General features: G+C 64.0%; 59 protein-coding genes, 1 tRNA gene and 1 pseudogene (1 of these 61 running past the window's edge). 35 read left to right on the top strand and 26 right to left on the bottom strand.

The features are described from left to right. The 3 genes in view from rlmN to LB536_RS16715 are tightly spaced (each overlapping or abutting the next) and all read left to right on the top strand, a layout consistent with a single transcriptional unit that may run on beyond the window. A protein-coding gene (gene rlmN, locus LB536_RS16725) for a 23S rRNA (adenine(2503)-C(2))-methyltransferase RlmN (RefSeq protein WP_140764783.1) crosses the window boundary here: on the top strand, positions 1-735 show its 3' portion. Its footprint begins 501 nt before the window's first position; only the last 735 of its 1,236 coding nucleotides appear in the window; its start codon lies beyond the left edge, outside the window; its stop codon occupies positions 733-735. Continuing rightward, positions 732-1,181, top strand: coding sequence for a hypothetical protein (locus tag LB536_RS16720; RefSeq protein WP_224594537.1), 450 nt, complete (start codon positions 732-734; stop codon positions 1,179-1,181). The genes rlmN and LB536_RS16720 overlap by 4 nt, the downstream gene beginning before the upstream one ends. Then, positions 1,178-1,660 carry a hypothetical protein gene (locus LB536_RS16715; RefSeq protein WP_224594534.1) on the top strand — a complete coding sequence of 161 codons (483 nt, stop codon included), beginning with the start codon at positions 1,178-1,180 and terminating at the stop codon, positions 1,658-1,660. Before LB536_RS16720 ends, LB536_RS16715 begins: the two co-directional genes overlap by 4 nt. Here LB536_RS16715 and LB536_RS16710 read toward each other — a convergent pair. Further along, positions 1,632-2,273: a LysE family translocator gene (locus LB536_RS16710; RefSeq protein ID WP_224594529.1), complete on the bottom strand. Its 642-nt coding sequence runs from the start codon at positions 2,271-2,273 to the stop codon at positions 1,632-1,634. The genes LB536_RS16715 and LB536_RS16710 overlap by 29 nt on opposite strands. A gap of 193 nt (positions 2,274-2,466) precedes the next feature. On the opposite strand from LB536_RS16710, the gene LB536_RS16705 reads away from it, so the two are divergent. From LB536_RS16705 to LB536_RS16695, 3 genes are all read left to right on the top strand, one after another. Next, positions 2,467-3,690, top strand: coding sequence for an argininosuccinate synthase (locus tag LB536_RS16705; RefSeq protein ID WP_224594527.1), 1,224 nt, complete (start codon positions 2,467-2,469; stop codon positions 3,688-3,690). A 270-nt stretch (positions 3,691-3,960) separates the two neighbouring features. Further along, positions 3,961-4,302, top strand: coding sequence for a hypothetical protein (locus LB536_RS16700; protein ID WP_224594523.1), 342 nt, complete (start codon positions 3,961-3,963; stop codon positions 4,300-4,302). Positions 4,303-4,363: 61 nt separating this feature from the next. Beyond that, the gene (locus LB536_RS16695) at positions 4,364-4,852 is read left to right on the top strand and encodes a hypothetical protein (RefSeq protein WP_224594872.1); all 489 of its coding nucleotides are present in this window, start codon (positions 4,364-4,366) and stop codon (positions 4,850-4,852) included. 48 nt (positions 4,853-4,900) lie between these two features. On the opposite strand, the gene LB536_RS16690 is transcribed toward LB536_RS16695, so the two are convergent. Then, positions 4,901-5,698: a lytic transglycosylase domain-containing protein gene (locus LB536_RS16690; protein WP_140764800.1), complete on the bottom strand. Its 798-nt coding sequence runs from the start codon at positions 5,696-5,698 to the stop codon at positions 4,901-4,903. A 293-nt stretch (positions 5,699-5,991) separates the two neighbouring features. Between LB536_RS16690 and LB536_RS16685 the strand changes: the two genes are divergently transcribed. The 7 genes from LB536_RS16685 (at position 5,992) to LB536_RS16655 (ending at position 12,957) form a co-directional block, all read left to right on the top strand. Beyond that, positions 5,992-7,089, top strand: coding sequence for a putative zinc-binding metallopeptidase (locus tag LB536_RS16685; RefSeq protein ID WP_224594520.1), 1,098 nt, complete (start codon positions 5,992-5,994; stop codon positions 7,087-7,089). 65 nt (positions 7,090-7,154) lie between these two features. Further along, positions 7,155-7,751 carry a DUF1236 domain-containing protein gene (locus LB536_RS16680; RefSeq protein ID WP_140764806.1) on the top strand — a complete coding sequence of 199 codons (597 nt, stop codon included), beginning with the start codon at positions 7,155-7,157 and terminating at the stop codon, positions 7,749-7,751. 174 nt (positions 7,752-7,925) lie between these two features. Further along, positions 7,926-8,879, top strand: a complete 954-nt coding sequence (locus LB536_RS16675) for a CPBP family intramembrane glutamic endopeptidase (RefSeq protein WP_224594517.1) — start codon at positions 7,926-7,928, stop codon at positions 8,877-8,879. Positions 8,880-9,578: 699 nt separating this feature from the next. Next, a complete protein-coding gene (gene ffh, locus LB536_RS16670) occupies positions 9,579-11,174 on the top strand; it encodes a signal recognition particle protein (RefSeq protein WP_140764815.1) in 1,596 nt (531 codons plus the stop codon). A gap of 7 nt (positions 11,175-11,181) precedes the next feature. Next, a complete protein-coding gene (locus tag LB536_RS16665; RefSeq protein ID WP_019862096.1) occupies positions 11,182-11,508 on the top strand; it encodes a chorismate mutase in 327 nt (108 codons plus the stop codon). 49 nt (positions 11,509-11,557) lie between these two features. Then, positions 11,558-11,959: a 30S ribosomal protein S16 gene (gene rpsP / locus LB536_RS16660; RefSeq protein ID WP_140764818.1), complete on the top strand. Its 402-nt coding sequence runs from the start codon at positions 11,558-11,560 to the stop codon at positions 11,957-11,959. A 152-nt stretch (positions 11,960-12,111) separates the two neighbouring features. After that, positions 12,112-12,957, top strand: a complete 846-nt coding sequence (locus LB536_RS16655) for an acyl-CoA thioester hydrolase/BAAT C-terminal domain-containing protein (protein WP_224594514.1) — start codon at positions 12,112-12,114, stop codon at positions 12,955-12,957. Positions 12,958-13,071: 114 nt separating this feature from the next. Here LB536_RS16655 and LB536_RS16650 read toward each other — a convergent pair whose 3' ends face one another. Both LB536_RS16650 and LB536_RS16645 read right to left on the bottom strand, forming a co-directional pair. Then, positions 13,072-13,335, bottom strand: a complete 264-nt coding sequence (locus tag LB536_RS16650; RefSeq protein ID WP_140764821.1) for a glycine zipper domain-containing protein — start codon at positions 13,333-13,335, stop codon at positions 13,072-13,074. A gap of 123 nt (positions 13,336-13,458) precedes the next feature. Continuing rightward, a complete protein-coding gene (locus LB536_RS16645; RefSeq protein ID WP_224594512.1) occupies positions 13,459-13,869 on the bottom strand; it encodes a DoxX family protein in 411 nt (136 codons plus the stop codon). A gap of 186 nt (positions 13,870-14,055) precedes the next feature. Between LB536_RS16645 and LB536_RS16640 the strand changes: the two genes are divergently transcribed. Further along, positions 14,056-14,463, top strand: a complete 408-nt coding sequence (locus tag LB536_RS16640) for an ACT domain-containing protein (RefSeq protein WP_224594506.1) — start codon at positions 14,056-14,058, stop codon at positions 14,461-14,463. A gap of 231 nt (positions 14,464-14,694) precedes the next feature. Here the strand turns inward: LB536_RS16640 and LB536_RS16635 are convergent, their stop codons facing one another. Both LB536_RS16635 and LB536_RS16630 read right to left on the bottom strand, forming a co-directional pair. Beyond that, entirely contained in the window at positions 14,695-15,729 is a 1,035-nt protein-coding gene (locus LB536_RS16635) for an aspartate-semialdehyde dehydrogenase (protein WP_224594503.1), read from the bottom strand. A 108-nt stretch (positions 15,730-15,837) separates the two neighbouring features. Beyond that, on the bottom strand, positions 15,838-16,092 hold the full coding sequence (locus tag LB536_RS16630; RefSeq protein WP_224594490.1) for a hypothetical protein: 255 nt from the start codon (positions 16,090-16,092) through the stop codon (positions 15,838-15,840). Positions 16,093-16,603: 511 nt separating this feature from the next. Here LB536_RS16630 and LB536_RS16625 point away from each other — a divergent pair. After that, a complete protein-coding gene (locus LB536_RS16625; protein WP_224594488.1) occupies positions 16,604-18,472 on the top strand; it encodes a DEAD/DEAH box helicase in 1,869 nt (622 codons plus the stop codon). 35 nt (positions 18,473-18,507) lie between these two features. On the opposite strand, the gene LB536_RS16620 is transcribed toward LB536_RS16625, so the two are convergent. Both LB536_RS16620 and LB536_RS16615 read right to left on the bottom strand, forming a co-directional pair. Beyond that, positions 18,508-18,657, bottom strand: a complete 150-nt coding sequence (locus LB536_RS16620) for a hypothetical protein (RefSeq protein ID WP_224594475.1) — start codon at positions 18,655-18,657, stop codon at positions 18,508-18,510. A gap of 27 nt (positions 18,658-18,684) precedes the next feature. Beyond that, entirely contained in the window at positions 18,685-19,947 is a 1,263-nt protein-coding gene (locus LB536_RS16615) for a glycosyltransferase (RefSeq protein ID WP_224594473.1), read from the bottom strand. Positions 19,948-20,084: 137 nt separating this feature from the next. On the opposite strand from LB536_RS16615, the gene LB536_RS16610 reads away from it, so the two are divergent. The 4 genes from LB536_RS16610 (at position 20,085) to LB536_RS16595 (ending at position 22,531) form a co-directional block, all read left to right on the top strand. Beyond that, positions 20,085-20,792: a DUF805 domain-containing protein gene (locus LB536_RS16610; RefSeq protein WP_224594471.1), complete on the top strand. Its 708-nt coding sequence runs from the start codon at positions 20,085-20,087 to the stop codon at positions 20,790-20,792. A gap of 170 nt (positions 20,793-20,962) precedes the next feature. Beyond that, a complete protein-coding gene (locus LB536_RS31235) occupies positions 20,963-21,514 on the top strand; it encodes a DUF805 domain-containing protein (RefSeq protein ID WP_224594468.1) in 552 nt (183 codons plus the stop codon). Between the two features lie 146 nt (positions 21,515-21,660). Next, positions 21,661-22,089, top strand: a complete 429-nt coding sequence (locus LB536_RS16600; protein ID WP_140813734.1) for a polyketide cyclase — start codon at positions 21,661-21,663, stop codon at positions 22,087-22,089. After that, entirely contained in the window at positions 22,082-22,531 is a 450-nt protein-coding gene (locus LB536_RS16595; protein WP_224594464.1) for a MarR family winged helix-turn-helix transcriptional regulator, read from the top strand. Before LB536_RS16600 ends, LB536_RS16595 begins: the two co-directional genes overlap by 8 nt. 13 nt (positions 22,532-22,544) lie before the next feature. Here the strand turns inward: LB536_RS16595 and leuB are convergent, their stop codons facing one another. From leuB to LB536_RS16580, 3 genes are all read right to left on the bottom strand, one after another. Next, on the bottom strand, positions 22,545-23,648 hold the full coding sequence (gene leuB / locus LB536_RS16590) for a 3-isopropylmalate dehydrogenase (protein ID WP_224594460.1): 1,104 nt from the start codon (positions 23,646-23,648) through the stop codon (positions 22,545-22,547). Between the two features lie 155 nt (positions 23,649-23,803). After that, positions 23,804-24,154: a VOC family protein gene (locus LB536_RS16585; protein ID WP_224594458.1), complete on the bottom strand. Its 351-nt coding sequence runs from the start codon at positions 24,152-24,154 to the stop codon at positions 23,804-23,806. A 13-nt stretch (positions 24,155-24,167) separates the two neighbouring features. Beyond that, positions 24,168-24,551 (bottom strand): RidA family protein, encoded by a 384-nt coding sequence (locus LB536_RS16580; protein WP_224594454.1) that lies wholly within the window; start codon positions 24,549-24,551, stop codon positions 24,168-24,170. A gap of 258 nt (positions 24,552-24,809) precedes the next feature. Between LB536_RS16580 and LB536_RS16575 the strand changes: the two genes are divergently transcribed. Next, a complete protein-coding gene (locus tag LB536_RS16575; RefSeq protein ID WP_224594450.1) occupies positions 24,810-27,470 on the top strand; it encodes a tetratricopeptide repeat protein in 2,661 nt (886 codons plus the stop codon). Between the two features lie 161 nt (positions 27,471-27,631). Here LB536_RS16575 and LB536_RS16570 read toward each other — a convergent pair whose 3' ends face one another. The 3 genes from LB536_RS16570 to leuD all read right to left on the bottom strand — a co-directional run bounded on the left by LB536_RS16570 (position 27,632) and on the right by leuD (position 30,456). After that, positions 27,632-28,636, bottom strand: coding sequence for a L,D-transpeptidase (locus LB536_RS16570; protein ID WP_224594448.1), 1,005 nt, complete (start codon positions 28,634-28,636; stop codon positions 27,632-27,634). Positions 28,637-28,887: 251 nt separating this feature from the next. Further along, positions 28,888-29,796 carry a hypothetical protein gene (locus tag LB536_RS16565; RefSeq protein ID WP_224594444.1) on the bottom strand — a complete coding sequence of 303 codons (909 nt, stop codon included), beginning with the start codon at positions 29,794-29,796 and terminating at the stop codon, positions 28,888-28,890. Positions 29,797-29,850: 54 nt separating this feature from the next. After that, complete coding sequence (leuD, locus tag LB536_RS16560) at positions 29,851-30,456, bottom strand: 3-isopropylmalate dehydratase small subunit (RefSeq protein WP_140813440.1); 606 nt, start codon at positions 30,454-30,456, stop codon at positions 29,851-29,853. 155 nt (positions 30,457-30,611) lie between these two features. Between leuD and LB536_RS16555 the strand changes: the two genes are divergently transcribed. From LB536_RS16555 to LB536_RS16540, 4 genes are all read left to right on the top strand, one after another. Continuing rightward, positions 30,612-31,037 (top strand): GNAT family N-acetyltransferase, encoded by a 426-nt coding sequence (locus LB536_RS16555; protein WP_140813441.1) that lies wholly within the window; start codon positions 30,612-30,614, stop codon positions 31,035-31,037. Between the two features lie 85 nt (positions 31,038-31,122). Beyond that, the gene (locus LB536_RS16550; protein ID WP_224594441.1) at positions 31,123-31,440 is read left to right on the top strand and encodes an ArsR/SmtB family transcription factor; all 318 of its coding nucleotides are present in this window, start codon (positions 31,123-31,125) and stop codon (positions 31,438-31,440) included. After that, on the top strand, positions 31,440-31,886 hold the full coding sequence (locus LB536_RS16545) for an SRPBCC family protein (RefSeq protein ID WP_140813443.1): 447 nt from the start codon (positions 31,440-31,442) through the stop codon (positions 31,884-31,886). The genes LB536_RS16550 and LB536_RS16545 overlap by 1 nt, the downstream gene beginning before the upstream one ends. Before the next feature lie 43 nt (positions 31,887-31,929). Then, positions 31,930-32,457: an SRPBCC domain-containing protein gene (locus LB536_RS16540; protein ID WP_224594439.1), complete on the top strand. Its 528-nt coding sequence runs from the start codon at positions 31,930-31,932 to the stop codon at positions 32,455-32,457. A 58-nt stretch (positions 32,458-32,515) separates the two neighbouring features. Here the strand turns inward: LB536_RS16540 and LB536_RS16535 are convergent, their stop codons facing one another. Genes LB536_RS16535 through LB536_RS31230 form a run of 4 tightly spaced genes read right to left on the bottom strand, consistent with a single transcriptional unit; the run spans position 32,516 to position 36,213 of the window. Further along, positions 32,516-33,682 carry an NAD(P)/FAD-dependent oxidoreductase gene (locus LB536_RS16535; protein WP_224594432.1) on the bottom strand — a complete coding sequence of 389 codons (1,167 nt, stop codon included), beginning with the start codon at positions 33,680-33,682 and terminating at the stop codon, positions 32,516-32,518. Between the two features lie 27 nt (positions 33,683-33,709). Then, positions 33,710-35,326 carry an ATP-binding protein gene (locus LB536_RS16530; RefSeq protein ID WP_224594429.1) on the bottom strand — a complete coding sequence of 539 codons (1,617 nt, stop codon included), beginning with the start codon at positions 35,324-35,326 and terminating at the stop codon, positions 33,710-33,712. Next, positions 35,317-36,009: a response regulator transcription factor gene (locus LB536_RS16525; protein WP_224594424.1), complete on the bottom strand. Its 693-nt coding sequence runs from the start codon at positions 36,007-36,009 to the stop codon at positions 35,317-35,319. The genes LB536_RS16530 and LB536_RS16525 overlap by 10 nt, the downstream gene beginning before the upstream one ends. Before the next feature lie 3 nt (positions 36,010-36,012). Beyond that, positions 36,013-36,213, bottom strand: a complete 201-nt coding sequence (locus tag LB536_RS31230; protein ID WP_318013010.1) for a hypothetical protein — start codon at positions 36,211-36,213, stop codon at positions 36,013-36,015. Between the two features lie 441 nt (positions 36,214-36,654). Here LB536_RS31230 and LB536_RS16515 point away from each other — a divergent pair, with 441 nt between their 5' ends. Continuing rightward, on the top strand, positions 36,655-37,545 hold the full coding sequence (locus LB536_RS16515) for an HpcH/HpaI aldolase/citrate lyase family protein (RefSeq protein WP_140762404.1): 891 nt from the start codon (positions 36,655-36,657) through the stop codon (positions 37,543-37,545). A 39-nt stretch (positions 37,546-37,584) separates the two neighbouring features. Beyond that, positions 37,585-37,791 (top strand): DUF1737 domain-containing protein, encoded by a 207-nt coding sequence (locus LB536_RS16510; RefSeq protein WP_015314987.1) that lies wholly within the window; start codon positions 37,585-37,587, stop codon positions 37,789-37,791. Positions 37,792-37,816: 25 nt separating this feature from the next. Here the strand turns inward: LB536_RS16510 and LB536_RS16505 are convergent. The 3 genes and pseudogenes from LB536_RS16505 to LB536_RS16495 all read right to left on the bottom strand — a co-directional run. After that, positions 37,817-38,092: pseudogene (locus LB536_RS16505) on the bottom strand (metallopeptidase family protein); the annotation flags it as partial. Positions 38,093-38,111: 19 nt separating this feature from the next. Then, a complete protein-coding gene (locus LB536_RS16500) occupies positions 38,112-38,549 on the bottom strand; it encodes a hypothetical protein (RefSeq protein WP_224594422.1) in 438 nt (145 codons plus the stop codon). Positions 38,550-38,556: 7 nt separating this feature from the next. Further along, the gene (locus tag LB536_RS16495) at positions 38,557-38,979 is read right to left on the bottom strand and encodes a metallopeptidase family protein (RefSeq protein ID WP_224594420.1); all 423 of its coding nucleotides are present in this window, start codon (positions 38,977-38,979) and stop codon (positions 38,557-38,559) included. A 136-nt stretch (positions 38,980-39,115) separates the two neighbouring features. Between LB536_RS16495 and LB536_RS16490 the strand changes: the two genes are divergently transcribed. From LB536_RS16490 to LB536_RS16475, 4 genes are all read left to right on the top strand, one after another. Continuing rightward, positions 39,116-39,748, top strand: a complete 633-nt coding sequence (locus LB536_RS16490; protein ID WP_140813453.1) for a LysE family translocator — start codon at positions 39,116-39,118, stop codon at positions 39,746-39,748. Positions 39,749-40,143: 395 nt separating this feature from the next. Continuing rightward, complete coding sequence (locus LB536_RS16485; RefSeq protein ID WP_224594417.1) at positions 40,144-41,187, top strand: ImuA family protein; 1,044 nt, start codon at positions 40,144-40,146, stop codon at positions 41,185-41,187. Then, entirely contained in the window at positions 41,129-42,607 is a 1,479-nt protein-coding gene (locus tag LB536_RS16480) for a DUF6504 family protein (RefSeq protein WP_224594415.1), read from the top strand. The genes LB536_RS16485 and LB536_RS16480 overlap by 59 nt, the downstream gene beginning before the upstream one ends. Continuing rightward, entirely contained in the window at positions 42,604-45,954 is a 3,351-nt protein-coding gene (locus tag LB536_RS16475) for an error-prone DNA polymerase (protein ID WP_224594414.1), read from the top strand. Before LB536_RS16480 ends, LB536_RS16475 begins: the two co-directional genes overlap by 4 nt. Before the next feature lie 318 nt (positions 45,955-46,272). Here the strand turns inward: LB536_RS16475 and LB536_RS16470 are convergent, their stop codons facing one another. From LB536_RS16470 to LB536_RS16455, 4 genes are all read right to left on the bottom strand, one after another. Continuing rightward, positions 46,273-46,512, bottom strand: coding sequence for a Trm112 family protein (locus LB536_RS16470; protein WP_208698771.1), 240 nt, complete (start codon positions 46,510-46,512; stop codon positions 46,273-46,275). A gap of 35 nt (positions 46,513-46,547) precedes the next feature. Beyond that, positions 46,548-47,219 carry an LON peptidase substrate-binding domain-containing protein gene (locus tag LB536_RS16465; RefSeq protein ID WP_140813458.1) on the bottom strand — a complete coding sequence of 224 codons (672 nt, stop codon included), beginning with the start codon at positions 47,217-47,219 and terminating at the stop codon, positions 46,548-46,550. A 105-nt stretch (positions 47,220-47,324) separates the two neighbouring features. Next, entirely contained in the window at positions 47,325-48,332 is a 1,008-nt protein-coding gene (trxA, locus tag LB536_RS16460) for a thioredoxin (protein WP_224594412.1), read from the bottom strand. A gap of 83 nt (positions 48,333-48,415) precedes the next feature. After that, a complete protein-coding gene (locus LB536_RS16455) occupies positions 48,416-48,913 on the bottom strand; it encodes a prolyl-tRNA synthetase associated domain-containing protein (RefSeq protein ID WP_224594410.1) in 498 nt (165 codons plus the stop codon). A gap of 211 nt (positions 48,914-49,124) precedes the next feature. Between LB536_RS16455 and LB536_RS16450 the strand changes: the two genes are divergently transcribed. Next, positions 49,125-49,199, top strand: a tRNA-Gly gene (locus LB536_RS16450). A 77-nt stretch (positions 49,200-49,276) separates the two neighbouring features. Here LB536_RS16450 and LB536_RS16445 read toward each other — a convergent pair. Further along, positions 49,277-49,579, bottom strand: coding sequence for a DUF2934 domain-containing protein (locus LB536_RS16445; RefSeq protein ID WP_224594406.1), 303 nt, complete (start codon positions 49,577-49,579; stop codon positions 49,277-49,279). Positions 49,580-49,929: 350 nt separating this feature from the next. On the opposite strand from LB536_RS16445, the gene LB536_RS16440 reads away from it, so the two are divergent. The 4 genes from LB536_RS16440 to LB536_RS16425 all read left to right on the top strand — a co-directional run bounded on the left by LB536_RS16440 (position 49,930) and on the right by LB536_RS16425 (position 54,924). Further along, on the top strand, positions 49,930-50,103 hold the full coding sequence (locus tag LB536_RS16440) for a hypothetical protein (RefSeq protein ID WP_224594403.1): 174 nt from the start codon (positions 49,930-49,932) through the stop codon (positions 50,101-50,103). A gap of 361 nt (positions 50,104-50,464) precedes the next feature. After that, on the top strand, positions 50,465-51,709 hold the full coding sequence (locus LB536_RS16435; protein WP_224594400.1) for a M24 family metallopeptidase: 1,245 nt from the start codon (positions 50,465-50,467) through the stop codon (positions 51,707-51,709). A gap of 370 nt (positions 51,710-52,079) precedes the next feature. Beyond that, a complete protein-coding gene (locus LB536_RS16430) occupies positions 52,080-53,018 on the top strand; it encodes a MurR/RpiR family transcriptional regulator (RefSeq protein ID WP_224594397.1) in 939 nt (312 codons plus the stop codon). Between the two features lie 115 nt (positions 53,019-53,133). Next, the gene (locus tag LB536_RS16425; protein WP_224594394.1) at positions 53,134-54,924 is read left to right on the top strand and encodes an NAD(P)/FAD-dependent oxidoreductase; all 1,791 of its coding nucleotides are present in this window, start codon (positions 53,134-53,136) and stop codon (positions 54,922-54,924) included. The last annotated feature ends 242 nt before the right edge of the window (positions 54,925-55,166 follow it).

Below are 55,166 nucleotides of genomic sequence, written 5' to 3'. Positions count from 1 at the left end.
CTCGCCCAGCTGCTCACCGCGCGCGACCGGCTCGGCGACTTCCCCGACCGCGACACGCCCGACGGCGCCATCGTGCCTGCCGAGGGCCGAAAAGTCTCCAACATCGTCATGATGGGCATGGGCGAGCCGCTCTACAATTTCGAGGCGGTCAAGAAGGCGCTGTTGATCGCCTCCGACGGCGACGGCCTTTCCCTGTCGAAGCGCCGTATCACGCTGTCGACCTCCGGCGTCGTGCCCGAGATTTTCCGCACCGGTGAGGAGATCGGCGTCATGCTGGCGATCTCGCTGCATGCCACCAATGACGATCTGCGCGACCTCCTGGTGCCGATCAACAAGAAGTATCCGCTGAAGGAGCTGATCGCCGCCTGCCGCGCCTATCCCGGCCTCTCCAACGCCAGGCGCATCACCTTCGAATATGTGATGCTGAAGGACGTCAACGATTCCATCGAGGACGCCAAGGGCCTGATCAAGCTGCTCAAGGGCATTCCGGCCAAGATCAATTTGATCCCGTTCAACCCGTGGCCCGGCACCAACTACCAGTGCTCGGATTGGGAGACGATCGAGAAATTCGCCGACTATATCAACAATGCCGGCTATGCCTCGCCGATCCGCACGCCGCGCGGCCGCGACATCCTGGCCGCCTGCGGCCAGCTGAAGTCGGAATCAGAACGTATGCGCAAGGTCGACCGGCTGGCGCTGGAAGCCATGATGATCGCGGGGCACGGCGAGGTGTGAGCCGCTCGCTTGCCTGGATGAAGCGCCTCGCCATAATAGCAATCGGCTATATCGCCGCCGTGCTGACCTCGATCCTGGTGCCGGTGTTGCTGATCGTTCTTCTGGCGGGGATCGAGGATGGCAACTGGTCGATCATTTTCACATTTGACTGGCTGGCCTCGTTCCCACTCGCCGTGTTGACCGTGGCGATCTGCGCGCTGCTGATCGTCGGCCCGGCGATCGTCCTCGCCGAGCGGCTGGCGCTGCGAGGATGGTTCTACTTCGCCGTCACGGGTGCGATCACGTCGATCGCCTTCGGTGTCTTTGTCCCAGGCTCTGCCGGCGGCTTCGTTTTCAATCCGGGCTTCCTCGGTTTTCTGGCCGCGGCCGGCGTTGCCGCCGGCTGGGTCTACTGGCGTCTGGCCGGACACAAGTCCGGTCATCCCGCGGGCCGTGGTCCCCGATGAACCGTCTCGTCGCCTATATCGTGCGCTTCGCCATCATCCTATTCGGCTACGCCGTCGCCTCGCTGGCGGCGAGCGCCTTCCTCAACATCCTGTTCCTGGCCTCGCTCGGCTACGGGCCGGCGCAAGCCCATCCGGCGGCGACGGCATCGCTCTATTTTTCAATTCCTTTCGTCGCCCTGTTCGTCGCCTATTTCGGCTTCATGCCGGCCGCGCTCGTCATCCTGATTGCCGAAATCCTCGGCCGGCGCGACTGGCTGTTCTACGCACTGGCGGGCGCGCTAGTGGCGGGGGTTTTCCTCGGCCTCGTCGACAATGTCCGCGATTCCCCTTTCGCGGTCACCGAGACCAGCGCCATCATGGCCGTCATTGGCGGCGGCATGGTCGGCGGCATCTTCTACTGGCTCAGCGCCGGGCGCTGGGCAGGAAGCTGGTGGAAGGACGAGAAAGCGCCTACTTCGCCTGGGCCGTCAGGATCTTGAGCGCGAAGGCCGAGAACACGCCGGCAAAGAGATAGTCGACCACCCGCGTCACGCGCGGGCTGGCCTTCATCGCCGCCGAGAATTTTTCCGCCGCCAGCACCATCGGTACCGTTACCGGGATCGACAGCACGATGAACATGGAGCCGAGGAAGAACAGCTTCCCGGGCGCGTTCGGATCGTGCGCGGAGACGAATTGCGGCAGGAAGGTCATGAAGAACAGGATGATCTTCGGATTGAGCAGGTTGACACCGAGCCCCGCCGCCCAGCTGCGCAGCAGCGAAATCTGCGGGCCCGTCTTCTTTTCCGGCGAAAAGGCCGAGCCCTTGGCGATCGCCTGCCAGGCCAGGAAGACGAGATAGCCGGCGCCAAAGATCTTCAGCACGAAGAAAGCCATCGGCGAGGCGACGATCAGCGCCGAGATGCCGACCACCACCAGCGTGGTGTGGATCAGCGTGCCGCACAGCGCGCCGGCCATCGAGGCAAAGCCGATGGCCCGCCCCTGGCTCAGCGTGCGCGAGACGAACAGCGTCATGTCAGGGCCCGGCGTGATCGCCAGGATCACGGTGGCGATGGCGAACTGGATCAGCGTGGTGATGTCGGGAATGAAGGACATGGTAGGCCCTTTGGCTTGGGGACATCAGGCTATAGAGGATGCCGCCCCTTCTTGCCAGCGGCCGAACGGCAAGAGTGCCGATCCAGCTCTGCTCGATCGTGGTGTCATCCACCTGTCTCGTGTTCATCTCTTGCGCAGCCTGGAAGCGGCGTGATACCTCGCGCGCCGAGAACTCCTGTCGCGGAACTGCCAAATGTCCAAGATCAAAGACGTCAAGAAGGTCGTGCTCGCCTATTCCGGCGGCCTCGACACATCCATCATCCTGAAATGGCTGCAGACCGAACTCGGCGCCGAAGTCGTCACCTTCACCGCCGATCTCGGCCAGGGCGGCGAGTTGGAGCCGGCGCGCCGCAAGGCCGAGATGATGGGCATCAAGGATATCCGCGTCGTCGACGTGCGCGAGGAATTCGTATCCGACTTCGTCTTCCCGATGTTCCGCGCCAACACCGTCTATGAAGGCACCTATCTGCTGGGCACGTCGATCGCGCGGCCGCTGATCTCCAAGCACCTGGTCGAGATCGCCCGCGAGACCGGTGCCGACGCCATCGCGCATGGCTCCACCGGCAAGGGCAACGACCAGGTGCGTTTCGAGCTTTCGGCTTACGCGCTCAACCCCGACATCAAGGTCATCGCGCCGTGGCGCGACTGGTCGTTCAAGTCGCGCACCGACCTGATGAACTTCGCCGAACAGCACCAGATCCCGGTGCCGAAGGACAAGAAGGGCGACGCACCGTTCTCGGTCGACGCCAACCTCCTGCACTCCTCTTCCGAAGGCAAGGTGCTGGAAGACCCGTGGAGCGAGCCGCCGGAATTCGTCCACCAGCGCACCGTGTCGCCGATGGACGCGCCGGACGCCGTTACCGAGATTGAGATCGAGTTCCTGAAGGGCGATCCGGTCGCGCTCAATGGCAAAAAGCTGTCGCCGGCCACCATGCTGGGCGCCCTCAACGATCTCGGCCGCGACAATGGCATCGGCCGGCTCGACCTGGTCGAGAACCGTTTCGTCGGCATGAAATCGCGGGGCGTGTATGAAACGCCCGGCGGTGCCATCCTGATCGTGGCTCATCGCGCCATCGAATCGATCACGCTCGACCGCGGTGCCGCGCACCTCAAGGACGAGTTCATGCCGCGCTACGCCGAGCTCATCTACAACGGCTTCTGGTTCTCGCCCGAGCGCCTGATGCTGCAGGCGATGATCGACAAGAGCCAGGAAGACGTCGAAGGCACGGTGCGGCTGAAGCTCTACAAGGGCAATGTCATGGTCACCGGCCGCAAGTCAGGGAAGACGCTCTATTCCGACGCGCTGGTCACCTTCGAGGACGACCGTGGCGCCTACGACCAGAAGGACGCCGCCGGCTTCATCCGCCTCAATGCGCTGAGGCTGCGGACGCTCGCCGCGCGCAACCGCAAGGGCTGATGTCCAGACAGCGACCTGACGCTTTGTCAATCAACATTCAAGAAACCCGGCGGAGACGCCGGGTTTCTATTTGCAACCGCTAATATAGACAAAATGAAGCTGCCTGTAGTCGGTTCCTGTTTGACCTTTTGGCGGCTTCATTTAAGTTAATTTGCGGGTTTTGGGGTTTTGACAGTGAAAAATAGCATTTCTCTTCTGCTTGGCGCGGTCGTCGTCTTGTCGGTGTGCCAGGCCTCACACGCAGGCGCCAAGCGTGACCCGAAGGTGGATATGAACGAATGTATTGCCTCAGCCCGCACATTGGACCTTACGTTCAAGCATGACATGGCTTTGTTCATGGGCGTCTCGCAGGAGCGCATGCCCGCTTTGTTCTGCCAGCGCATTGCCGATGGGATACGCAGCGGCCGCATCAGCTATTCCGACATAAACAGGCTGCAGCTCGACCAGCCGACCGAGATCTGGATGGTCCTCAAGGGCAAGGCGAAGGCAACTGCGCCCACGCAATCCCAGGCGCCGCGGTCGCCTAACTTCCGTAACTGCAGCGGCATTGACGGCACTTTTCAGGTTCCCGCTTCCCAGAAATGCCCGGCGAGCGGCTACGCGCATTATTGAGAGTGATGTGCCCAGGCGCTCGGCCATTCCTGGAATCGCTTTCCTGCCCGCATTGGCTGTCCTGGCAAGCTTGGCTGTTGCCAAAGCCAACGACCATGACCCCGCCTCGCTCGACCTTGCCGCACTCATCGAGTGCCGGGCCGACGTGCCCAGCTACAACGGCCTTGCCTTCTGGCTAGCCGGCGAACCCGGCGCCGCGAAGGCGCTGAGCTGGAAAGAGGTTCCGTCAGTCAATCCGTTCCTGCGCCAATATGACTTGCCCGCCCCGGTCCATGTCTTCGGGCGCGAGACCGGAACGATCGTCTTTACCGCGACAGGGCCGATGGCGGTGCTTGATGGCATCGCCGCGCCGGACCTCGCCCGCCAGATCGACGTCCCGGCGATGGTCTCGACACCGGATAAATTCCTTGGCGAGAAGGTCGTGACCGAAAGCACCGAGGACGCCGGCGGCGTGAGTCTTGCCACGCGCATCACGCTCAATGTCTCGACGGTCGAGTCCCATCCCGGCAAGACGCTGGCCGGCTGCTCCTATGCGCTCGACGTGAAATGAAAACCCGGCGCGGAGGCCGGGTTCTTCGTTCAATGCCGTACGGTTCGATCAGTCCGCGTCGATCGCGGTGGCGATGCGGGCGATGGCCTGCTGATAGACGCTTGCGGAATTCCAGCCGGCGATCGCGCCCATATTCGACTGCGCGCTGGCGCCGGCCCGCCAGCCATGACCCTTGAGGAAGTTGGCGGTGGAGGCCAAAGCGGTGGCCTTGTCGCGCAGGTTTCCGCTGCCGACCGCATACTTCAAGACATTTCCGGGCAGGAACTGCGTGTGGCCGATCTCGCCATGCATGGCGCCGACCGACGAGGAAGTCAACGCTCCGCGGTCAACCAGCTTCAGGGCCGCGATGGCGTGCGGGTGGAAATAGTCGGGGCGGCGGCAATCATAGGCGAGCGTCAAAATGGCGGAGACCGTGTTCTGGTTGCCCATCGAGGCACCGAAGCCGGTTTCCATCCCCCAGATGGCGAGCAGCACGCCCGGCGACACGCCGTAGTTGGCTTCGATCTGGCTGAACAGCGCCGCGTTCGACTTCTTAAGCGAACGGCCCCTGGAAATGATCGCCGACCCGCCACGGCGTTTCATGAAATCATCCACCGAGCCGCTGAAAGCCTTGTGGATGGCGCGGTCGGCGGAGATCGTCCTCGTTGCGTAGGTCGCGCCGGCCAGAGCGGCCAGGCCCCTGGACCCGACACCGTCGGATTTGGCCTCAGCGGCGAAATCCTGCTTCCAGGCGTCGAAGCCGGCGCCGGTCTTGCCGCAACTGGCCGCCGCTTGCGCGCCCGTTGCCAGCCCCAGCACCGCCACCACCGCGGCTGCTAAAATCCTACCCTTGGCAAGAAATGCCATGTTGTTCTCCTGGTTTGCCTGATTCACGTCCCGATTACGAATTTGCCAGCGAAACGCGCATTTGTCACCGTCTGTGGCGTGATGCTGGCGGATGCCGGGGAATTTGCCTACGATCAAGGGATTATTGTGGCGAGGCCAGGCATGAATGACGTTGATGCCGGCCATGGATCGCATCGGCGGGCGCGACCGGCGAAGCGAAATAGTCTCGATGGACGGCGGAACGCCGGCGGGTGGCTCGCGTTTGGGCACGGGCGGCCACGCATCCTGTGCCCCTCTGATGAATTGAGACCGAGATGAAACTTTTCGACTGCCCGCATTGCGGCCACCGTCTCTATTTCGAGAACGCCCAATGCCTGAACTGCAGCAGTCTGGTCCTCTACGATCCCGAGGGCGGGCGCTTCGTCTTGTCCGGCGTCGACGGCGCCATCCAGTGCACCAATGCCGACGAATGCGCCTGCAACTGGATGGCCGAGCCGGGGCAGGTCTTCTGCCGCGCCTGCGTGCTGAACCAGCTGATCCCCGACCTCTCGGTCGACGGCAACCGCCGCCGCTGGATCCGCGTCGAGGCGGCGAAGAAGCGCGCCATCTACTCGCTGCTCGCCTTCGACCTGCCGGTGGCGCCCAAGCAGAGCCCGAGGGACGAGATCGGGCTGGCCTTCGACTTCCTCGCCGATCCGATCGGTGGCGGCCCGGGCGGCGAACGGATTCTCACCGGTCACGACAACGGCCGGATTACCCTGAACGTCGCGGAGGCCGATTCGGCCGAGCGCGAAAAACGTCGCATCGAGATGGGCGAGAATTACCGCACGCTGCTCGGCCATTTCCGCCACGAACTCGGCCATTACTACTGGGACCGCCTGATCCGCGACGATCCGCAAGGGCTGGAAGCGTTCCGCGCTTTGTTCGGCGACGAACGCGCCGATTACGAACAGGCGTTGAAGGCTTACTACGCCAACGGCGCCGCGCCCGACTGGCAGCAGCACCACATCTCGGCCTACGCCACCTCGCACCCATGGGAGGACTGGGCCGAGACCTGGGCCCATCACCTGCACATCACCGACACGCTGGAGATGGTCCATGCCCTGAACTTCCCGCTCGGCCGGCTGGAGACGGTGGAGGCGAACGAACTACCGCGGGGCGATACGGGCGGCGGGTTGCAGGCAGCGCCTTCGGAGCCGGCAAACACGCCCGAGCCCTTCGACAAGATCCTTGCCCGCTGGCTGGTGCTGTCGGAAGCCTCCAATTCGATCAACCGCTGCATGGGCCTGCCCGACCTCTACCCCTTCGTCATTTCGGACGTGACGGCGCAAAAATTGGCCTTTGTTCACGATCTTGTGACCGGCTTGCCGAAAGAAGCGGGAACAAATCGTGAGTTGGCGCAAGCGTTTTAGCCGGAACGCATGCGCCGTTACCCCGTTTTCACCGCCGAGGGATCACGAAAAAACGGAGAGAAACCATGAAATCCGTATTGTTTCCCGCAATCGCCGGAGTGTTCACCGTGATGTCGGGTGCCGCGTTGGCCGATACCGCGGTCTCGGCAGTCACCGACCTCAACGTGCGCGCCGGCCCGGGTCCGCAATACCCGGTGATAGGCGTGCTCGCCGCAGGCCAGTCGGCGACGCTCAACGGCTGCATCGAAAACAGCAAATGGTGCACCATCGCCGAAGCCGGTGGCCAGGGCTGGGTCTATTCCGATTACGTCACCGCCGATTTCGGCGGCAGCCGCGTGGTGCTGACGCAGCGCCGCTCCGCCGTCGCCGTCGTCTCGCCGCCCGATGACATCGGCAACTACCCCACCGAGTACACCGGAGCGATCGTCGCCGGCGAGCCGATCGACACTGTCGTCCGGCCTCCGGCCGAGGTCAGGACCTATGTCGACACCCATCGCCTCGACCCCGTCTATCTCGAAGGCGAGGTGGTGACCGGCGCAACCCTGCCCGACACCGTCGAGCTGCGCGAAATTCCGGACTACCAATATCGCTATGTCTATGTGAACGGTCAGCCGACGCTGGTCGATCCGCAGACGCGGCGCATCATGTACGTGGTGCGTTGACAGAGGCCAGCGGTCGCCGAAGCGGCCGCTTGCGGGACTGGGAAGACCGTGCGGCGCCGACGGCGGGTGTGCCGCACGATCCGTTTGCGCGTCCAGATGATATCGATTCCGCTTCCCGAGGCCATCGGCTAGATCAAGGACAGCTAGATCAAGCAGCGATGGATTCGGATCGACGTGACAATCGACGACACTGCCTTCGAGCGCTATCGCAACACGCCGAACGCCAGGACGACCTTGCTGCGCCTGTTGCTGGGGACGCTGATCGTCGTCCTGTTCTGGGGCGCCACCACCGCGGCGGTGCTGTTCGGCGGCACCTATGTCTACTTCGCCTGGCAGACGGCGACTTCGCCATACGGCATGGAGGGTTTCCTTGCCTCGCCCATCGGCATCCTCAGCGCTCTCACTTCTTTCGCCGGCATCTGGATCGGCCTGTGGCTCGCCATGCGCTGGGTGCATGGCGAGCCGCTGTCGGCCCTCCTCGGCGCCGGCCGCCGCGTATCGCGACCGGACTTCCTCAAGGGGCTGATCGCGGTGCTGATCACCTCGGCTCTGTCCGAAATCCTGCTCTATTTGCTGGCGCCGGGGATCGGGCGCGGCACGATCAGCCTGTCGTCCTGGCTGCTGTTCGCGATCCCGATCGTCGCGCTCACCTTGCTGCAGACCTCGTCGGAGGAGGTGCTGTTTCGCGGCTACCTGCTGCGCGGCCTCGCCAGCCGGTTCCGCAGCCCTTTCATCTGGGCGCTCCTGCCCGGCCTGCTGTTCACCTCGCTGCACTGGAGCGGCGGTTCCTCGGCCGCCATCAACGCCTGCGTGCTGGTCTCGATCGCCGCTTTCGCGCTGCTTCTGACGCTCGTGGTCTATGCGACCGGCAATCTCGGCGCGGCACTTGGCGCTCATTTCGGCAACAACCTGACCGGCTTCCTGCTGATTTCGCATCAGGAGAGCTACAATTCCTTCGCCTTGTTCACTGCCAGGCCGCTCGAAGGGCCGGGGTGGACGACGTCGGATGCAGCGCTGATCGCCCTGATTGGCATCGGCTGCAGCCTGCTGACCATAGCGCTGCTTCTGCACCCGCGCTCGCCGCTGAAGGTCACGGCGGATCTTGCGGAGGCTAGCGGCGCGAGTTGAAAGCGCCGCTGAGCCGATGCCGGAAAAATGTGGGTGCACAAAAGGGAGACTACTTGGATTGGTTGATCCTCAACCCGTTACCAACGATACGATCCTGAGGATTCTGCACCTTGTTCTTATCGAAATTCGCGCGACGGATAAGCTGGACAAGGCTCGCAGGCTGGCGGACGCATTTCATAATGCGCCAGGCATGATTGCGTCCGGCTGCGACCCGCAGGATACCTGGGCAAGCGTCTTGTCCGCTGCACGTAGGGTGGAGATAGAGTCATTTATCATCTCATTGTTGCACCACGTTCAATCGCGTCGGATTTCGAACTGAGATGCTACGAACGCGGCCCTTGCCTTGACTCTCGCGCCGATTTCCTGTCTACAAGCCCCGAATTCCGCGACGAGTATCCCTCCGAGCAAGCCGACCAGGACGCCGAAGCCTCTTTGAGGCCAAGTGCTGTAAACAGATCCTGGAGGCCAACACCCGGCAGCGCTGTGCGCCCCCGGGTGCTTTTTGGTTTTGGGCTTTTGCTTGGACTGGCTTTTGCTTGGACACTGGGCGCGAACGCATTACCTCTCGGTTCGAATGAATCGGGATCGAAGGAAGCAAGATGTTTGAATCGCTGCAGGAGCGCACAAGAGGCGTGGAGGGCCATCGGCCCGACAGGGATCACTATGAATCCAAGGCGCTCACGCGCGGTGGGTTGATCAATGTTTGAGTCCCTACAAGAGCGCCTTGGCTCCATCCTGAACGGCCTGACCGGCCGCGGCGCGCTGTCGGAGGCGGATGTCTCGGCGGCGTTGCGCGAGGTGCGCCGTGCGCTGCTTGAGGCCGACGTGGCGCTGGAAGTGGTGCGCTCCTTCACCGACAAGGTGCGCGAGAAGGCCGTCGGCGCCGCCGTGCTGAAGTCGATCAAGCCGGGACAGATGGTCGTCAAGATCGTCCATGACGAGCTGGTCGACATGCTTGGCGCCGAGGGCGTGGCAATCGACCTCAACGCGCCTGCCCCGGTCGTCGTCATGATGGTCGGCCTGCAGGGCTCCGGCAAGACCACGACGTCGGCCAAGATCGCCAAGCGCCTGACCGAGCGGCAGAACAAGAAGGTCCTGATGGCCTCGCTCGACACGCGGCGTCCCGCCGCGCAGGAGCAGTTGCGCCAGCTCGGCGAGCAGGTCAAGGTCGCGACGCTGCCTGTGATAGCAGGCCAGAACCCCGTCGATATCGCCAGGCGCGCCGTGCAGGCGGCCAAGCTCGGCGGCCATGACGTCGTCATCCTCGACACGGCCGGCCGCACCCATATCGACGAGCCGCTGATGGTCGAGATGGCCGACATCAAGAAGGTGTCGAGCCCACACGAGATCCTGCTGGTCGCCGACTCCCTGACCGGCCAGGACGCCGTCAACCTGGCGAAAAGCTTCGACGAGCGCGTCGGCATCACCGGCCTTGTGCTGACCCGCATGGACGGCGACGGCCGTGGCGGTGCCGCGCTTTCGATGCGCGCCGTCACCGGCAAGCCGATCAAGCTGATCGGCACCGGCGAGAAGATGGACGGGCTGGAGGAATTCCACCCCAAGCGCATCGCCGACCGCATCCTGGGCATGGGCGACATCGTCTCGCTCGTCGAGAAGGCGGCGGAAAACATCGACGCCGAGCAGGCGGCGGCGATGGCCAAGAAGATGCAGTCGGGCAAGTTCGACCTGAACGACCTTGCCCAGCAGCTTCAGCAGATGTCGAAAATGGGCGGCATGGGCGGCATCATGGGCATGATGCCGGGCATGGGCAAGATGAAGGACCAGATGGCCGCCGCCGGTCTCGACGACAAGATGTTCGGCCGCCAGCTCGCCATCATCTCCTCGATGACCAAGGCCGAGCGCGCCAATCCCGATATGCTGAAACACTCGCGCAAGAAGCGCATCGCCGCCGGCTCCGGCACCGATGCGGCCGAGATCAACAAGCTGCTCAAGATGCATCGCGGCATGGCCGACATGATGAAGGCGATGGGCGGCAAGGGCAAAGGCGGCGGCCTCATGCGCGGCATGATGGGCGGTCTTGCCTCCAAGATGGGTCTCGGCGGCATGATGCCCGGGGGTGGCATGGGCGGCATGATGGGCGGCGGCATGCCCGATCTGTCGAAGATGGATCCCAAGCAGCTCGAAGCCTTGCAGAAGCAGGCGCAGGCCGCCGGCCTCGGTGGCATGAAGGGCTTGCCCGCTCCAGGCGGCGGCTTGCCCGGCCTGCCTGGCGGCATGAAGCTTCCCGGCCTTGGCGGTGGTGGCGGCCTGCCCGGTCTCGGCAAGAAAAAGTGAGGACGCTATGAACGAAGAAAAGGACATGGCCGACGCCCGCACCATCCTGGCCGGCTACCGCGCCTCGATCGACAACATCGACGCCGCCCTCATCCATATGCTGGCCGAGCGCTTCCGCTGCACCAAGGCGGTTGGCGTGCTCAAGGCCGAGCATGGCCTGCCGCCGGCCGACCCGGCGCGCGAGCAGCAGCAGATCGCCCGTCTTCGCCAGCTGGCCAAGGATGCGCATCTCGATCCGGATTTCGCGGAAAAATTCCTCAACTTCGTCGTCCGCGAAGTGATCCGGCACCACGAACAGATCGCCGCTGCCAACGGCGTGACGAAAACCGGCTGATAACCAGCCTGAACAGATCAACGAAATCAGAGCTTTTAGGAGAAAAGAAATGGCACTGAAGATCAGACTGGCCCGTGCGGGCTCGAAGAAGCGTCCTTACTACCACGTCGTCGTCGCCGACGCCCGTTCGCCGCGCGACGGCCGGTTCATCGAGTCGCTCGGCTCGTGGAACCCGCTGCTGCCGAAGGACGGCGAACGCATCAAGGTCGACGCCGACCGCGTCAAGCATTGGCTGTCGCACGGCGCCCAGCCGACCGACCGCGTCCTGCGCTTCCTCGACGAGGCCGGCCTTGCCAAGCGCGAAGCCCGCTCCAACCCGAAGAAGGCCGAGCCCGGCAAGAAGGCCCAGGAACGCGCCGCCCTGCTGAAGAAGGCCCAGGAAGACGCCGCTGCAGCCGTCGCCGCGGCCGCTGCGGCGCCGGCCGAGGCGGAAGCCGCCACCGCCGAGTAATCGCTTCCCATTCCTTGCGGAAACAAAACGGCGGGCCTGTGCCCGCCGTTTTGCTGTTTGCATTTGTCGTTCACCTGCCATTTGCTGTTTCCCTGGCGCAATTCCAGGAAAAGTAGCTCTGGAAAAGCTTCTGATTTCCGGCTGAGGATCGGATGGACGAACAGGCAGTCGTGGAGGAGATCCTGTCCGGCGTCGTCGCCGGAACCCTGTTGCGATGCGCCGATGCCACGACAGGTGTCGTGGTACTGAGCGGATCGAGCGGCCGTGTCGATATTTCCCGCGCACGACTATTTGCCAGCGAGGGCGTCTCTGCCCTTGCCCTCCGGTGGTTTGGCGGCGAAGGCCAGGTTCCCGGCATATGCGAAATCCCCCTGGAGACGTTTTTCGTTGCGACCGACCGCCTTGTCGGATTGGGATGCCGGCGCATCGTCTATATCGGCACGTCCAAGGGCGCCGAGGCATCCTTGCTCGCGGCGGCGCATGACCCGCGCATCGACGCCGTGGTTGCGATCAGCCCGACATCGGTGGTCTGGGGAAACATCGGGCCGGGCCGCGACGGCATAAGTTGGCCCGAGCGATCGTCATGGACGCTCGAGGGGCGCCCTCTCCCCTTTGTTCCGGCCGACCCCAACTGGAAGGCGAGCTATGTCGATGGCCTTGTGTCCTACCGAGGACTTTTCCAACACTGCCTGACAAGGTTCGAGCAGGAAGCGGACAGGGCCGCCATTCCCGTCGAGTCTATTTCGGCGGAGATCGTGCTGGTCGCCGGCGGCGACGACGCGCTGTGGCCATCCCTGGATTTTGCTCGATCGATGGTCCAGCGTCGAAAAGACGCCGGAAAGGCCACGCGCCTCGTTTCCGCTCCCGACGCGGGCCACCGCATTCTCCTGCCCGGTGAAACTACCCCGCGCTCGAGTTCGCATGCCCATGGCGGCAACGACCGCGCCGATGCGAAGCTGGGGCGGGATGCCTGGCGATACATTCGGGAGCTGCTGTAGCGCAGCCTGCGGTGGCGGCTGTCTCACGAGTGCCCGCAATGCGTAGACAGTTTATCGCCTGAAAACGGCGGGCCAAAAAAGCCCGCCGCCTTGCTCTTCATGTGTGGTGTTCGATCAATAACCGCTTGGGCAGCGATCGACATAGGTATGGCCATAGCGGTCGCGATAGCGGCAACGGCCCGGTTCGCTGGCCCGGCCGATGAGCGCGCCGGCCACGGCGCCGACCGCACCGCCGACAACCGCGCCTTGCACCGGATTGTTGGCGACCGCCGCGCCAACCGCAGCACCGCCGAGGCCACCGACGGCAGCACCCTTTTCCGTTTGCGAACAGGCGCCGAGCGCCGTCGTCAGCACCAGAATGGTCAGGATTCTCTTCATTTGTCGTTCCTCTCACATGCGGATCGCCGTCTCGCCGCCAAGTCCTAAACTCTCGGACGGCTAATTTGATCCCGAGGAGAATGAAGATCGCGACGACATCCGGCAGCGGTTGGCGCGGAACGGCTATCGGCTGAACGGGATCAGAGCACGCACTTTGGGGTCGCGCAGATAGAGGCCGCCCCACAGGATGATGCCGAGATAGACGCCGAACAGCGTGTGCGGGAACAGCGGATTGCCGATCCGCGCATTGGTGGCGATGGCGCCGCCCATATAGGCGGTGAGCAGGATGGCGCCGAGCACGGAAGTGCGCGGCAGTGCATAGAGCGCGGTCGAGATCAGGCCGATGACGCCGAGCAGGCGCGCGACATTGGCGTCGGCCGGCCAGCCGAGCGGCACCATCGTCTGGGTTACGACATCGAGCGGCGGCAGCTTGATGGCGCCGTCGAAGATCATGAACAGGACGATGAGGCCGCTGAGCACGCGACCGGTCCATAGGGCGCCGGACGAGACGGGCGCGGTTTGAGAAATGCTCATGGATGGTCTCTCCTGATGGTTGGCCCCTTTTCAGCGGGGTCGAACCAAGGACGTGCCGTGAGGCGGCGATGCGACAAGTGTCCGGATTTGTTTCCACCACGCTGCGGACTCTGTTTCCACCGGAGCTATCGGCATTCGTCCATCGCAGCTATTGAGGAGCGGGCAGTGCACCAGGCGAGACGATAAATGACCGGCGAGACCGATCTGCGAAAACTGCTCGCGTCGATGACGCCGCAACTGCTTCCTGGAAGCTATGTCTTCGCCACGCTGGCGCCGGACATGCCGATCCCGGCAGGCCTCGAACCCGTCATGCGGTTTCGCGAGCGCGAAGGCACGACGCTGATCGTGACCGAGGAAGCGGCAAGAAAAGCAGGGCTGACCGCTTCGTTCCGCTGCCGGATGATCACGCTGAACGTCCACTCGTCGCTCGAAGCCGTCGGCTTCCTCGCCGCCATCACCGCGCGCCTCGCCGCCGCCGGCATGGGCGTCAATCCGGTCTCGGGTTTTTACCACGACCATCTGTTTGTGCCGGCTGGGCGGGCGAAGGAGGCGATGGAGGTGTTTCGCGAGTTAAGTATGGATAGCGCGGTTTGAAATCGGCGCAGAGCGACTTTGACGGCTAATGTCATGACTCGGCAGCGCCAAATTGGCATGCCGGCGCCGCCCCTCATCCGCCCTTCGGCACCTTCTCCCCGTAAACGGGGAGAAGGAAAGCTAACGGCCGAAGGCCGAGCCCGCGACGGCGGGCCGCCGGTCGTCCGGCGCCCTCGCGGAGGGCCAGCTGCGGCAGCGGCGGTACGGCCCGTGAGCGAAAACTGACGGCCGTCAGGCCGCCTTCTTCTTCGGCTGGATCAGGCCGCGCTCGACCAGCAGTTCGGCGATCTGCACCGCGTTCAACGCCGCGCCCTTGCGCAGATTGTCGGAGACGATCCACATCGACAGGCCGTTGTCGACGGTCGAATCCTCGCGGATGCGCGAGATGAAGGTGGCGTCCTCGCCGGCCGATTCCAGCGGCGTGATGTAGCCGCCGTCCTCGCGCTTGTCCAAGACCTGGCAGCCCGGAGCCTCGCGCAGGATGTCGCGCGCCTCGTCGGCGGTGATCGGCTTCTCGAATTCGATGTTGACCGCTTCCGAATGGCCGATGAACACCGGCACGCGAACGCAGGTCGCCGTCAGCTTGATCTTGGGGTCGAGCATCTTCTTGGTCTCGGCGACCATCTTCCACTCTTCCTTGGTGAAGCCGTCGTCGAGGAAGACGTCGATATGCGGAATGACGTTGAAGGCGATGCGCTTGGTGAACTTCTTGACGTCGACCTGGTCGGCGACGAAGACCGCGCGGGTCTGAGTAAAGAGCTCGTCCATGCCTTCCTTGCCGGCGCCCGACACCGACTGGTAGGTGGCGACGACGACGCGCTTGATGGTGGCGGCGTCATGCAGCGGCTTCAGCGCCACGACGAGTTGCGCCGTCGAGCAATTCGGGTTGGCGATGATGTTCTTGCGCGTGAACAGCGAGATCGCGTCCGGATTCACCTCGGGCACGATCAGCGGCACGTCCTGGTCGTAGCGGAAGGCCGACGAATTATCGATGACGACGCAGCCCTGCTTGCCGATCTTCGGCGACCATTCCTTGGAGACGTTGCCGCCGGCCGACATGATGCAGATATCGGTGTCGGAAAAATCATACTGGTCGAGCGGCCTGACCTTCAGCGTGCGGTCGCCGAACGACACTTCCGTGCCCGTGCTGCGCCGCGAGGCGAGCGCCACGACTTCGCTGACCGGAAAGCCGCGCTCTTCCAGAATGTTGAGCATTTCCCGGCCCACATTGCCCGTGGCGCCGACGACTGCAACCTTGAAACTCATAGAAATCTCCTGTCCCTCTCCGCTTGGTTTTTTGGAGAAAACCCGCCGGCCAAGTGCGGGTTCCGTCCCCCGGGCCGGACCCGGGAGAGGGTGGTTAGGCCAAGGGAATCACACCGTTTTGGTGGGGGTTTTGGTAGTTTTCTTGGCCAAGAATGGGGTTTTGCCGGAACGAGACGACGCGCCGACACGCCCGGCCCAATGGTTCGCATCGAGGCTGGGGGCGTCGAATGCAAGAAGAGCCATCAAAAGGCCGCGCATCGAAAAACGATCCCGTTCGAAGCGGGCTTTTACGCGGTTTGTGGCAGGAGTCAATTGGCGGCGCGCCGCGGAGTGTCTCAGTTTGAAATTTTGGCTACGCTTCAATCACGTGTCCGAAAGCAGTGATCGGATGTAGCGTGACCGCCGGTCGTTCCAGCCGCAAATTTTGCAGCGCGAGCCATCGAACTCATGAGGGCAGTTTTCATATCCGTATACAAGGTGGGAGCACTCAGGACAAAGGTATGCCATTTTGGAGGATGAAGCACGATATTTGCTACGGCACTCGTCGCAGCGTCTCCACTCGTCATCGTTTGTTTCTGTTGTGGTGGGCATCAGCCGTTCACCGATCGCTTCTTGTAGGGACCGCGCTTTCCTGGCTTCGCTGCAACTCATGCTTTCCGCTAAGCATATAGGCGCTTTCGCCTACGCCTTCAAACGGGACATGCGGGAGGGTGAATTTCAAACTGAGACACTACCCGCGCCGCATAGCGTTCAGGGCACCTGTACAAGAAGGGCGGCAGGAAGTACGAACGGCCAAGATTGTTTGGCTGGCGCGGCGCCAGCCCCGGCATGTGCTCCATGATGAGCGCAGAACCCTGAATTCCGAAAGAACGAGATGTCCAACTTCGATGGTATTGTTCCCGCGCTCGCACAAGCGCTGGAAAAGCGCGGTTATTCCTCCCTGACACCGGTGCAGAAGGCGGTGCTGGAGCTCGGCCAGGCCGACGCTCTGGTGTCGGCGCAGACCGGCTCGGGCAAGACCGTTGCGTTCGGCCTTGCCATGGCGCCGACGCTGCTCGACGGCGCGGAACGTTTCGGCCAGGCGGCGGCGCCGCTGGCGTTGGCGGTGGCGCCGACGCGCGAGCTGGCGCTGCAGGTGACGCGCGAGTTGGAATGGCTCTACGAGCCGACCGGCGCCACGGTTGCCTCCTGCGTCGGCGGCATGGACATGCGCACCGAACGGCGCGCGCTGGAGCGCGGCGCCCACATCGTCGTCGGCACGCCGGGCCGGCTGCGCGACCACATCACCCGTAATTCGCTCGACATGTCGACGCTGAAGGCCGTGGTGCTGGACGAGGCCGACGAGATGCTCGATCTCGGCTTTCGCGAAGACCTCGAATTCATCCTCGATGCCGCACCGGCCGACCGCCGCACGCTGATGTTCTCGGCCACCGTGCCGCGCTCCATCGCCACGCTCGCCCAGGGCTATCAGCGCGATGCCGTGCGCATCTCGGCCGCCGGCGAGGAAAAGCAGCATCTCGACATCGAATACCGGGCGCTGAATGTCGCCCAGGCCGACCGCGAGAACGCCATCATCAACGTGCTGCGCTTCTATGAAGCCAAGAATGCGCTGGTATTCTGCAACACGCGTGCCGCCGTCAACCATCTCACCGCGCGCTTCAACAATCGCAATTTTTCGGTCGTGGCGCTGTCGGGCGAGCTCAGCCAGAACGAGCGCAGCCATGCGCTGCAGGCGATGCGCGACGGCCGCGCCAAGGTGTGCATCGCCACCGATGTCGCGGCGCGCGGCATCGACCTGCCCAACCTCGAGCTGGTGATCCACGCCGACCTGCCGACCAACCCGGAAACGCTGCTGCACCGCAGCGGCCGCACCGGGCGTGCCGGACGCAAGGGCGTCAGCGCGCTGATCGTGCCCAACAGCGCCCGCAGGCGCACCGAGCGGCTGCTGCAAAGCGCCAAGCTGACGGCGACATGGGCGAGCCCGCCCTCGGCCGACGACGTAATGCGGCGCGACGACGAGCGCATCCTTGCCGACCCGGCCTTCGACGAACCGGTGAAGGACGACGAGCGCGCTTTCATCGACGCGCTTCTCGCCAGGCACGGCGCCGAACAGGTGGCGGCCGCTTTCGTGCGCCAATGCCGGTCCAGCCGCTCGGCGCCCGAGGACCTGATGGATGTCGCACCTTTCACACCTTCGCGCGAAAGACCGGCGGGCGAGAAGTTCGCGCACCGCGACGAGGCGCCCAGCCGCCGCGACGATTTCGGCGCCAGTGTCTGGTTCTCGCTGTCGGTCGGGCGCCGGCAGAATGCCGAGCCGCGCTGGCTGATCCCGATGCTGTGTCGTGCCGGCAGCATCAGCAAGCGTGAGATCGGCGCCATCAAGATGCAGCCGGAAGAGACGTTCGTGCAGATCGCCGCCGACTGGGCGGAGCGTTTTCTCGCCGCGATCGGTCCCGACCGCAAATTGCAGGGCAGCATCGTGGTCAAGCGACTGGAGGGCACGCCTGACTTGTCGCGGGCGGGCTATCAGCCGCCGAGCCCGGACAAGAAACCGCATCGCGGCAAGGCGTCGTCCGACCCGAACGCACCGAAGCGCAAATTCGAGAAGCGTGCGCAGGCTTCGACCGACCAGCGCCCGGCAGCCGCGCATGAGGCAAAACCGTGGGCGAAGAAGCCGGGCAAGCCGAAATTCGAAAATGCCGGCGCGCCGAAGCACAAGAAGGCCAAGAAGCGTCCGTCGTAAGACCGGCGCGAATGCGGGACCGCTGATTTTGCGCGTCAGGGTGCGCTCGTCTCGGAATGCTGGCGGGATGCGCTTTCGCCGAGGCCGGCCTTGATGGCGGCCCAGCTTGCCGAGGCCGGCGTCGGCCGGTGGTTTTGGGCGATGCGCTCCGCCAGCGAGGAGCGCCAGGCGTGGTCTTCCGCCATCCTGCGGATCGCGGCGTACCAGCCGGCCTAGTCGTTGGGGTCGATCGCCGGCATCAAGCCGCCGCTTGCCTCGATCAGCGACGGCGCGGTCGAGACGATGACCGGAACGCCGAAGTCGAGACACTCCGAGGCGCCGTAGCCCCAGCCCTCTATATGCGAGGGAAAGACGCCGAAGGAGGCGCTGCGATAATATTGGATGAGTTCCTCGTCGCTGACCAGCCCGGCGAACGTGACCGACTGGAGTAGCTCCGGATGCGCCGCGAGGTAGGCGCGCAGCGGCTCGATCATCCAGCCCCAGCGCCCGGCGCAGACAAGCCTCGGCAGCTTGACGCCTTCTTCCAGTGCCTGCTGCCAGACGCGCGCCAGGAGGATGTGGTTCTTGCGCACTTCGATGGTCGAGCAATAGATCACGAACGGTTCGCCCGTCTCGATGCGCGAGGTCGCGCCCATGCGCGAAGCGGTTTCATGCAGGATGGAAGGCATCGGAAACCGGTACACCACAGGCGCGGCGATGCCGGCCTTGCGCATGTGATCGGTCAGCGTCGCGCCGACCTCGTCGGAGGCGCAGAACGCCGGCGCGCCGGCGCGCACCAGCTGTTCGAGACAAGAGCCGAACCGGGCCTCGGCGATGCTCGAACCGATCAGGTCCGGGCGCAGTGTCGGGATGAGATCATGGCAAAGGAAGGCAAGTTTGCCGACGGCGCTCGAGACCGCGGATCGGTGCTGCTGGATCAGGAAGTGATGGCTGATCAGCACGAGGCCCGGCTCCACCTCGATGCTCTGGCCCGGCGCATCGGGCTCCGCGCCCAATCGGATCCATGCCCGCTGGTACAGGCGATAGGCGCGGATCAGCAGCCGCGTCGCCTGGTAGGCGACCCCTTTGCGGCCGTTGGTCACCGTCTTGGCAAGATGACGGTCCGTCTCGCGCTTGTCCCATGGCTGTTGCCTCACCGCCGCGAAAGTCTGCGACAGGGCCGTGCGTCTTCCCGGCCACCGTTTGACGCGGTGCGGTGAAATCCGGTCCGCCGCGACATGATCCAGTTCATAAGGGGTAAGCGGCCGAAACTTGGCCTCGTTCGGCCTGTATGCCACCACCTCCACGCAAGGATCCGGATCCGCCAGCGCGGCGTTGACGAGAAAGCTCTCCACGCGCGGAATGCCCGCCAGGCCCTTGCCGGGCGGCCAGAACATCAGCCCGGTGGCGTCGATGGCCAGAGAGGCCCGTCCCGATGTCATCGTCGCCTCGCCATCCGTGGTCACCGCGCCGGCATCGGAACCTTCGACTGTCATTGTCTGCCTTGGCCAAAACGGTTGCACTCGATGTCTTATGCTTCATTTGCCGCGAAGGCGGTAGCCATGGGCGGCTTGCCCATCGGCTCGGCCGTGTGCCACATCTTGGCAGGGACGTGGCGACAAGGGGGTGGGCGATGCGCGGCGAAGTGCTCCACTATGACGAAGACCAGGGCTTCGGCTTCATCACCGGAGCCGACGGCAACCGCTACACCTTCACCCGCGAGAGCCTGCGCCGGCAAACCGCCATGCCCAGCGGGACGGTGGTCGAGTTCCAGGCGGGCGGCGGCCAGGCGCGCGACGTCTTTTCGATCGCCCAGACCACAGGCCCGGTCGCCGACGCCGGGGTCAGCGCCGCGCCGGCTCAGTCCGGTCCCGTGCCCATGGCCGGCGCGTCGCAGCCGCAGCATTTCGGCCGATCGTCCGAGCCGGCCGAGCCCACCGATCTCTGGGGCTATTTCTGGCGTGGCTTGACCCGGAACTATTTCAATTTTCGCGACCGCGCCCGCCGCAAGGAATATTGGGGCTATTGCCTGTTCTGGACGATGGCACTGTTGGTGGTCATCGGCACCGGCGTTTTCGCCGATTTCGAGATGGGCAATTTCGACAACGCCGAGGTGCCGGCGATGACAGTCGGGCTTTTCGGCCTTTTCCTGCTCGCCACCTTCCTGCCCGGTCTCGGCATGATCGTGCGTCGCCTCCACGACCTTGGCCTGACCGGCTGGCTCTGCCTGCTGATCCTCATCCCGACCGTCGGCAGCCTGATCATCCTGGTCTTCGCGCTGATCCCGACACAGGCGCGGGAAAACCAGTGGGGACCGGTCCCGGCTGGAGTCAGGACATAATCTAGCGTGCATATTGCAATTGTTAACAACCCTGGATAGCATTTGTTCATCGCATCGCAAGGGGGGAAGGCTATGCGCGGCACAGTTTATCACTACGACCAGGATCAGGATTTCGGTTATATCAACGGGGTCGACGGCACCCGCTATTTATTTGCGCGCAAGGATAGGGGGTGGCCCTCGTCAGAGGCGCTGTCGTCGAGTTCCAGCCAGACGACGGCGCGGCGCATGATATAGTCGCCGTGCCCTCGCCGTCTTCAGGCGCGGGTCAGCCACCGCGGCGAGGCCAGCCTGCCGAAAAGCGGTCTGCCGGTTCCACGGGACTCTGGGCCTATTTCGGGCGCACGGTGAGCGTGAATTATTTCAATTTCAACGGACGCGCCCGCCGCAAGGAATTCTGGGCCTTTTGGCTATGTTTTCTTCTTGTGCAGGTAGCGCTTGTTGGCTTCGGGATCCTTGTCAATCTCGCCGTCAACGGCTTCGGCGCCAATGCGGGCAGGAGTTCGATAGGCTTCTTACCCGCCATTATCTACACGCTGGCGTTCGGCTTCTCATGGATTGCGTTAGTCGTACGACGCCTGCACGACGTCGGCCTGAGCGGCTGGCTTGTCTTGGTCTGCTTCATCCCGGTCATCGGCGAAGCTGCCTTGCTGGTCCTCGGACTTATGCCGTCCCAGGGAGGCAAAAACCCCTGGGGATCGGTACCGGCAGGGGTCAGGGTTTAGCGACCAGTTCCCGAGAGAAAGTCACTCCCAAAGAACGACCGTTCCGACCTTCGTCATGGAGGAAGATTCCGCTTGCAATTTAATCCGTGCACAGATAGTCTGCGCACGGATCGAATATCGATCGGGCAAGATGGATGGAGCAGACAATGTGGACCAATGAATACACCGCGACTTCTCCGCTTCCGGCGCAAGCCATCTGGAACGCGCTCAAGGCCTTGCATGAAGGCCGCCTGACCTATGAAGGCTCCGACACCTTCGTGCTGCACGGGCCGTTCGCCAAGGGCAGCCGCGTGTCGGTGACGCCGGTCGGTCAGGACACGTTCGAATCGACCATCGTCGATCTCGTCGACAATGTGACCTATGCCGACGAAACCTCGTTCGGCGACACGACGCTGCTGTTCCGGCACACGCTGGTGCCCGTCGAAGGCGGCACGCAGGTGACGCACCGGCTCGATATCTCCGGCCCTTCGGCCGCCGAGGTCGGTCCGGAACTCGGGCCGCAGATCAGCGGGGATTTCGACGTCTCGATGACCAGACTGTTCGAACAGGCGGAGGCGTTGGCGAACCATGGCTGAACTCGACACGCGATTCAAGGGCGGGCCATCGGAGAGCCCCGGATTGCTGCTCTGGCGAACCACCATGCGCTGGCAGCGCGTCATGACGGCGGCGCTGGCGCCGCTCGACCTGACACATGTCCAGTTCGTGCTGCTCGCCTCGGCGATGTGGCTCGGCCGCAATGGCGAACCGCCCAACCAGGTGCAGCTCGCCGCCCAGGCCGGCACGGAGGTGAAGATGACATCGGATGTCGTCGCCCGGCTGGAGGCGAAAGGATTGATCGCACGCGAGCCTGATCCCCGGGATTCCCGAGCCAAGGTGATCCGCGTCACATCAGCCGGGGCAGCGGCCGCACAGCAAGCGATCGTCGCCGTCGAGACCGCCGACGCGGCCTTTTTCGAGCCGGTGGACGAGGCGCAGCTCGTCGTCCTGCTGCAGCAGCTTGCCGGCGAGATCCGCTGAGGCCGAACGAGCGTTAAGCCAGGAATTTTGCTATGATGGCGTCGCCCATCTGCACCGTGCCGACCTCGGTCATGCCATCGGACATTATGTCCTTCGTCCGAAGACCGGCATCGAGCACGGCGGCGATCGAAGCTTCGAGCCTGTCGGCCTCATCGACCATGCCGAAGGAATAGCGGAGGCACATGGCGAAGGAGGCGATCATGGCGATCGGGTTGGCGATGCCCTTGCCGGCAATGTCGGGCGCCGAGCCGTGTACCGGCTCGTAGAGCGCCTTGCGCTTCTTGGTCTTCACGTCGGGCGCGCCGAGCGAGGCAGACGGCAGCATGCCGATCGAGCCGGTCAGCATGGCGGCGATGTCGGACAGCATGTCGCCGAACAGATTGTCGGTGACGATGACGTCGAACTGCTTTGGCCAGCGCACCAGCTGCATGCCGCCGGCGTCGGCCAGCATGTGGTCGAGCTTGACGTCGGAATAGCGCGCTTTGTGCGTCTGGGTGACGACCTCGTTCCACAGCACGCCCGACTTCATGACGTTGCGCTTTTCCATCGAGGTAACATGGTTCTTGCGGGTCCGCGCCAATTCGAAGGCGACGCCTGAAATGCGCTCGATCTCGAACGTGTCGTAGACCTGCGTGTCGATGCCGCGCTTCTGGCCGTTGCCGAGATCGATGATCTGCTTGGGCTCGCCGAAATAGACGCCGCCGGTCAGCTCGCGCACGATGAGGATGTCGAGGCCTTCGACCACTTCCTGCTTGAGCGAGGAAGACGCGGCCAGCGCCGGATAGCAGATCGCCGGGCGCAGGTTGGCGAACAGCTCCATGTCCTTGCGCAGCCGCAGCAGGCCGGCCTCGGGGCGTACCTCGTAAGGCACGGCATCCCATTTCGGGCCGCCGACGGCGCCGAACAGCACCGCGTCCGCGGCAACAGCTTTTTCCATATCGGCATCGGAAATCGCCGCGCCGTGCGCATCGTAGGCACAGCCGCCGACCAGGCCCTCATCGGTGACGAAGCCGCTGCCGAGTTTCTCGTTCATGGCGGTGATCAACTTCTTGACCTCGGCCATGGCCTCGGGGCCGATGCCGTCGCCGGGGAGCAGGAAAAGATGCTTCGTTGCCATGGAGAAACCGTCCTGGAAAGATTTGAACCGCGGCCTTGCTAAACGCCAAGCGGTTGCAGCGCAAGGGGACGATGAATGGCGCGGCGAAGGACCTGTCTCCGCGATCCTTCACGCCAGCATATCCAGCCGTCGCGACTACGCCTCACGGACGATGGTCACCGATGCGCGAGAATGTTGACCAGCCGGCCAAGGGGATCGCGCACATAGAAGCGCCGCACGCCCCAGGGTTCATCGGCCGGCCCGTATTCGACGGCGAAACCGGCCGCCTTCATGCCGTCGAGCGCCGCATCGACATCGTCGACCTCGATCGACAAGTCCGGCACCGGCGTACCCGAGCCGCCTTGCGCCATGAAGCTGACCTGCACCTGCATCGTTTCCCCGGAACCGTAGGTTACGATCCAGCCCTGGTCCATCAGGATGTCGAGGCCAAGCACGTCATGGTAGAAGCGTCGCGCCGCTACCGCGTCCCGTGTCTCGATATTGGCCACGATACGGCGGACCTTCATCGCCTTGATCCCCTCAGGCCGTGCGTCGCAGAGCCGTCACCTCGATCTCGATCTTCATTTCCGGCTTGTTGAGCTGGCACACGATCATCGTCGCCGCCGGCCTGATGTCGCCGAATGTCTCGCCGAGGATCGGGAAGACGACATCCACGAAAGCCTGGTCGGTGATGTAGTAATGCGCGCGCACTACATCCGCCATCTCGAAGCCGCCGTCCTGCAACGCCTTGCCGATCGTCGCCAGGCAGTTGCGCGTCTGCGCCTCGATCGTCTCCGGCATCGTCATGGTGGCATAGTCGTACCCGGTCGTCCCGGACACGAAACACCACTCGCCCTGCACCACGGCGCGCGAATAGCCGGCGGTCTTTTCGAACGGCGAGCCGGTTGAGATGAGTTTGCGCATGAGGAGCCTCAGATTGTTGCAACCATTCTGTGAGGAAAACGCCGATCCTGCGATGGGCCAATACGGGTGGATCGGCGGTGCAGAATCTGTGAGGTCGACGCGCCAGCCCTCTTTCCAGCAACCTCTTCCAGGACTCAACAAGCAAGCATATCCGCAGCGGCCGCAGCGATTGCAATTTCTGCTTGCATTCTGGAACAAAAACAGAACTAATAGTAACCGCAAGGGCCGTAACAGTAGCTCCGGGGGGAGAATTAGACCATGTCACGCTGCACTGGCGCGCTGGCGAGCGCTGCTGTTTCAATTCTTTTGCTCTGGACGTCCTCTGCGCTGACCGCGATTGCAGTGCTCGGCGTCGCGACCACGACGACGCTCGCCGACGACGCGGTGAACGGACAGAGCGCCACCGCAACCGCCCCGGCCGCGACCTGGCCCGCGGCCAAGCAGAGTGCGAGCGAAGATATTGCGCCTGTCGATTCGAGGTTGGCCAAGCTGATCGACGATGCGGATCCCCGCGTCCTGGTCGCGGTGTCCAAAGGCGACAGCCTCGCGCACGACGGTAAGTACGACGAAGCGATCAAGGCCTACGAAGAAGCCATCGCGATCGCTCCTGAGAGCCCGCTTGCCTATCTCGGTCGCGGCAAGGCCTTTGACGGCAAGAACGACTATACCCGCGCCATCGCCGACTACGACAAGGCCATCGCTATGATTCCGGATATGGCCACGCCGCTCATGCGCCGTGGCATGGCCAAGGCCGCCGCGGGCGACGCGGTCGGCGCGCTTGCCGATTGCATGGGGGCCGCCAGGCTCGATCCAAAAGCGGGCGGCGCCTACTTCTGTTCTGGAGCGGCCTGGTACGCCACGGGCGACCTCAAGCGAGCGATCGAGGCCTTTTCAGTGGCGATCGAGATCGATCCGAAAGACGCCGCCAGCCATTACGGACGCGGCATGGTGCAAGCCGACGGCAAGAACTATGCCGAGGCCGTGGCCGACTTCGACCAGGCGGCAAGACTCGACTCGCACAATCCAAACTACGCGGCCGCCCGCAACGCGGCGCTGGCGGTACAGGCCAAAGGCGGCGCCGGCGCGAATGCGATTGTACCACCCTCAAAGAAGCTCACGGCTTTCGTCGATCGCGGCTATGTCTTCTACCACAGGGGCAAATATGATCGTGCGATCGCCGAATACAACAAGGCGATCGCGCTCGATCCGAAAGATGCCTCGGCCTATGTCGGGCGGGGCATCGCGCTGGTCGACAAGGGAAAGTATGACGCGGCGATCGAGGATTATAACAAGGTAGTCGAACTTAATCCCGATTATTCAGACGTTTACATCGGCCGTGCCGTCGCGTGGACCAAAAAGAATGAGCCGGATCGCGCCATAGCCGACTTGAGCCGCGCTATCGAACTCGATGCCGATTACGCGCCGGCCTATTTCGGGCGTGGCAGCGCCTTCATCGACAAAGGCGACTACGACCGGGCAATTGCCGATTTCGACCAGGCGCTGAAACTCGATCCCGGGATGGCGCTTGCCAGCAAGGGCCGAATGATGGCCGTGGCGGCGAAAGACAAAGCCACGGCAACCAGGCCTGCCGGCCAGGCTCGAAACAAAATCGTCGAGGACGCTATCGAGCAGGGCACGATCTGGCGCTCCCAAAATCAATTCGACCGCGCGATCGAGCAGTACGACATAGCGGTCGCCGCCGATCCATCCAATGCCGGCGCCCATACCTTGCGCGGTTTCACCTTTGCGTTGAAGGGCGACCTCGACCGGGCGCTGTCCGACTACAACAAGGCGATTAAGCTCGATCCAAAGTCGATCGACGCCTATTTCTACCGTTCCGCCATCTGGCGGCAGAAGGGCAAGATCGACCGCGCCATTGCGGATCTGAGCACCATCATTTCGTTGCAACCGGCCAATGCCGACGCTTATGTGCTGCGCAGCCGGGCCCGCGCTGTAAAACACGATTGCGATGGCATCATCGCCGATTCGACAGAGGTGATCGGGCTGCGGCCAACGGATGCGGAAGCATGGTTCAATCGCGGGTTCTGCTGGAACAGGGAGAAACAATACGACCGCGCCATCGCCGATCTCGACGAGACTCTACGCCTCGATCCAAACTACACCAATGCTCGCAAGGAGCGCGACGATGCGACCGCGGCGAGAGCGGCCAACAAGCAGACGCCAACGACCGGGACAGCAGCAACGGCGCGCGACGCCACAAAGAGTGGCATGGCCCTCTACAACAAGGGTCAATACGACCTTGCGATTGCCAAATTCGATCAGGCGTTGGCGCTCGAATCCAACGATGCGGAGGCTTTCGGATATCGCGGTCTCGCATGGGGGCAGAAGGGCAATTACGATCGCGCCATAACGGACTACGGCAGCGCGATTGCGATCGAGCCAAGGAACAGCAGCTATTATTCCGCACGCGGCTTTGCCTGGACGGCCAAGAACGACCACAAACGTGCCATCGACGATTTCGGCAAGGCGATCGAATTCGATCCCACCTACCCCCTGCATTTCCACGCTCGAGCGATCAGCCGGATGACCATAGGCGATTACGACGGCGCCATAGCAGACTATGACAAAGCCATCAGCCTTAGTCCGGGCGTCGCCAAAATGCGTGTCGATCGCGGTATCGTCTGGATGGTCAAAGGCGATGCGAAGCGCGCTCTGGCTGATTTCGACATGGCGATCCAGATCGATCGGAACGGTCCGGGCGGCTACTTCGGCAGAGGTCTCGTGCAGGCACGCGCGGGCGATCACGACGGCGCAATCGCCAACTTCAATCACGCGATCAAGCTTTACCCCAACTATGCCGATGCCTATACTTTCCGGGGCCGCTCCTGGCAGGCAAAAGGCAATACCAAGCGAGCCAAGGCCGACCGCAAGAAGGCGCTGAGCCTCGGCGCAAACTAAAGCTTGTCCGGTTGGCATTGCGAGCAGCTTCGGCCGGCCCATGGCCGGCTCCGAGCGGCAAACGCCGCAATGGATTTTGACATTGAAGATCTCGCGCGCCGGCTACCGTGAGGTGCTCTACCTGCGGCACCGGCTCAGGGGTCTGCATTGCCCGCCATGCGTCAGCCGGGTTGGCCATTGGCCGATTCAGCCGTTTCTCCGGTGAAGACGACCCTTGTGCCTTTCTGCACCTCAAGGGCGAGGTCTTCGGCATCCCAATTGGTCAGTCTGATGCAACCATGCGAAAAGGTCTTCCCGATCTTGGCTGGTTCGGGCGTGCCGTGAATTCCGTAACTTTCAATGGACAGGTCGATCCACACCGATCCGACGGGATTGTTCGGCCCTGCGGCGATGGTGAAGGGCCTTTTGGTTCTTACCCCCTTGAAGGCGAAGTGGGGATCATAGTGATAGGTGGGATTGTGGACCACGCGTACGACTTGTGTCTCGCCGCTCGGCGCCGGCTTCTCTTCGCTCCCAATCGAGGCGGGGTAGACCGCAACCACTTTGCCGGAATTGTCGAGAACGCGAACTTGGCGCGCGGCCTTGTCGACCTCGACGCTGGCAACGGCCGAGGGCGGATCGCCTCGGTCGATAGCCGGCACCAGCAACTTTGCGCCCGCCGTCCTGAAGCTGACGCCCGAGTTGAGCTTTCGCAGCAATTGTTCGCTGATGTGGAAGTGCTCTGCGATCCGTTCCAGCGAACTGCGATAGCCGAGCCTGCGCAGGCGAGCCATTCCTTCCATACTGGCCGGAATGCGCTTGGTAAACGGTCCACGCACATCCTTGCGCGTCAGTTCGTAGTTCACGAGAACCGCGCCTGGTGAGGTTGCGACCAGCTTGTCCCAGGTCTCCCGGTTGAGCGGGCCGTCGGCGGGCAGCGCGTTGGCCGCCTGAAAGGCCCGGACCGCCTTGGCGAAGTTCTCCGCCTGGCGGCCGTCAATGAGGCCAGGCGAGAACCGCGCGCGATCCAAAAGGATTTGTGCCTTCAGCGTGGTCGCATCGGCGCCCTTCGGTGCGTCATCGCTGAATTGAGCATCGTTGACGGCGGCTGCGTCCAGCTTTGCCGCCTCCGTGGCGCCAGATGCGAAGGCGAACAAAACAAGCGCCAGAAGAACGAGCCTGACCATCAATGTTACTCCAGGCACTGCCGCGCGAAGCTGCTTCTATGACGCGGCGCGGCCGATCTGGTTCCATTTGTCCCAGCGAATATCGCCGTCGACGCGGATTGGGCGAAGACCGTCCTCGATCTCCGCGCCGGCGACCGGCGCTCAAAGGAAGAAAAACCGCAGTCCCGCGCGCGTCCGCAACAGTGGACGGTTGTCGCGCGTAGGCCGGAAGAAATTCGCCCCCGACCCTGTTTTCGCCGGAAATGCTCTAGCTAATTCGCCGACCCCAGCGCCTTGTCGAGCGCTTCCTTCACGTCGGCCGGCCATGTCGTCACCGCGGGCCATGCGCTCGGCTGCCCATTGTCGCCGCGGCGGGCGAAGTAGAGCTGGTGCTTGGCCGGGTCGACCGCCATGAAGCCGTCATTGCCGCCGCAATCATGCGGCACGCAGCCGCTGGCGTAGAAGGCGCCCGAAGCGGTCTTTTCGGTGCCACCGCCGACCAGCAGGCTGGTCGCCATGTCGGGCATGTCCTTGCCGAGCAGTTTTTCGGCTTCCTTGTAGACGGCCTCGTTGTGGAAGGCGTCGATGATGTTGTCGTATTTCGACGGGTCGATATCCTTCCAGTCGGTGCCCGGCTGCGGCACGTAGGTCAGATTACCTGAAATGGTCAGCCCTGTGGTCGGCGACCATTGCAAGGCCGGCTTCTCGTCACCGGGCAGCAAATAGGGCACGAAATAGATGGCGCTGTCGGACACCGCCGAGGGCGGCGCGCCGCACTCGTCCTGCTCCACGGTGGTGCTCTGGATCTCGCCGCCTTGCGGCTTCCAGACGATCACCTTGGCCGGACCGCACTGGTTGCCGCCATCGCCGACATCGATCAGCGCGACGTTGACGTCACCGATCTTGACGATCTTGTCGAAGAAGACGTCATAGTTGCTGGCCAGCTGTTTGCCGTCATAGGACAGCACCTTCTCGCCGTCCTGCTCCGGCTGCGTGATGGTCAGCTGGCCGCCTTCGAACGGGATCGGCGCCTGCTTGTCGTCATCGGCAGCGTTTGCGGTATCCGTGTCAGCAGCCGGCTTCTCCGCCGAAGGGGGTGTCTGGGTCTGCGTTTGCGCAAACGCGGTGGGCGCCACCGACAAGGCCAGCCCGCAAACGCCGGCAAGAAGCTGATGTCTCATGACTGTCCCTCCCTCGGTCGCCGCTCGGCCCGAAAGGACCGGTCTATTCGCCGCTCAAGCCCAGGGGCGCAGTTCGGCGTTCTTCTTCTCGAACGAGGCGATGGCGCCGGCCTTTTCCATGGTCAGGCCGATATCGTCGAGCCCGTTGAGCAGGCAGTGCCGCTTGAAATCGTCGAGATCGAATTTGACCACGCCGCCGTCCGGACCGCGAATTTCCTTGGCTTCGAGATCGACCGACAGAGTGGCGTTGGAGCCGCGCGAAGCGTCATCCATCAGCTTCTCCAGATCCTCGGGGCTGACGGTGATCGGCAGCACGCCGTTCTTGAAGCAGTTGTTGTAGAAGATGTCGGCAAACGAGGTCGAGATGACGCAGCGTATGCCGAAATCGAGCAGCGCCCACGGCGCGTGCTCCCGGCTCGAGCCGCAGCCGAAATTGTCGCCGGCGACGAGAATCTGCGCCTTGCGGTAGGCCGGCTTGTTGAGCACGAAATCCCGATTTTCCGAACCGTCGTCATTGTAGCGCATTTCGGCGAACAGGCCCGTGCCAAGCCCGGTGCGCTTGATCGTCTTGAGATAATCCTTCGGGATGATCATGTCGGTGTCGACATTGACGATCGGCATGGGAGCGGCGACGCCGGTGAGCTTGGTGAATTTTTCCATGGCTTTGGCCCGTGTTTTTCGTTGCGGGGGATTTTCTGAGGCCCGGTTTACACAAAGCCGCGGGCAAATAAAAGGCAACTGTTTGCGCGCGCCGGCACGAAGGTGCCGCACAAAACAGCTTCGAATTCGCCGCCCGATGGTGCAGTCTGGTCGCCATGGCAGAAGACTCCCATGTCCTCTACGCGCGCGAACCGGCGCTCGGCATTCCCGAATTCCGCCGCGTGCTGGTGGAATCCGGTCTCGGCGAGGTCAGGCCCGTCGATGACGAGGCAAGGCTGAAGGCGATGCTGGAGGGCGCCAACCTGATCGTGACCGCCCGTCTCGACATGGAAGCCGCGCCGCTGATTGGCGTCGCCCGCTGCCTGACCGACTTTTCCTGGGTCTGCTACATCTCCGATCTCGCCGTCTCGGCCAAGGCGCAAGGCCTGGGCATCGGCAAGGGGCTGATGGACGAGGTGGCCCGGCAGCTCGGACCGTCGGTCGCCATCAGCCTGATTTCGGTGCCCGACGCTGTCGGCTTCTACGAACGCATCGGCATGCAGCGCATGCCCGACGCCTTCTGGATCTCCCGCAAGCGCTGATTTCTTCTCCTGTTGCCGCCTACGGCCGGCAACGGCGCGCGATCTTATCGCTTGACATGCAACCAAATGGTTGCATATTAGAGGCATGAGCATGGATGCAGTCTTTCGCGCCCTGGCGGACCCGACACGCCGGCAATTGCTGGACAGCCTCCATGCCAGGAACGGGCAGACGCTGAATGCGCTGTGCGCTGAGATGGCCATGACCCGCCAGGCGGTGACCAAGCACCTGGCGATCCTGGAGGAAGCAAACCTCGTCACCACCATCCGCAAGGGACGCGAGAAAGAGCACTATCTCAACCCGGTTCCGATCAACGAGATCGCCGAACGCTGGATCGGCAAATTCGAGCGGGGGCGGCTGACCGCCCTCAGCGACCTGAAGAGACGCCTCGAAAGGGAAGACTGATGAGCAACAGTTTCGTTTATGTGACCTATATCCGAACCACGGCCGAAAAGCTCTGGGAAGCGTTGACCGACCCGGAGTTCAACCGGCAGTTTTTCCTCTGCTCCTATCAGGAGAGCGAGTGGAAAGTGGGCTCCAGCTGGAAGCTGATCTTCCCGGACGGGCGCGTTGCCGACAGCGGCGAGATCCTCGAAATCGACCCGCCGCGGCGCCTGGTCATAAAATGGCGTAATGAATGGATGCCCGAGGTCAGGGAAGACGGCTACACACGCTGCACCTTCACCATCGAGCAGGACGGCGAACTGATGAAGCTCGCCGTCACCCATGAAGCGGACGGGCCGCACAGGCTGATCGGCAATGTCGCCAAGGGCTGGCCGCTGGTGCTGGCCAGCCTGAAGAGCCTGCTCGAGACCGGCCAGGGGTTCGAACGCCCGCCGTCAAAAAACTGAAGGCTCGTTTCGACTGCGAAACGAATTTGATGTGGAGATATCCATGATGCACGCTCTCAGGGTGCGGAGCATGACCAACGGCGACACCGTCATGGCGTCCGCCGAAATGGAAGCACCGCCGGAACGCCTCTTCGAGGCGCTGGTCGGCAAGGAAGTCGAGCAATGGTGGGGGTCAGCCGACACCTACCGGATGGTCGACTGGTCGGCCGACCTGCGCGTCGGCGGCCGTTGGAACGTTATTGTCCGCACGGCCGACGGCACGGACCTGCCGGCGAGCGGTGAATTCCTCGAGATCGAGGTGCCGCGCCGGATCGTGCAGACGCGAGCCTATGCATGGGACCATCCCACGCTTGGCCGGCGGCAAACCACGGTCGCCTGGCTGCTGGAACCGATTGCCAGGGGCACGCGCCTCACCATCTGCCATGGCGGCTTCGCCGGGCTGCACGAGGCGGCGGCCGAACATGCAGAGGGGTGGGCGCGGGTGCTGGCCTGGCTGCAGGCGCATGTCGAGGCCGGAAGACTGGCGGTGGCCGCGGGCAATGCGCTCAAGGTTGACGCGATGATGGCGTAGACGCGGCTTCCCTTCTCCCCTTCTTGTGGGAGAAGGGAGAGGCATGCCCGCCCAGCCCTCAAATCACATTCAATTCCCGGAACGCCCTTCCCTCCGCCACCCGCGAATACCCGAACGCAGAGCAGTCGATCGTCCGATACCCACCATGCACCAAAAACTCGGCCAGCGCCTTGCCGACCGCAGGCGCCTGCTGCAGGCCGTGGCCGGAGAACCCGTTGGCGAACAGGAAATTCGTGACCTCGGGATGCGGGCCGATCACCGCGTTCTGGTCGAGCGTGTTGTAGTCGTAGTGACCGGCCCAGGCGCGCGTCGGCTTGATCGCCTCGAAGGCCGGGATGCGGGTCGCCAGCACCGGCCAGATCGCCTCTTCGAAGAGCGGCCAGTCGACGTCGAAATCCCCGGGGTCGGCCGGGCCGTCACCCTCTTCCGGCTCGGCGCCGCCGGTGAGGTAGACCTGGCCTTCCGGCCTGACATAGATTCCGGAGGGATCGACCAGCAGTGGCATGTCGGCATATTTCTCGCGCGCCTCGAAGACGAAGACGTTGCGCTTGCGCGGCTCGACCGGCAGCATCAGTCCGGCAAGGGCGGCGACCTTGCCGGCATTCGGTCCGGAGGCGTTGATGACGGTGCCGGCCTCAAGCCGATCGCCATTGTCGAGGCTCACGCCGGTGACGCGGTCACCTTGCCGCTCGATGCCGGTGACCGAAGCGCTGATGAAGTCGATCTTCTTCTGCCGCAGCGCCTTGCGGAACAGCATCAGCATGGCATGGGCGTCGAACCAGCCTTCGCCTGTCCGGCCATAGGCGCCGGCGGTGATGCCTTCGGTCGACAGCCAGGGGAAGCGGCGCGTCAGCTGGTCGGCGTCCTCTAGCAGGATGTCGGCGCCCTCGGCGACCTGCGCCGCGTGATTGGCCCTTAGGATCGGCAGCCCGGCCTCGCCGGCAAGGATGAGATAGCCGCCTTCGCGAAAACCGATATCGGCGTCCGCGCCGAATTCTTCCTTCAGCCGCCGGAACAGTTTCAGCGTGAATTGCGACAGGCGGATGTTTTCCGGAATCGAGAATTGCTGGCGGATCGAGGCCATGGATAGCGTCGTCGCCGCATGGGCGAATTGCGGGTCGCGCTCGATCAGCGCGATCGAGCCAGAAAAACCCTCCTCGCGCAGATAGTAGGCGACCGAGGAGCCGACGATGGCTCCGCCGATGATGACGATGTCGTAGCGCACTTTTTCCTCCGATCCGCCGTCCGCAATCTACGCGACCGGCAAAGTGATCTCGAAGCGCGTGCCGCGCTCGGAGTCAACCAGCCGGATCGTACCATCATGCGCTTTCAGGAGGGCCAGCACGATGCCGAGGCCCATGCCGGTGCCGCCGGTAGAGCGGCGCGTGGTGAAGAATGGCTCGAAGATGCGCGCCCGATTGCTTGGCGAAATGCCGGCGCCATCGTCGCTGACCAGAACCGTCGCCTTGCCGCCGGCGCTTGCGGCAATAATCGAAACTTGCGTCGCGCCATGCCTGGCCGAGTTGTCGATGAGATTGCCAAGCACGATTGCTCCGTTCTCGGCCGAGATGCGCAAAGCCAGATCGCCGCCGGCCTCGATGCGAATCGCCAGCCTGTTGTCGACGGGAAGCAGCGCCAGCGCCGCACCGACCGAGGTGCTTTCGCCGCTGGGTGCGAGGTTTTCGGCCCGCGCCAGGTCGAGCAGGCGGCGGACCAGCAAATTGAGCCGCCCGGCATCGGTGACGATATTGTCGGAGAAGCGCCGCCGCTCGCCATCGTCCATCGCGCTGCCTGAATCGCGCAGCAGTTCGGCCGCGCCCTGGATCGCCGTCAGCGGCGATTTGAGTTCATGCGAGACATGGGTGGCGAAGGTCTGGATCGAGTCCGAGCGCGCCTGCAGTTTTTCGGCCATGTCGAGGAAAGCGGCGGAAAGCTCCGCCATTTCGCGCGTGCCATGGTGGTCGAGCGGCCGGATCGCGTCGCGCTCGCCGGCGGCAATGCGCTGGGTGCGGTCGATGAGCGCATAGATCGGCCGGCTAACGGTGCGCAGGAAGACGAGGCCGATGAGCAGCGTCCCGCCGAGGATGGCGATCGCCGCCGCTGTCACCTTGCCGCGTTCGCCATAGAGATGTTTTATGATGTTGTTGGGCGTCCGCGAGACATAGACCACGCCGGCGACCTTGCCGTCGACGGCAACCGGCAGGGCGACGAAGACGCGCACCCTGGTGCCGCGGCTGACAGAATAGAGCGGCGGCGCCGGCTGGTTGGGGATGCGTAGCCTGAGCGCGCTGGCATAGCGCCCGGCGAGCGCCTCACGCACCTCCTCGACCCCGGCAAGCGACTGCCCGACCTCGTCGCGCCCGGCAATGACGACGCCTGTGGGATCGAGCAGCCGGAAGCCGGCCAGCGTGGTTTTCTGCGTCGCATCGAGAATACCCGACAGGCGCGCCCCGATAGCGGCAAAAGCGGGATCGGCCATGGCCGGCATCCCCGCCGGCCGGGTCGCAAGCACGTAATCCGAGGCGAGATCGAGCTGCGGCTCGATCGGCCGATAAGGCGAATCGGGATTGGCGCCTCGGCTCGCGCTGCCGTTGGCCGGCGGGATTGGCGCGCCGAGCTTTTCCGGCGAAATGCCGCCGTCGTGCACCTCCTGCGCATAGATGGCGGCGATGGCCGCCCCTTGCGCGATCAGCTCCGCCTCGGTCTGGCGGATCAGCTGGTTCTCATAGAGGCGAAAGAAGAACAGGCCGACCAGCGGCAGGGCCATCACCAGCATCAGGATGGCGACGACGACCGTGGCGAGGCGCGGCCGCCATTTGCGGCCGATCCACTTGCTGCCCATCCATTTTCTGGAAGTGGTCAGCCGCATCGGCCGAGCCGGAAACCGACGCCATGCACGGTCTCGATGGCATCCTGGCACCCGACCGCCGCCAGCTTGGCGCGGATGTTGCGGATATGGCTGTCGACGGTGCGGTCGGCGACATGGATCTTGCCGGCATAGGCATTGGCCATCACCGCGTCGCGATCGAGCACATGGGTGGGCCGCGCCAGAAACCCTTTCAGGATCGAGAATTCTATTCCGGTCAGGGCCAGCGGCCTGCCGTCGAAGCCGGCGCCATGGCTGGCCGGCACCAGCGTGAGCTTGCCGTGGATAAATTGCCTGTCGTCGGCCGGTTCGGGTGCTGCCGGGCGGGCGCGCCGCAGGATGACGTTGACCCGGGCGACCAGTTCGCGCGGGCTGAACGGTTTGGTGACATAGTCGTCGCCGCCCATTTCGAGCCCGAGGATGCGGTCGATCTCCTCGTCGCGCGCGGACAGGAACAGCACCGGCACGTCTGATCGCTGCCGCAGCCGCCGGCAGACCTCCAGCCCGTCCATCTCCGGCATGCCGATGTCGAGCACGACAAGGTCGGGCGTGCGCCGTTCGATCGCCTGCAGGGCGGCGGCGCCATCGGACACGGCAGCCGTCTTCATGCCGGCCTTTTCCAGCGCGAAGCAGATCACTTCGCGGATATGCGGGTCGTCGTCGGCGACGAGGATGTGATGCGGCATCGGTCAGCGGCCCGGCACAGGTTCTGCGATGCCAGGAGTAACGATCGGCCGCCTGCTGTCGAGATAGCGAAGCAGGCGCCAGTCGCGAAAACTCCAGCTCCGCCAGTTTTCCAGCCCGGGAAACGCGCCCGGACCGAGCGAGCGCGGATACCAGGCGTCGAGGGGAATGCCCTGGCCGGTCATTTCGAGGGGAGTGCTCGACATTGTAATTGGCGATCAGCGTTGCGAAATCGATGAAACAGCAGGCATCAAGCGCTAGGGATAACGTCGGAAGATTGGCGGACAGCAGCCATTCTGGATTTTCCAGCACGATACGGGCGCAAAAAGGGGATGACAATTGCGGCGGGCTTCGCGCGTGGCGGATCGACCAGCCACCAGCCTTCGCTGCGCAGCCGATGGGGCAGACGGGGTTTTGCTTGCTTGTGCATGCCGCCTGTCTCGCAGGCTGGCAGGGAGGCCGCAGGGCGGATTCGAGGAGGTTTTCGGCAATCGCGTGCAGTTTTCGTGCAGGGGTCGAGTCACCCGCCCCTCCGAACGTCAGCGCCGCCTTCGACGGTTGGCTTGCGTCCGGCACAATCGTATGGCTCGCCGAAGCGATTGCAGCACGTGCTTGCTTCGACCAACCACACGCGGCATAGATCGGACATGGAAACCTACCGCCCGCGCCGCTCCGTGCTCTATGTCCCGGCCTCCAGCGACAAGGCGCTGGCCAAGATCGCGCGGCTTGCCTGCGACGCCGTCATCATCGACCTCGAGGACGCCGTCGCTCCCGCCGACAAGATCGCCGCGCGCGAAAAACTGGCCGGCATTTTCGCCAACCGTCCTGATGCCGGCCACAATGGCCGGCGCTGCGAGATGGTGGTGCGCGTCAATGCGCTGTCCAGCGAATGGGGCACCGAGGATCTTGCGGCCGTGGCCAAGGCGGAGCCGGACGGCATCCTGCTGCCCAAGGTCGACACGCCGCGCGACGTGCTTGAGGTCGGCGACGTGCTGGACGACAATCTTGCTCCCGATAGTGTGAAACTATGGGCGATGATCGAGACCCCCAAGGCCATGCTCAACATCGGCGCCATCGCCGAACTCGGCCGCGACCCCGCCTCGCGGCTGGATTGTTTCATTGCCGGAACGAATGACCTGATCAAGGATACAGGCGTGCTGGCGACGCCGGACCGCGCCTATCTCCTGCCATGGCTGATGCAGATGCTGCTGGCGGCGCGCGCCGGCGGCATCGACATGCTCGACGGGGTGTTCAACGATTTTCGCGACCCGGACGCGTTTGCGCGCGAGTGCACGCAGGCCGCCGCCATGGGCTTTGATGGCAAGACGCTGATCCATCCATCGCAGATCGAGGCCGCCAACCATGCCTTCGCCCCGTCGGCGCAGGCGCTGGCCGAGGCGCGCGCGGTGAAGGATGCCTTCGCGCTGGCGCAAAACAGCGGCAAGGGCGTCATCGCGCTGAATGGCAGGATGGTCGAGCGGCTGCACCTGGCTCAGGCCGAAAAACTGCTGGCGAAGGCTGCCGCCATCGGCGCATGATATTCGTCGGCTTGGGATACACGACAGGAAATTTGGACGATGAAACTCTACCGCTTTCTCACCGCTCCGGACGACGCCAGTTTCTGTCACAAGGTGACGGCGGCGCTGAACAAGGGCTGGCACCTGTTCGGCTCGCCGACCTACGCCTATGACAAGAAAACCAAGACCATGCGTTGCGGCCAGGCCGTGGTGAAGGATGTCGACGGCCAGGAATACGGGCCGGATACCAAGCTCAGCGACTGGTAGGGGGAGGCCCCTCCCTCCCTTCAGCCTACTCAGCCGCCTCTTCGATTCGCTCCATGTCATCGTCCGACAGGCCGAAATGGTGGCCGATCTCGTGGATCAGCACGTGGGTGACGATGTCGCCCAACGATTCCTCGTTTTCGGCCCAGTAGTCGAGCATGGCGCGGCGATAGAGGGTGATGCGGTTCGGGCCTTCGCCGGTCTGCGGGTTCCAGCGTTCGGCGATGCCGCGCCCCTCGAACAGGCCGAGCAGGCCGAACGGGGTCTCCAGCGACAAATCGTCCATGATCTCGTCGGTCGGGAATAGGGGCCGGACACCCATCTCAGCGATTGGGAGCCGCTACGGTTTCCCAGGCCGCTGTAATGCTGTTAAGTTTTGCGTCTGCGAAACCGTCAGCGTCATCGCAGCCGAAGTAAAGGATCGATAGCGCCGCATGAAGGCCTGGATAGGCGGAGACGGTATCCATCTTGGCGAGGACTTCTGGAACCGGCAGTGTCTTGCGCCTGATCTTGCATAAAGCGCAGTCCGCGATCATCGGTGCCAGCGGATGGTCGAATTTGGCCAGCAAAAAATCAACCAACGCCGTGAGGGTGGCGGGCTCGACGGCAGCACTTGCGGGCGGACGGCAAAGCTCATCGAGTGCAAGGAATGCGGCATTCGGTGAAATCCCGATGGCCGTTTCAATCAGGTCGCGACTCAGCAAAATGTCGCGATAGGGCCAATTGCAGTCGATCCGATCGGCAAACTCTGCTTCCGTCATTTGAGTGCTACTCAGCCGCCTCTTCGATTCGCTCCATGTCATCGTCCGACAGGCCGAAATGGTGGCCGATCTCGTGGATCAGCACGTGGGTGACGATGTCGCCCAACGATTCCTCGTTTTCGGCCCAGTAGTCGAGCATGGCGCGGCGATAGAGGGTGATGCGGTTCGGGCCTTCGCCGGTTTGCGGGTTCCAGCGTTCGGCGATGCCGCGCCCCTCGAACAGGCCGAGCAGGTCGAACGGCGTCTCCAGCGACAAATCGTCCATGATCTCGTCGGTCGGGAATTCGGCGATCTGGATGACGATCTCGCCGGTCAACTTGCGAAAATCCTCCGGCAGATGGGCGTAGGCCTCCAGCGCCAGGAACTCCAATTCCTCCATCGAGGGCGCAAGTTCGCCATGCCAGCTGCGAGTCTTGTAGATGCGGGCCATGCTTTGTCCTTTGATCCCGGCATATAGGCTTTCGCGCTGGCCCAGGCAAATGGCGTGGCAATTTCTGGTCCAGTGCCTTTGCCAATGCCGGGGAATCGCGTAGGGGTCGGTTCCGGCCATGTCTCAAGGAGCTTTCATGCCGGACCTTTCCACACTTGGACTTTTCGCGATTGCCTGTCTCGCGCTGACCGCGACGCCGGGGCCGGACATGCTGTTGATCGCTTCCCGTAGTGCCAGCCAGGGGCGCTCCTCGGGCCTGGCGACCTATGCCGGCATCGCCTCTGGCACCTATTGTCATGCATTGGCCGCCGCCTTCGGCCTGTCGCAACTCTTCCTGGTCGCGCCCATCGCCTACGACATCGTGCGCTATGCCGGCGCGGCCTACCTCGCCTATCTCGCCTTCAAGGCCTTCCGCGCCGAGGGAACGGCATTTGCACCGGTTTCCGGCCTGCCGCGCTATTCGCGGGCACGCATCTTCCGACAGGGATTGCTGACCAACCTGCTCAACCCGAAAATGGCACTGTTCGTGCTCGCGCTCTTCCCGCAGTTCGTGCGTCCCGAGGCTGGGTCGGTCGCGGCGCAGATCCTGGTGCTGGCGACCGTGCTCAATTTGATCGGACTGATGATCAATGGCCTGGTCATCCTGACCGCGAGCCGGATCGGCGCTGCCTTGTCGAAACGGACGCGGTTCCAACGGGCGTCGCAAATTCTGCTGGGAACCGTATTCACGGGGCTTGCCGCACGGCTGGCCTTTGGCGGCCAGCGTTGATCCTCGGAAGTGTGACGCCGTCTCATTGACGAATACGTTGGCGATTGGCGAGGAAACGCCCGTCACTTCGTCATTCTGGGGCGGAGCAGGGAGCGCAGCGACGCGGCGCAGACCCCGGAATCCATGCCGGGACTCCGGTGCGCTGCCACGGGTGCAGAATTTTGCTCCGCTGCACTTCACGGCCAAGGTCGCGGCATGGATCCCAGGGTCTCCGCGACGCCGCTGCGCGGCTGCTTCGCCCAGGGATGACGACCCCATGGTGACGTGCGGACATGTCGGACTCGTGTGTCGATACGCGCAGGAATAAATTCCTTATGACTCCGCTTGACTCTTCCGGACCGCTCTGGAATCCTAGGGAACATAACAGGAACAATTGTGAGTGGAAGCTGACCGTCATGGCGATGACCGCCGTGGCGCGGGAGACTGTTTTTACCCTGCGCCGCCAGATCGCGAAAATCGAGGGAACGCTGCCCGAGCGCCTGCAGGCGCCGGCGGCGACGACCCTTGATGCCCGCGCCGGCAGCGATCTGACGATCGTCCGGCGCGGGCTTGCCGCGGCTTTGCCGGACGCTTTCCTGCCCATCGGCATCGAGCGGCTCGATGCCGCGCTCAGCGGCGGCCTGCCGAAAGCCGCCCTGACCGAAATCCATGGGCTGGAAACCCGCGACGCGGGAGCCGTGGCCGGCTTCGCTCTGTCGCTCGTCAGCCTGATCCTCAACCAGGCGCAGGGGCTGCCCATCCTGTGGATCGGGACATCGGAAATTTTCCACGAGGCCGGCTTTCCCTACGCCAGGGGGCTGCATGCCGGCTTCGGCATCGAGCCCGGGCAATTGCTGTTTTCCGAGGCGCCCAGGCTTGTCGATGCGCTGTGGGTCTCCGAGGAGGCCGCCCGCATGACCGCGCTTGCCGCCGTCATCCTGGAAATCCGCGGCAATCCGCAGCGGCTGGACCTGACCGCGACACGCCGGCTGCACGCAAGGGCGCAAGCTGCCGGCCGGCCGGTGTTCCTGCTGCGGCAGGCGGCCGAGCCCGAACCGACGGCGGCGCCTGTCCGTCTGATCGCCGCGTCGGCGCCGGCCGTGCCGCGCGCCACGGTCGCCGGGCCGCTCGCCGGTTCGATCGGCCACCCCGCCTTCACCATCAGCATCGGCAAGAGCCGCACGGCTCTGCCTGGACAATTCACACTGGAGTGGAACCCCGATGAACGCAGATTCGATGAAAGAAGGGGCGACGAAAGACACGGTGAAGGCAGCGAATGGGCAGAGAATCCTGTCTCTGTGGTTTCCCTATCTCGCGACCGAAAGGATCCTGCGGCAGCGGCTGGGGAAATCCTGGCGTTCCCGGCCGTCGGATCATCCGTCGCCATCTCACCCACCGCTCGTGATCAGCCACCGCCAGGGCAACGCGCAGCGCATCTCGGCCCTCGACGAGCGGGCTGAGGCGCTGCACCTGAAGCGCGACATGGGGATTGCCGATGCGCGCGCCATGCATCCGTCGATCGACATCGTCGAAGCCGATCCGGAGGCCGACAGGCGCCTGCTCGAGGGCCTTGCCGACTGGTGCGACCGCTACACGCCGCTGGTGGCGCTGGACAGCATCGACGGCCTGTTCCTCGACGTCACCGGTTGCACCCATCTGTTCGGCGGCGAACGCGCCATGCTGGACGAAATCCTGTCGCGCTTCCTCCACCAGGGTTTCGACGTCCGCGCCGGGCTTGCCGGCACGCCCGGGGCGGCCTGGGCGGCGGCACGCTTTTGCGGCGACCGCATCATTCTATCGGGCGGGGAGGAAGCCTTGCTTGCTCCCTTGCCGCTGGCGGCCCTTCGCATAGCGCCGGAAACCCGGGCCAGCCTGGAAAGTGTCGGGCTGCGCACGGCGGGCGCCGTCATGGCCGCGCCGCGCGCGCCGCTCGCCCGCCGCTTCGGCGCTTTGCTGCTCCAGCGCCTCGACCAGGCGCTTGGCCGTCTCGACGAAGCGATCTCGCCGCGCCTTCCCGTCGCGCCGCTTTCGGTCGAGCGCCATCTCGCCGAGCCCGTCACGCTGACGGAAGAGATAGAGCGGCTGGTGGGCATGCTGGCGACGACCTTGAAGACCGACCTCGAACGCCGCGGCGAAGGCGCCCGGACGCTGGCGCTGCTGCTCTTTCGCGTCGATGGCGCCGTCAGCCGCATCGCGCTCGGCACCTCGCGGCCGATGCGCGAACCCTTGCTGATCCGGAAATTGTTCCATGAGCGGCTGGCAGCACTCGAGCAGCATATCGACGCCGGCTATGGCTTCGACCTGTTGCGCCTCTCGGTGCTGGCCGTCGCTGCTTTCGACTCGCAGCAGACCGATCTGACCGGCGAAGCGGCCGATGACGGCGCCGACATCGCCCTGTTCGCCGACCGTATCCGCGCCCGCCTCGGCGAGGGCGCGGTTCTGCAGCCGGTTCCCGTGGAAAGCCATCTGCCCGAACGCGCCGTCGCCATCGTCCCGTTCAGCGAGGCCCCGCGCCGGACCACGCCGCCGAGGAAGCCGGACAGGATGCAGGCGCCGATGACCATTTTCCCGCCGGAACGGCCGATCCGGCTGTTCCGCGCGCCCGAGCCCATCGATGTGCCGGCCACCGAAATGCCGGAGGGACCGCCGCTGCATTTCCGTTGGCGCCGCGCGCTTTATCGCGTTACCCGTGCCGAGGGTCCGGAGCGCATCGCCGCCGAATGGTGGCGCGAGGCGCCAGGCGATCCGGCGGCATCGACACGCGACTATTTCCGCATCGAGGATGCCGATGGCCGCCGCTACTGGCTCTACCGGCAAGGCCTTTACGGCGGCGTCTCGCAGATCCCGCCGCGCTGGTTCATGCACGGGGTCTTCGCATGAACGCGCTGACCGTCATCCCCTATGCCGAATTCGGCATCCAGTCGAACTTCTCCTTCCTGCGCGGCGCCTCCAAGCCGGAAGAACTCGTGGTCGCGGCCAAGCTCATGGGCTTCTCCGCGATCGGGCTCGCCGACCGCAACAGCGTGGCCGGCGTGGTGCGCGCCTGGCAGCAGGCCAAGGTCGAAAAGCTTGCCTATCATCCCGGCTGCCGGCTGGTTTTTGGCGACGGCACGCCGGACATTCTCGCCTATCCCAGGGACCGCAAGGGCTGGGGGCATCTGTGCCGCATGCTCACCCAGGCCAATCTGCGTGACGAGACCGAAAAGGGCGCCACCCTGCTCCGGCGCGACGACCTGCTCGAATGGGGGGACCGGACGTCGCTGGCGGTCCTGCCCGATCTGGAGCAGGGCGCGCAGGACAGCCTGGCTTTGCTCCGCCAACTCCAGGACCGCTTCGGCAGGGCCCTGCGGCTCGGTGTGTCGCCCTGTTATGCCGGCCGTGATCGCTTCAGGATCGAGCAGGCGGCGGCGTTTGCAGAGAGTGCCGGCATCCCGCTGATGGCGACCAACGATGTGCTCTATCACACGGCCGAACGCCGCCCGCTGCAGGACGTGCTGACCGCGATCCGCCTCAATGTTCCGGTCGCCGAGGTGGGGCTGGAACTGACCGCCAATGCCGAACGCCATTTGAAGCCGCCGCTGGAAATGGCGCGCTTGTTCCGGAGGCATCCGCAGGCGCTGGCGGAGACGCTGTGTTTTGCGCAAGAACTGACCTTCTCGCTCGGCGACCTCCAGTACAATTATCCGGACGAGCCGACGGAATCGGGACTCGGGCCGCAGGCGGAGTTGGAGCGGCTGGCCCGGGAGGGAGCGGCCCGGCGCTTCCCGGGCGGCGTCCCCTCCAGCGTCATAAAACGCATTCAGGAAGAACTCGCCTTGATCGAGCGGCTGAATTACGCCCGCTATTTCCTGACCGTCCATGACATCGTCAAATTCGCGCGCGGTGAAGGCATTCTCTGTCAGGGCCGTGGTTCCGCCGCCAATTCGATCATCTGCTTCTGCATCGGCATCACCGAGGTGGGACCGGACAAGATCGACACGCTCTTCGAGCGTTTCATCTCCGAGGAACGCAACGAGCCACCGGATATCGATGTCGATTTCGAGCATGAGCGGCGCGAAGAGGTGATGCAGTATATCTATACGAAATACAGCTCCAAGCGCACGGCGCTTGCCGCCGCCGTCATCAGTTATCGCGGCCGTTCGGCGCTGCGCGAAGTGTCGAAGGCGATGGGCCTGTCGGAGGATGTCCGGGCATCCCTTTCCGGCTCGATCTGGGGCTGGTCGACCTCGGAACTCGGCGAGAAGGAGGCGAGGGCCGGCGGCCTCGACCGCAGCGATCCCATATCGCGGCATGTGATGGAACGCGCCAACGAGATCATGGGCTTCCCCCGTCATCTCTCCCAGCATGTCGGCGGCTTCGTCATCACCAGGGACCGGCTCGACGAGATCGTGCCCATCGTCAAGACGGCGATGGACGAGCGCAAGATGGTCGAATGGGACAAGGACGATCTCGACGCGGTGAAAATCCTCAAGGTGGATATCCTGGCGCTCGGCATGCTGACCTGCCTCCAGCGTGCTTTCACCTTGCTCGAAACCCAATACGGCGTGAGGGACGACTATGGCAGGCCATTGACCCTGGATACGATCGCCAAGGAGGACCCTCGTGTCTACGACATGATCTGCCGTGCCGATACGCTCGGCGTCTTCCAGATCGAATCGCGCGCGCAGATGTCGATGCTGCCGCGCCTTGAGCCACGCGAATTCTACGACCTCGTCATCGAGGTGGCGATCGTACGCCCCGGCCCGATCCAGGGCGACATGGTGCATCCCTATCTGCGCCGCCGGCAAGGCAAGGAAAAAGCCGAATATCCCAAGCCGGAGCTGGAAGAAATACTCGGCAAGACACTGGGCGTGCCGCTGTTCCAGGAGCAGGCGATGAAGATCGCCATCGTCGCCGGCGGCTTCAGGCCGGGCGAGGCCGATGAACTGCGCCGCGCCATGGCCACCTTCAAGCGCACCGGCACCATCGGCAATTATCGCCAGCGCATGATCGACGGCATGACAGGCCGAGGCTACGAAAAGGACTTCGCCGAGCGCTGCTTCAAGCAGATCGAGGGTTTCGGCGAATATGGCTTTCCCGAAAGCCACGCCGCCTCCTTCGCGCTGCTCGTCTACGCCTCCTGCTGGTTCAAGACCTTCTATCCCGACGTGTTCTGCGCCGCGATCCTGAACTCGCAGCCGATGGGGTTTTACCAGCCGGCGCAGCTGGTGCGCGACGCCCGCGACCATGGCGTCGACATCCGCGAGGTCGACGTCAATTTTTCCGTCTGGGACTGCACTTTGGAAAAGGCGCCTTTCGACCCGGCCCGCATCCTGCCGCGCCATGCCGACATGCGCGGTGTCATCCAGACAAGCCATGCGCTGCGGCTCGGCTTCAGGCAGATCAAGGGACTTTCCAAGGAACGCCTGGAGGCTTTCGTCGAGCGGCGCGGCGCCGGCTACTCGACCGTCCGGGATGTCTGGCTGCGTTCCGGCCTCAATGTCGACGAGATCGAGAAGCTGGCGCAGGCCGACGCCTTTCGGTCCATCGGTCTCGATCGCCGCGCGGCACTTTGGCAGGTCCGCGCGCTCGACGGCAAGAGTGCCGCCGAGAAGCTGCCGCTGTTCGACCAGCCGGCGCTCGGCCTGCGCGAGTTGGAGCCCGAGACGAAGCTACCGAAAATGCCGCTCGGCGAGCATGTCATCCACGACTACCGTTCGCTCGGCCTGTCGCTGAAGGCGCATCCGGTCGCTTTCCTGCGCGAGCGGCTCGACCGCGCCGGCGTTACCCCCAATGCCAGCCTGCCATCCGTGCGCGATGGCAGGCGGGTTTCCGTTGCCGGTCTGGTGCTGGTGCGCCAGCGCCCCGGCAAGGGCAATGCGATCTTTCTCACGCTGGAAGACGACAAGGCCGTCGCCAATGTCATCTTCTGGGAAAGAACTTTTACCCGCTTCCGGCCCATCGTCATGGGCGCGCGCTTCGTCAAGGTCAGCGGGAAACTGCAGTCGGAATCAGGTGTCGTCCATATCGTGGCCGAGAAGATCGAGGACCTGACGCCCTGGCTGACCGTGCTCCTGGAAAAGGTCAGTGCGGCCGCACCGCCAGCCGTCGATCCTTCGGATCGCTCCGCCAAGGCCAATGACCCGGATCGCTCCAGCCAACCCGCAACACCGAAAGTCGGACAGGACCTCGCAATGCTGTCGGAAGAGGCGGAAAGGGTCATGCCCAAAGGGCGCAATTTCCAGTAGGCCTGCCCTTCGTCATCAAGCGCTGGCGGGACAGCGCCCCCCTCTGCCCTGCCGGGCATCTCCCCCTCGAGGGGGGAGATCGGCTGTTGTTTCGGCTTTCGCCAATTTTCACGCTGGCAGAGAAGCGCCATCAATGAAGCTACCAATCTCCCCCCTCGTGGGGGTGAGGAGTGGTCCGCGAAGCGGACGGAAAGCCAATTGCTTGGCTTTCCGAATAACGAACGCCCGGAGCGACAGCGAAGGGCCGGGTCCGGCAGGACAGAGGGGGGCGCCGTAGAGCGTCATCTTAACGTCCGGTCACACTCTCGATGACGCCGGTCAACTCGGCCCACCCAGCTTTGGCGGCGACAGCACATCCTCGGCCGAGATGGTCCGCGCCTCCGAAGGAAGCATGATCGGTATGCCGTCGCGCACGGGATAAGCGAGCTTGGCGATCCGCGAGACCAGCTCGCCACGTTCGGGGTCCCAGGCCAGCGGTCCCTTGGTCAGCGGGCAGGCCAAGAGTTCCAGCAGCTTCGGGTCGACGCTGGTTTTCTTTCCGTCACGCCCATCCGCCATTGCGTCCCCTTTCCAGCTTCAGGCCTGCGTTCACCTTACTGCAGGCTCGAACCAAAATCCTCATTCTCGCGCGCCAGCGTCATCTCGGTGATGGCGATCAGCGTCTCGGCCCTGGTTTTCAGGTCCGCGGCTTCCAGCAATGCCTGCTTCTCGGCCGGTCCGTAGGGCGCCATCATCGACAGCGCGTTGACCAGCATGGCGTTTTCGGCGCGGCTGACGCTTTCCCAGTCGGCTTCCAGATCATTGGCCTGCAGATAGGCGCGAAACGCCCGCAGCAGCGCCGGCCGGTCGATCTCATCAGCCGCCTGCTCCTCGTCGAGATCAGCGAGGAAGGGCGCCGGCTTGCATTGGCGGAACGGCGTCTTGACCGTCAGCTCGTGGGCGATGCGGAACCGGCACACGCCCTGCAACGAGATCAGGTAGCGGCCGTCGCCGGTCTCTGAAAAGGCGATGATGCGACCGATGCAGCCGACATTGCAAAGCTCCGGCTCGCCATCCTCGCGCAATGCGCCATTGAGGCCGGGCTGGATGATGCCGATGACGCGCGAGCCGGCGACCGCCTCGTCCACCATCTGCAGGTAGCGCGGCTCGAAGATGTTGAGCGGCATGCGGCCGCCCGGCAGCAGGAGCGCACCCTCGAGCGGAAAGATCGGGATCGTCGACGGCAAATCCTTGGCGAGCCGGTAATGCGCGTTTCCCGCTTGCACCTCGTTCCTCCGATCGCTTCATTGCGAAGCGTCAATCCTGCCCTGTCTATCTGGCGCTCAGGCCCGACGCCACAAGCCCGTGCGACAAAACAACCGACAACCGGCTCAGGAAAACAGCAATGCCGACAATTTGCGGCGCGCCGCAAGCGTCGCCTCGTCGGTCATGCCCCAGGCCTCGAACAGCTGCAGCAGCTGCGTCCTGGCGCCATCCTCGTTCCAACTCCGGTCGGCCTTGATGATGGCCAGCAAATTGTCGGCGGCTGCCGTGCGATCGCCCTTGGCGTTCTGGATCATGGCCAGGTCGAAACGCGCCTGATGATCCCTAGGGTTTTCGGCCAAGCGCCGTTCGAGCTCGGCCGGATTGCCCAACGCCGCCGCCTGCGCGGCCAGCGCGATCTTGGCGCGCAGGGCAGCCAGCGGCGGTGCATCCTTCTTGGCCTCCGGCGCTGTTGCCAGGAGCGCCTCGGCACCCTCGGTGTCGCCGGCCTCGAACAACAGGTCGCCCAGCCCGCCAATTGCCTCGACCGTCTCCGGCGCCTGCGCCAGGATGGCGTCATAGATGTCGGCGGCGGCCTGCATGTCGCCGGCATCGCGGGCTTCGGCTGCCGCGGCCAGGGCCTCGGCCACCGGCGGCGCGCCATTGCCCTTGCCGCCGACCTTGGTGATGAATTCGTTGATCTGGCTCTCGGGGACGGCGCCCATGAAGCCGTCGACCGGCTGGCCGTCCTTGAAGGCGATGACCGCCGGAATCGACTGGATGCCGAGCTGGCCGGCGATCGAGGGGTGGTCGTCGATGTTCATCTTGACCAGCTTGACCCTGCCGCCGGCGGCCTTGACCGCCTTTTCCAGCTGCGGGGTGAGCTGCTTGCAAGGTCCGCACCACGGCGCCCAGAAATCAACCAGCACCGGCTGACGGCGCGATTCCTGGATGACGTCGGCGGCGAAGGCGGCGGTCGTCGTGTCCTTGATGACATCGCCGGCGGCAGGGCCCGCGGGCGCATCGCCAAGCGCGGGTTTCGCCGGGGCCGGCGCCGTTCCGCCATACTGCACCGTCGTGGCATACTGGCCGCCATTGTTTCCGAATGATCCGCCAAACGGATTGTTGTCGCTCATCTCGTCACCCTTTTCGGTCGCGCCGCCAGCCCGGCTCGGCGCCATGTCTCAATTGGAAATCGGCTTCGCCATCCATGTGGCGATCATGCCGAGACTTTCAAGATAGCAGCATCGTGCCCGGTTGCCTCGACGAATCTGATGAGGTCGGCCGCCGCGATCGATGTCGTCGCCTCGTTGGTCAGCGGATGCGCGTTAATGACGGAATGGTCCATCAAATCCTTGTCGAGCACCAGCTTGACCCTGTTTTCCCTGTCGTTGATGACGCCGAAGACGGTGACCGCGCCCGGCGTGACGCCCAAAAGCTCCATCAGCATCTCCGGCTTGCCGAAGGAAACCCGGCTGGCGGCGCCGATCAGTTGGTGGATCTGCTTGAGATCGACGACCGCGTCCTCGCCGACGGTGACCAGGAAGAAATTGTCCTTCTTGTCCTTCAGGAACAGGTTCTTGGTGTGTCCGCCGGCGATTTCGCCGCGCAGCGCCTGCGAATCGGCAACGGTGTAGAGCGGCGGATGGCGTATCGTCGAAACGGCGATGCCCAATTCCGCAAGAAAGGTCATCAGTTCGGCTTCGGTCTTCGACATTGGTCGTCTTCTCGTCCGTTTCTCGGGCCTTGCCGTTTACGGCCAATGAGGCGTCCGACACAAGGCCGTCGCGCAAGGGGCGATGAAATCGGCCCATCGCAAGCGGTTTGCCGGCATCGTTAGGGAGGTTGCAAAAAGCCTGTTATTCCCTGTTGCAATCGCCGCGCTCTTCAGCCATATAGGCCCGGCTTGCGGCCAAGACGCCGTGTGAGCGGGTGTAGCTCAGGGGTAGAGCACAACCTTGCCAAGGTTGGGGTCGAGCGTTCGAATCGCTTCACCCGCTCCAGTTTCCTCTCAGGGAATCAAGCATCGAAAAGCCGCGGTTCGCCGCGGCTTTTTCGCTTTCTGGAGGCAGCGGCATTGTCAGTGTTTGGCACCCGCCGTGTCGCCGGCGGCATCCGCGCCAGCCTGCTTTCGTCCGGCGGTCAGTTTGCCGGACTCGAACTCTTCGACCGCCTTGTCCCAGCAGGCCTTCTCACGGTCGGGCATCAGGCCTTCCCGTTCCCAGAGTTCGTGGGCCCGTTTCCGGATATGCGCGACACGTTCTTCCTGGCTGATCACCACGGCCGTATTCCCTTGGATTTCCTGAGGAAGCAACCGGACAGCGCCTGAAATGTTCCATCCGGATGTCGTCAAACTCGGCAGGTCGAAGCTGGAACCGATCAAGCAGGGGATTTCGCCGTTGGTTTCGGTGGAGTGCCTGCATTTAGGGGCAGATGCCTAGGCGATTGGCGGGAAGATCCGGTCTTATGTAGCAAACGCACCAAAGGCCAGATAACCAGAGATGCAAACCCGATGACAAGCACCTTTGTCGTTGACGCTCACGTCCAGTATTTGGCCGGCGAGCCGAAAGGCTACATCGTTACAGAAGTCCACGACGCTGTTTCTGGCGATCCTGCCGAATAGGCGGCGGCGGACGGCAATGCCGATTTGTCTGATTTGTACGATTTCACTGCGCCGGCTTGCGAGCTACTTTCACAAGGGTTACGTTTCGTTTTCGCCATGGAGCATTTGCCATGAACGAACTCGATGAACCGAAAATGCCGATCCAAGCCGCCAAGGAAAAGCACGCCAACTGGCTTGTCGACAAAACCGGCATCACCCTCAGCCAAGCACGCGAGCTTATCGACTTGATCGGGCTAGGCAGTCTGCCGTCGCTGGTGCGGGAAGCCCTCTTGCTGAAAAAGTAGCCGAAGGCTGTTTGGTGCGTTTGCTACACAAGACCGGGAAGATTAAGCAATCGTCATCCACGGGCGGAGCAAGGAGCGGCGCGACGCGGCGCAGACCCGAGGATCCATGCCGCGACATCCGAGCACCGCTCCGATGCAGAATTCCGCTCCGCTGTGCCCCCTCAGCCAAGGTCGCGGCATGGATCCCAGGGTCTCCGCGACGGAGCTTCGCTCCTGCTTCGCCCTAGGATGACAAAGGTGGGGTCGCTTGGCTAATCTCGAATGTCGTCAATGCAGAGCGACCGTGCACCTTCACCATAAACCGGCTTGATTGTCCGCACCCGCAATGCTCCGTTGCCGGTTCGCGCATACGGAGAAATTCATGACGGGTTTTGTCAATCGCCAGCGCGCCACGGATTTGATGCAACGCGCCGGCATTGGAGCGCTGGTGCTCTGCGCGCCCGAGGCCTTCCATTATGCGACCGGCGCGTCGATCGGCCCGGCCGGCCTGTTCCGTCGCGCCGGCGCCGGCTTCGTCGTCATCCCCGCCCGGCAGGACCTGCCGATTGGTGTCGTGGTCGCGGACTTCAACGCGGCGCAGCTGCGGACCGCCGCGCCCGAGATGGTCGTGCGCTCGCACCCGATCTGGATCGAATCCGCGCCGGTCGAGGCGGAACCTCCCGAGCTTGCCCTGGCGGAGCGCATCGGGGCCGGCCTGGCCTCGCTCGGCCGCGCGCCGGATTTCGAGAGTCCCGCCACCTTCGACCTCGCCGGCTCGGTGCGCCAGTTGCAAGCCATGCTCATCGATTTCGGGCTGGAGCGCGCCACGCTCGGCCTCGACCTCGACTTCATTCCGGCCGCCGATTTTGCTGCCATCCAGGCGCTGCTGCCGAATAGCCCCGTCATCGACGGTTCGCCCGTGCTGGACCGGCTGCGCGCGGTCAAGTCGCAGCGCGAGATCGATCTCCTGCGGCAAGGCATCCTCTTGTCCGAAGCGGGGCTGGAGCGGCTGCAGGTCGATGCCATGGCCGGCATGCGCCAGGCCGATCTCGTCGCGCTCTATCACCAGGGCGTCGCCGCGGCGGCGGCCGGGCTTTCGCACCCGGTCATCACGGCCGAATATGTGACGCTGGGCGCCAGGGCCAAGGGCGCCGACGCCAGGGCCGTGGCCGGCGATCCGCTGAAGTGCGACATGGTCTGCACGGTCGGTGGCTACGCCTCCGACATGTCGCGCAACTTCACCTTCGGCCCGCCTTCCGCCGATCAGGCCGAACTGCATGCCATCGCCGAGCGCGCCTTCGAGGATGGACTGGCCGAGCTTGTCCCTGGGAACACGCTTGCCCATGTGCATCGCGTCGCCACCGAAAGCCTGGCGCGGCAAGGCCTGCGCTCCTACCGTCGCGGCCATTTCGGCCACGGCGTCGGCCAGTCGGTCTTTTCCGAACAATGGCCGTTCATCGCCGCCGGCAGCGATGTCGTGATCGAGCCAGGCATGGTGCTGGCCTTCGAGATCCCGCTCTACATCGACGGCCTCGCCAGTTTCAATCTCGAGGACCAGTTCCTGATCACGCCGGATGGACCGGTCGCGATGAACCGGCTGCCGAGGCGGCTGGAGGTGATTGGGTAGGCAGGGGTGGCGCACTTGCGCGCCCATTGCGCGGCAGCGCTCTACGGCGCCCCCCTCTGCCCTGCCGGGCATCTCCCCCTCAAGTGGGGAGATTGCCTGTCACGACCGTCTTCGCCAATTTTCGACATTGCGAGAAGAAGAGCCGGCGCCAAAACTGCCAATCTCCCCCCTCGTGGGGGAGATGTCCGGCAGGACAGAGGGGGGCGCCACGGAACTCGGCGGTAGTTGCCGTGGCACGTGAGAAACTAAGCACTCACCGGCGGCCGCCCTTGCGGCACGAGTCGCTTGCGACAGTGGCGGGCGCATGGAACGACAGCGTGCAAACATGATAAGAGGTCGGGTCGAAAACGGGCCAAGGAAGATCGACTTCATGACCGAAGCTGCCAGCCATCCGATCGTGGACGAAGAGGAAGCCGGGGGCGAGCCCGTCCGGCGCATTCCCGACATCATCTCGCTCGTCAAGGATTCCTACGCGGAATTGCGTCCGGCCGAACGCCGCGTCGCCGATGTCGTGCTCGATAATGTCAAATACGCCGTCGACGCCTCCAACGCGGCGCTGGCCCAGCGCGCCGGCGTCAGCGAGCCGACGGTGACCCGCTTCTGCCGCGCCATCGGCTGCGAGGGCGTGCGCGACTTCAAGCTGAAGCTGGCGCAGAGCCTCGTCGTCGGTGCGCTCTATCTGGACACGTCGCCAGCCAGAGAGGGCGACACCGGCCTGCCGTTCTGGAACGCCGTGTTCGGCGAAGCGCGCCGTGCACTGCGGGAAGCCGAGCGGCAGCTCGATCCGGGTGAGCTGGAAAAGGCGGCCGAGCTGATCGCCCGGGCCCGCCAGGTCACCGTGTTCGGACTCGGCGGCAGCTCTTCGGCGCTGGCGCAGGAAACCCAGCACCGGCTTTTTCGCTACGGCATCTCGACCAGCGCCCAATGCGACCCCTATCTGATGCGCATGACCGCCTCGACGCTGAAGCCTGGCGACCTGGTGATCGCCATCTCGGCGACCGGGCGCACGCGCGAGGTGATCGAGGCCGTCGAACTCGCCAAGCACTACCGCGCCAACGCTGTTTGCGTGACGGCGCCCGATACCGATCTCGCCCGCGCCTGCGACGTCAGGCTGACGGCTGCCGTGCCCGAGTATCCCGACACGCTGAAGCCGACCGCCTCGCGCTATGCCTTCCTGGCGATGATCGACCTCCTGGCGGTCGCCTCCGCCTACAAGCTCGGCGGGCCGGCGCGAGAGACCGTGCGCCGCATCAAATACAACGCCCAGATCCACCGCACGGGGAAGGAAATGGAGCCGCTGGGAGACTAGTCCCTTCTCCCCGTCACTATACGGGGAGAAGGTGCCGGCAGGCGGATGAGGGGCAGCGCCGAGTTCGACGGTTACCGTCCCAATATACAAATTGGACGCATGAAAGAGGCAAGAAATGCTCGAAATGTCACCATCCAAACAGGCGGCCGCATGGCTTGGCTCCTTTTCGCAGGCGCTTGAATCCGGCGACGTGTCAGCCGCGGCGAACCTGTTCGTCGACGATTGCTACTGGCGCGACCTGCTGACCTTCACCTGGAACGTCACCACCATGGAAGGCCGCGAGGCCATTGCCGACATGTTGAAGTCGACGCTGGCAACGACCAGGCCTGCGGCGTGGCAGCTCACCGGCGAGGCAACCTCCGATGAAGGCACGATCGAAGCCTGGTTCATCTTCGAAACGGCGGTGGCCACGGGACAAGGCATCGTGCGGCTGCGCGATGGCCGCTGCCGCACCCTGTTCACGGCGATGACCGAGCTGAAAGGGTTTGAGGAGCGCAAGGGCGGGGCGCGGCCGCTCGGCGTGCGCCACGAGGCCGATCCCGAACGCGAGACCTGGTCGGAAGCGCGGGCGCGCGAGGCGCGCGAGCTTGGCGTCTCGGAGCAGCCCTATTGCCTGGTCATCGGCGGCGGCCAGGGCGGCATCATGCTCGGCGCGCGGCTGCGTCAGCTCGGCGTGCCGACCATCGTCATCGAGATGAACGCGCGGCCCGGCGATTCCTGGCGCAACCGCTACCGCACGCTCGTGCTGCACGATCCGGTCTGGTACGACCATCTGCCCTACATCCCGTTCCCCGACAATTGGCCCGTCTTCACGCCCAAGGACAAGATGGGCGACTGGCTGGAAATGTACACACGCGTCATGGAGCTGAATTACTGGGTCGCCACCAGGTGCCTCAGCGCCAGTTACGACGAGGCCGAGAAGGTCTGGACCGTGGTGGTCGATCGTGTCGGCCAGCGCATCACGCTGAAGCCGAAGCACATCGTCTTCGCCACCGGCGCCTATGGTCCGCCGCGCAAGATCGAGCTGCCCGGCGCGGACCAATTCAAGGGCGAACTGCTGCACTCCAGCCAGTATACCAGCGGCGAGAAATTCCGCGGTAAGAAGGTAGCCGTCATCGGGGCCGCCAGTTCCGGGCACGACGTCTGCGTCGATCTCTGGGAGAGCGGCGCCGACGTCACCATGATCCAGCGCTCGCCGACCACCGTGGTCAAGTCGGACACGCTGATGCAGGTCGGCTTCGAGATCTTCTCCGAGAATGCGCTGTCGCGCGGCATCACCACGGAAAAGGCCGACATGATCGTCGCCTCGACGCCGTTCGCGCTGGTGTCCAAGGGCCAGCGCGCGCTTTACGACGTCATCCGCGCGCGCGACGCAGCTTTCTACGAGCGTCTCGCCGCGTCCGGCTTCGCGCTGGATTTCGGCGACGACGAGACCGGCCTTTTGATAAAGGCCTACCGCACCGGCTCGGGCTATTACATCGACGTCGGCGCGTCCGACCTGATCATCGACGGCAAGATCGGCATCCGCGGCGGCGTCGCGATAAAATCGCTGACAGCGAAAGGCATACTGTTCGAGGACGGCAGCGAACTCAAGGCCGACGCCATCATCGCCTGCACCGGCTACCAGTCGATGAACGAGAACGTGGCCGCACTCGTCTCGCGCGAGGTCGCCGACAAAGTCGGCCCGTGCTGGGGGCTCGGCTCCGGCGTCAAGGGCGACCCCGGCCCCTGGCAAGGCGAATTGCGCAACATGTGGAAACCGACGGCGCAGGAAGCGCTGTGGTTCCACGGCGGCAATCTGGCGCTGTCGCGCTTTTATTCGAAATATGTAGCGCTGCAGATCAAGGCGCGGATGGAGGGTATCGATACGCCGGTTTATGGGGCGGTCAGCAACGCGCCACGGTGACGCTGCTGATCTCCCCCCTCGTGGGGGAGATGGCCGGCAGGCCAGAGGGGGGCGCTGTCCTGCCAGCCTTTCAATCAACTGCGATAGCGCGCGTCGGGCAGGTTTCTTGCCGTCGCAGGACTGCGAGATCTGCGTTCCTTTGCGCCCCCCTCTGCCCTGCCGGGCATCTCCCCCACGAGGGGGGAGATCGGCTAATCATGCCGATGCCCAAAATGCCGGGCCGCCACGTCGACATGGGTATG

It is taken from the genome of Mesorhizobium sp. ES1-3 (genome assembly GCF_020164795.1).
Taxonomy (GTDB): domain Bacteria; phylum Pseudomonadota; class Alphaproteobacteria; order Rhizobiales; family Rhizobiaceae; genus Mesorhizobium.
Note: the sequence above shows the minus strand (reverse complement) of the source record. Positions and strands in the feature narration are given on the sequence as shown.

Coding starts and splice junctions, on each gene's coding strand:
- LB536_RS16510 (WP_015314987.1), top strand. CDS start 37,585: ATGAAACTCTACCGCTTTCTCACCGCTCCGGACGACGCCAGTTTCTGT.
- LB536_RS16685 (WP_224594520.1), top strand. CDS start 5,992: ATGAAACTTTTCGACTGCCCGCATTGCGGCCACCGTCTCTATTTCGAG.
- LB536_RS16530 (WP_224594429.1), bottom strand. CDS start 35,326: ATGCGGCTGACCACTTCCAGAAAATGGATGGGCAGCAAGTGGATCGGC.
- LB536_RS16470 (WP_208698771.1), bottom strand. CDS start 46,512: ATGGCGGATGGGCGTGACGGAAAGAAAACCAGCGTCGACCCGAAGCTG.
- LB536_RS16440 (WP_224594403.1), top strand. CDS start 49,930: ATGAACGAACTCGATGAACCGAAAATGCCGATCCAAGCCGCCAAGGAA.
- LB536_RS16555 (WP_140813441.1), top strand. CDS start 30,612: ATGGCAGAAGACTCCCATGTCCTCTACGCGCGCGAACCGGCGCTCGGC.
- LB536_RS16435 (WP_224594400.1), top strand. CDS start 50,465: ATGACGGGTTTTGTCAATCGCCAGCGCGCCACGGATTTGATGCAACGC.
- LB536_RS16425 (WP_224594394.1), top strand. CDS start 53,134: ATGCTCGAAATGTCACCATCCAAACAGGCGGCCGCATGGCTTGGCTCC.
- LB536_RS16525 (WP_224594424.1), bottom strand. CDS start 36,009: ATGCCGCATCACATCCTCGTCGCCGACGACGACCCGCATATCCGCGAA.
- LB536_RS16680 (WP_140764806.1), top strand. CDS start 7,155: ATGAAATCCGTATTGTTTCCCGCAATCGCCGGAGTGTTCACCGTGATG.
- LB536_RS16655 (WP_224594514.1), top strand. CDS start 12,112: ATGGACGAACAGGCAGTCGTGGAGGAGATCCTGTCCGGCGTCGTCGCC.
- ffh (WP_140764815.1), top strand. CDS start 9,579: ATGTTTGAGTCCCTACAAGAGCGCCTTGGCTCCATCCTGAACGGCCTG.
- LB536_RS16585 (WP_224594458.1), bottom strand. CDS start 24,154: ATGAAGGTCCGCCGTATCGTGGCCAATATCGAGACACGGGACGCGGTA.
- LB536_RS16575 (WP_224594450.1), top strand. CDS start 24,810: ATGTCACGCTGCACTGGCGCGCTGGCGAGCGCTGCTGTTTCAATTCTT.
- LB536_RS16455 (WP_224594410.1), bottom strand. CDS start 48,913: ATGTCGAAGACCGAAGCCGAACTGATGACCTTTCTTGCGGAATTGGGC.
- LB536_RS16565 (WP_224594444.1), bottom strand. CDS start 29,796: ATGAGACATCAGCTTCTTGCCGGCGTTTGCGGGCTGGCCTTGTCGGTG.
- LB536_RS16650 (WP_140764821.1), bottom strand. CDS start 13,335: ATGAAGAGAATCCTGACCATTCTGGTGCTGACGACGGCGCTCGGCGCC.
- LB536_RS16700 (WP_224594523.1), top strand. CDS start 3,961: ATGAACGAATGTATTGCCTCAGCCCGCACATTGGACCTTACGTTCAAG.
- LB536_RS16430 (WP_224594397.1), top strand. CDS start 52,080: ATGACCGAAGCTGCCAGCCATCCGATCGTGGACGAAGAGGAAGCCGGG.
- LB536_RS16645 (WP_224594512.1), bottom strand. CDS start 13,869: ATGAGCATTTCTCAAACCGCGCCCGTCTCGTCCGGCGCCCTATGGACC.
- LB536_RS16475 (WP_224594414.1), top strand. CDS start 42,604: ATGAACGCGCTGACCGTCATCCCCTATGCCGAATTCGGCATCCAGTCG.
- LB536_RS16615 (WP_224594473.1), bottom strand. CDS start 19,947: ATGACAGTCGAAGGTTCCGATGCCGGCGCGGTGACCACGGATGGCGAG.
- LB536_RS16500 (WP_224594422.1), bottom strand. CDS start 38,549: ATGACGGAAGCAGAGTTTGCCGATCGGATCGACTGCAATTGGCCCTAT.
- LB536_RS31230 (WP_318013010.1), bottom strand. CDS start 36,213: ATGTCGAGCACTCCCCTCGAAATGACCGGCCAGGGCATTCCCCTCGAC.
- LB536_RS16545 (WP_140813443.1), top strand. CDS start 31,440: ATGAGCAACAGTTTCGTTTATGTGACCTATATCCGAACCACGGCCGAA.
- LB536_RS16710 (WP_224594529.1), bottom strand. CDS start 2,273: ATGTCCTTCATTCCCGACATCACCACGCTGATCCAGTTCGCCATCGCC.
- LB536_RS16620 (WP_224594475.1), bottom strand. CDS start 18,657: ATGGCGGAAGACCACGCCTGGCGCTCCTCGCTGGCGGAGCGCATCGCC.
- LB536_RS16665 (WP_019862096.1), top strand. CDS start 11,182: ATGAACGAAGAAAAGGACATGGCCGACGCCCGCACCATCCTGGCCGGC.
- LB536_RS16550 (WP_224594441.1), top strand. CDS start 31,123: ATGAGCATGGATGCAGTCTTTCGCGCCCTGGCGGACCCGACACGCCGG.
- LB536_RS16580 (WP_224594454.1), bottom strand. CDS start 24,551: ATGCGCAAACTCATCTCAACCGGCTCGCCGTTCGAAAAGACCGCCGGC.
- LB536_RS16595 (WP_224594464.1), top strand. CDS start 22,082: ATGGCTGAACTCGACACGCGATTCAAGGGCGGGCCATCGGAGAGCCCC.
- LB536_RS16495 (WP_224594420.1), bottom strand. CDS start 38,979: ATGGCCCGCATCTACAAGACTCGCAGCTGGCATGGCGAACTTGCGCCC.
- rpsP (WP_140764818.1), top strand. CDS start 11,558: ATGGCACTGAAGATCAGACTGGCCCGTGCGGGCTCGAAGAAGCGTCCT.
- LB536_RS16640 (WP_224594506.1), top strand. CDS start 14,056: ATGACCGGCGAGACCGATCTGCGAAAACTGCTCGCGTCGATGACGCCG.
- LB536_RS16485 (WP_224594417.1), top strand. CDS start 40,144: ATGGCGATGACCGCCGTGGCGCGGGAGACTGTTTTTACCCTGCGCCGC.
- trxA (WP_224594412.1), bottom strand. CDS start 48,332: ATGAGCGACAACAATCCGTTTGGCGGATCATTCGGAAACAATGGCGGC.
- LB536_RS16715 (WP_224594534.1), top strand. CDS start 1,178: ATGAACCGTCTCGTCGCCTATATCGTGCGCTTCGCCATCATCCTATTC.
- LB536_RS16705 (WP_224594527.1), top strand. CDS start 2,467: ATGTCCAAGATCAAAGACGTCAAGAAGGTCGTGCTCGCCTATTCCGGC.
- leuD (WP_140813440.1), bottom strand. CDS start 30,456: ATGGAAAAATTCACCAAGCTCACCGGCGTCGCCGCTCCCATGCCGATC.
- LB536_RS16515 (WP_140762404.1), top strand. CDS start 36,655: ATGGAAACCTACCGCCCGCGCCGCTCCGTGCTCTATGTCCCGGCCTCC.
- LB536_RS16600 (WP_140813734.1), top strand. CDS start 21,661: ATGTGGACCAATGAATACACCGCGACTTCTCCGCTTCCGGCGCAAGCC.
- LB536_RS16610 (WP_224594471.1), top strand. CDS start 20,085: ATGCGCGGCGAAGTGCTCCACTATGACGAAGACCAGGGCTTCGGCTTC.
- LB536_RS16570 (WP_224594448.1), bottom strand. CDS start 28,636: ATGGTCAGGCTCGTTCTTCTGGCGCTTGTTTTGTTCGCCTTCGCATCT.
- LB536_RS16625 (WP_224594488.1), top strand. CDS start 16,604: ATGTCCAACTTCGATGGTATTGTTCCCGCGCTCGCACAAGCGCTGGAA.
- LB536_RS16490 (WP_140813453.1), top strand. CDS start 39,116: ATGCCGGACCTTTCCACACTTGGACTTTTCGCGATTGCCTGTCTCGCG.
- leuB (WP_224594460.1), bottom strand. CDS start 23,648: ATGGCAACGAAGCATCTTTTCCTGCTCCCCGGCGACGGCATCGGCCCC.
- LB536_RS16690 (WP_140764800.1), bottom strand. CDS start 5,698: ATGGCATTTCTTGCCAAGGGTAGGATTTTAGCAGCCGCGGTGGTGGCG.
- LB536_RS16635 (WP_224594503.1), bottom strand. CDS start 15,729: ATGAGTTTCAAGGTTGCAGTCGTCGGCGCCACGGGCAATGTGGGCCGG.
- LB536_RS16540 (WP_224594439.1), top strand. CDS start 31,930: ATGATGCACGCTCTCAGGGTGCGGAGCATGACCAACGGCGACACCGTC.